This is a genomic window from Duganella sp. (genome assembly GCF_039595735.1).
Classification (GTDB): domain Bacteria; phylum Pseudomonadota; class Gammaproteobacteria; order Burkholderiales; family Burkholderiaceae_D; genus Rugamonas.
Genome location: NZ_JBCNLB010000011.1, coordinates 113,232 through 170,902 on the forward strand (window position 1 = coordinate 113,232; position 57,671 = coordinate 170,902).

Below are 57,671 nucleotides of genomic sequence, written 5' to 3' on the forward strand. Positions count from 1 at the left end.
AAGACGGATGAAATGCACGGCCTCGTCGCGCAACATGGTGCCCAGCGTCACCCCGCGCGACAGGTGGGAACGGTACTTGACCCACTCAAAGAACTTGCTGGGGTCGGTTTCCAGCAAATCGCTCTGCAGGCGTCGCTGCATGTCGAGCCAGGTCTGGTTCTGGATTTCCCACACTTCCGTGGTCAGGGTGCCGCGCACGGCGCGGGCGTTTTCGCGCGCAGCCGTCAGACAAGCCACGATCGATGAAGGATTGCCGGGATCGCGCACCATGAAGTCGATGACTTCGCGGCCCTCCAGCGATTGATATTTCTGATCGAAGGCATATTGCAGCTCGGAGATGCCCAGCAGGGCACGCCAGCCCTGAGCGTTTTCCTCATCGGATTGCGGCAGCATGGAGGTCTGCACGTTGACGTCCAGCATGCGGGCGGTGTTTTCGGCGCGCTCGGTGTAGCGCGCCATCCAGAACAAATGGTCAGCGGTGCGGCTCAGCATGATTTATCTCTCCAGTATCCAGGTATCCTTGGTGCCGCCGCCTTGCGACGAATTCACCACCAGCGAGCCTTCCTGCAGCGCCACCCGGGTCAGCCCGCCCGGCACCATGGAAATGGTCTTGCCGGACAGCACGAACGGCCGCAAATCGATGTGGCGCGGCGCCACGCCGCTTTCCACGTAGGTCGGGCAGGCGGACAGAGCCAGCGTCGGCTGGGCGATGTAGCCGTCCGGCCTGGCGATCAAACGCTGGCGGAAATCTTCGATCTGCGCCTTGGTCGAGGCCGGGCCGACCAGCATGCCGTAACCGCCGGCGCCGTGGACTTCCTTGACCACCAGATCGGGCAGGTTGGCCAGGGTGTAGGCCAGGTCTTCTTTTTTACGGCACTGGTAGGTCGGCACATTGTTCAGCACCGGCTGTTCCGACAAATAAAACTTGATCATGTCCGGCACGTAGGGATAAATCGATTTGTCGTCGGCCACGCCGGTGCCGATGGCGTTGGCCAGCGTGACGCGGCCGGCCCGGTAGACCGACAGCAGGCCCGGCACGCCCAGCGAGGAATCCGGCCGGAACGCCAGCGGGTCGAGAAAGTCGTCGTCCAGCCGGCGGTAAATCACGTCCACCCGCTTGGGACCGCGCGTGGTGCGCATGAATACCGTGTTATCGCTGACGAACAAGTCCTTGCCCTCGACCAGCTCCACGCCCATCTGCTGGGCCAGGAAGGCATGCTCGAAATAGGCCGAGTTGTACATGCCCGGGGTCATGACCACCACCGTGGGGTCGTTGATGCCCATCGGCGCCACCGAGCGCAGATTATCCAGCAACATGTCAGGATAATGGTCGACCGGGGCGATCTTGTTGCGGGCGAACAGTTCAGGAAACAGCCGCATCATCATTTTGCGGTCTTCCAGCATATAGGAAACGCCGGACGGCACCCGCAGATTATCTTCCAGCACATAGAACTCGCCCTGGCCGGCACGCACAATGTCGACCCCGGCGATATGGGCGTAGATGTCGGAAGCGACGTTAATACCTTGCATCTCGGGCCGGTACTGGGCGTTTTTGTAGATTTGCTCAGGCGGAATAATGCCGGCCTTGATGATGTTCTGGTCGTGGTAAATATCATGGACGAACATGTTCAGCGCCTTGACGCGCTGGACCAGCCCGGTTTGCAGCTGCTTCCATTCGGCCGCCGGGATAATGCGCGGGATGGTATCGAAAGGGATCAACCGCTCGGTGCCGGCGTCGTCGCCATACACGGCAAAGGTGATGCCCACCCGGCGAAACGCCAGGTCGGCCTCGGCGCGCTTGCGTTCCATGGTCTCCGCCGACTGGCGCTGCAGCCAGCCGCAGAACTCGCGGTAGTGTTCACGGATCTCGGTACTGGCTGTGTGCGCCAGGCCGTCAGCAGTCATTTCATTGAAGAATTTGGACATATCGAACATTCCCTGTTGAGCACGTTTATTCTTCTATCAAGAAGCGTGCCAGTGGAAATGCTCAGTTTTGGTGCGGGCTGTGCTCGCGCGCCGGGCTGGCGCAACAACTTTATTTGATTAAGTCAATTTGCCAGTAGCCGTTGGCGGTTTCGATTTTTCGGGCCGCCAGCGGCGGCGGCAGGCTGACTTTCAGCGCCGCCAGCCGGGCCGGATCGACCAGCACGGTAGGGCTTTCCTGGCGCAGGATAGGCAGCACATCCGGCTTGGTGCGGCGCTTGAGGATTTTCACCGCCTGCTGCCCGGCCAGCTGGCCCACCTGTTTGAAATCCGCGCCGATGTACAGCGCCGCGCCAGGCACCCGCACCATGGCCAGGGTCACCACCGGCACCTTGTTTTCAATGCCGAAATCGCCCAGATCCATCGCCGCTTCGTAGCGCTGCAGACCGTAATAGGTATCCAGCGGCACGGCAAACATGTCGGCGCCGCCGGCATGCAACTCCTTGAGCTTGGGCGCGATGTGTTCGTTCTTGTTGACCAGCCGCGCGTTCACCTCCAGCCCCAGCGGTTTTCCCTTGGTGGTGGCGGCGGCCACGTTGGCAACGCCGTTTTCGTCATCGCTGTGCACCATGCCGATGCGGCGCACATTGGGGAACACATCCTTGACCAATTGCAACGAGTCGGTCATGTCGGTGTACAGGGTGGAACCGGTGGCGCCTTCGCCGGCATCCACCAGCGACACGCAGCCGGCATCCTCCGGATTGGCCACCGCCGTGAACACCAGTGGAATACGGGCATCGGTCAGCATGCCGCGCGCATACCTGGTGGCCGGGGTGCCGATGGTCAACACCAGGTCAGGCCTGGCTTCAACAATGCGGGCGGCTTCATGGCGGATGCGCATCAGCACGCCCAGCTTGCTCCAGAAGCCGCCATTCTCCACGTCAAAATCAATCGCAGTCTTGTGCACGATAAGATTCTTGCCGTCGATCAGTCCGCTGCCTTGCAACGACTTGAGAAAGCCGTTCAGCGCATCGCGATAGGGTTCAATGTCCGTCACTTGCAGCACTTCCACCTTGAAGACGCGCGTGTCGTCCATGGTTTCCGGCGGCAGGGGTTCAAAGGCAAGGGAGGGCAGGGCTGCGGCAAGCAGCAGGATGGCGAAGGTTTTATGCATGGCTGGTCGTAACGCTGTCGATGCAGCGATTAAACCAGAGTTGCCCGCCCGGCATGCGCGCTATCGCATGCCTTGGCGAGCCAATGTGTGCGCCGGGTAGGCCAGCGTCAGATATTGCCGATGTTGCCGGTGCCCGAACCAGTGGTGCTGCTGCCGGTCGTGCCGCTGCCCGAACCCAGCGTGCCGCCGCTGCTGCTGCCGTAGCCCTGGTCGCTCTGCAGGCTGCCGCTGCTGCTGCCCATCACGCTGCCGCTGGCGGTGACGCCGCCGGGTACGCTTTGGCGGGTGCCGTAGAAGTTGTGCAGCTGGGTGTTGAACTCGGTGCTGGCCATGTCAGGCCAATCGTCCTTGTCAAAGCCGGGGGCGTTTTTCAGGTGCTCCTTGGATACGTCCAGCAGGAAGCGCTTGTTGGCGGTGTCCAGTTCCAGTGCTTGCCAAGGCACGGCAAACAGCTTGTCGCCCATGCCCAGCCAGCCGCCGAAGGACAGCACGGCGTAAGCAACCTGGCCATTGCGCATGTCCAGCATGATTTCCTTGATGTCGCCCAGGTCTTCCTCCTGGCGGTTGTAGACATCCTCGCCGATCAGCGTATCCGCGCCCATCAGACGCGGGCCGGGGCCGGTGGTGTCGTCATTGCTGTAAATGCCATAGGTATCGCGGTCTAGATAGCTCATGATGGTCTCCAAGTGGTTAGTGATGCCCCGCATCAGACGACGCGGTGACATTCCACATCATGCGGGCGACGCGACGGCAGAGGTATAGGTGCGCGTGCGGTGTGGTTGTAGGACAGGGCTTAGTTCCCGGAGAACCTAGTGGTACACTACCGCCCTCAATGATTTGGAAGAAAACCATGCAAGCCCCCACCGAACTCCGCGCCCGCGCGCTGCAATGCCTGATTGAGCCTGATCCGTCGGCAAAGGTGGCGGCGGTGTATGCGATGGCGGAGGCCTCGGCCGAAGGTGCCTGCATGCCGGACCCGCAGGCCGCGCTGTCGTCGTCGGCCGCGATTCCGGGCCGGCCGGAAAAGCCGGAGCTGGTGCCGCCGCTGCAGGTCGGCCGGCGCGCGATGAACACCCCGGAAGGCCGGGCGATGCTGATCCACGCGCTGGCCCATATCGAATTCAACGCCATCAATCTGGCGCTGGATGCGGTGTGGCGCTTCCCCGGCATGCCGGCAGCGTATTACACCGACTGGCTGCAGGTCGCGCGCGAGGAAGCTTACCATTTTTCGCTGCTGCAGGCGCATTTGCAGCGGCTCGGCTGCAGCTACGGCGACTTCATCGCCCACGACAGCCTGTGGGAAATGGTCGAACGCACCTGCGGCGATGTGCTGGCGCGCATGGCGCTGGTGCCGCGCACACTGGAAGCGCGCGGGCTGGATGCCAATCCGCCGCTGCGCGCCAAGCTGGCGCAAGCCGGCGACAAGGAAGCTGCCGCCATCCTCGACATCATCCTGCGCGATGAAATCGGCCATGTGGAAATCGGCAACCGCTGGTACGGCTTCCTGTGCCGCCAGCGCGGCCTGGAACTGATCCCGACCTACGCCGCACTGGCCCGCCAATACCGCGCCCCGACACCACGCGGCCCGTTCAACCTGGAAGCGCGCCGCCAGGCCGGTTTCACCGAGGACGAACTGGCGGGCCTTCAAGGCGCCGCCACGGCTATTGACGGCTGATTACGGCGGTCGGACACGACCGTTCCATGGTCGATTGTGATGACGCGGTCGGCTGCGGCGATGGTCTCCCTGCGGTGCGCCACGATGACACGGGTAATGGTTAACGCCTTCAATGCGTCATTGATTTCCGACTCGCGCCGCATGTCCAGGTGGGAGGTGGCTTCGTCCAGCACCAGGATGCGTGGCTGCCGGTAAAGCGCCCTTGCCAGCAGCAGCCGTTGCTTCTGCCCGCCGGACAGGCTGCCGCCCATTTCGCCAATGAAAGTCTCGACCCGCATCGGCATCCGCAACACATCCTCGGCAATCGCGGCCTGTTCCAGGCAAGTCCATACGCGCTGGATATCGATTTGATCGTCAAAAAAGGCCACATTTTCGGCGATGGTACCGGCCAGCAGTTCGTCGTCCTGCATGACCACGCCCAGCGCACGCCGGGTGGCCTTGGGACCCCATGACTCCAGCGAACGGCCGTCCAGCCGCACCTGGCCCGCGCTGGCCGGATACAACCCGCACAGAACCTTCAGCAGGGTCGACTTGCCCGCACCGGAGGGGCCGACGATGGCAACGAACTCGCCCGGTGCAATGCTGAACGAAACGTCGCGTAGGATGGGCGGCTCCTGCGGCGCATAGGTAAAGGCGAGATCGACAAACTGCAAGGCCCCGTCAATGTGCGGCTGGGCGACGCTAATGTCGTCGATACGCGGCTCTTTCGGCGTCAGCACGATGTCAGCCAGCCGATAAGAATACATGTCAGTCAGGCGCCAGTGGATGATCTGTTCAAACAGCGCACTGGCGCGTCCGGAGAACTGGCCATGGTAGGACATGAACGCATACAGCAGGCCGACTGACATGGTGCCGTCCATCACCGCCCGCGCGCCCAGGAAGATCAGCACTACGGTAACGCCGCTTTCCAGCAGGCCGTGTATTCCGGTAAAGCATAGATTGGCCAGGTTCTGCGCCTGTTCACGGCGGATGGTGGCGGCAAATTTGTTGGCCCAGTCGCTTTCGCGGGCATTTTCCGCCCCCATCACTTTTAGCGTCTGGATGGCACGGATGGTTTCAATGCGCTTGCTGTTTTCCGCAATGCGCGCACCGAGTGCCTCCATGCCGAGCCGTATGGACAATGGCAACGTACCCAGCCGCACCAGCAGGTACAACATCTGCGCGGCCAGCACCACCCAGGCCAACGCAGGGGCGAACAGAAACATCATGACCAGGGTGGCCAAGGTCAGCAGGCCGTCTACAGCGGTGGTTACCAGACTACCCGAGATCAAGTCACGCACCGGTCCTATCGAATCGAAACGCGACAGCACGTCAGCCAGTTTGCGGCGCTGGAACCATGGCAGCGGCAGCCTGACCATGTGGCGGAACAGGCGCAAGGTCATGTCCCAGTTGAGCAGCGCTGACAAGCGCAGTGTGACGATGCCGCGCAAGGCCTCGGCGCCGGCATTGAACAAGCCAAACAAGCCAAAACCCAGTGCCAACGATGTTAGCAGGCCATGATCGCCTTTTAGCGCCGCTTGGTCGATGGCCAGTTGCATATAAAACGGGCTCGCCACCATGTAGGCTTGCAGTAGCAGCGACAGCAGCAGGATTTGCGCCAGGCTGCCCCGCATGCCGGGAGCCAGTCTGAACCAGGACCAGAGGCTGAGCGGGCTTTGCTGCTTACGGCGGCGGAATTCGGGGGCCGGCGCCAGCTCCAGCGCCACGCCGGTGAAGAACCGCGAGACTTCCTCAATGCTTAAGTCGCTGCGTCCGCTGGCGGGGTCGCTGATGCGCACGGTGGTGCCGCGCACCCGCTCCAGTACCACGTAGTGTTGCAGCCCCCAATGCAGGATCGCTGGACAGCGCAACTGACGCAGTTCGTCCAGCTCGCAGCGTAGCGCGCGTGTCACCAGCGCATTGGCGGCCGCTATATCGGCCACCTCGCGCAATGTCAGGCCGCGCGAAGACACATGGTGCTTGCGCCGCAACTCAGCGATATCGACGGCGGCGCCGTGTGCCGCCAGCACCAAGGCCACGCAGGCCAGGCCGCATTCGGCCGCTTCGGATTGAAATGCTTGATACATGATGGCTCCACTCGCTTTCACGAAAGCGACGCCGCCTGCTCGCGGCGCCGCCGCCAGGGCGTTAGCCGTGCTTGGTTACCGGCAGGACCTTGCAGTCAAAGGCGCCGGTCTGCGTCCAGCTGCCGCCCAGTGAGCCGCCGCGGATCGATTTAAACAGTTCCAGCGAGAAGGACACGCTATAGCCGGGGTTCAGACCACAGGCATACGCGGTGGTATTGCCGCTCTTGTCCGTGGTGGTCACGATGAAATGATCAGCATTCCCGGACACGCAGGTCTTGCTGCCGTTCTCGGTATTGCAGGTCAGCTTGATATCGGCTTTGGGATCGCTTTCCGCCTTGGCCAACTGAATGTCATTTTCACTGTTGTCAACCGGCTCGCTGGTGTCGCCGACGTCGTTGCCGTAACCGTCATCGCCGCCACTGGCACCCGTGTCGCCAGTATCGCCAGTATCGCCAGTATCGCCGCCGCCGCCATCACCACCGTCGCCGCCACCACCACCGCCGCCATCGCCGCCGCCACCGTCCCCAGGTTCTTCTTCCTCGTCGGTGTGGTACACCCCGCTGGAGGTGCTCTTGATTTTGGTTTTCACTGGCAGCTCCACCTTGGCATGGAGCGTGCTGCCTTGGCCGCCGGCAACAGCATTCATTTCTTCGTCATTCAGAATCCGCATGTTGATTTACTCCTGATCGTTAATATGAAAGAGAACAGACGCACTGCTACAGTCCCCTGAGCGCCCAGGGGACACGGTCTGGCAACGGTACGGGGCGCCCCGTCCGCTATCAGATAAAACGGAATAAGGTGGATGTCAGGGTTCGGCGCGCCCTGGGGGCGGCTTGTCGCGCTGCCTGGATGCGGCCAGATCGGCGGCCCGCTGCGGATCCGCGTGCCGCGTGGAAGACACGCAATGCTGCTCGGGTCCCAGCAGGCCTTCGCGCTGGAAGCAGGCCGACCAAACCTCCAGCGGTTGCGATGCCTGCGCGTTCAGCACGCTATAGGTGGTTGATTGATCGCTCCAGCTGCAGCCGTAACTGTCCCCCTCGGTGTGGCAGTCGCCGGCCAGCGCCCGCATGGCAGGGAGCGTGGCTGGTGCGGTGCTCTGCCGCGCCGGCATCCGGGCCAGCACGGTGTCCAGCGCGCGGCGATCGCGGAGCAGGGTGATCGAGTAGCCTGCCGAGCGCAGCAACGTTAACAAGCCGGGGCCGGCCGGGCTGTCGGCAAAATGGGCGGCGCCCAGCGCATAAAAGGGCAGCCTCTCGCGCGCCAGCACGGCGGGCATGCCTTCCACCCAGGCCCGGCTGCGCTGGACGATCATGAAGCGGTTCAGCAGCAATTCATCCGGTGTCGAGACGCGTTGCGGAAGTGCGCCGGCTGGCGCGGTCGGTGCCGCCAACGCCGCACGGATACGATCCAGTTCGCGCTGGTAATCGGCATCGTTGTCGCGATAGGTGGTAGCGCGTTGCGCTTCGATGGAAGGAGCTGCGCCCGCAACGGCCGACTCTTGCTGGCTTTGCGCTACCGTGGCCGCGATGAGCGCCGCACGCTGTTGCGGTGACGTCGCGCACCAGGCCTGAAGCCAGGTGCCGATATCTTCCACCGAAACGGCCCGCCGCGGCATTTCTGCCAGCAAGATGCCCGACTGCGCATTACGGACCTTGAAACCGCGCTCTGCCGCACTTTCCTGTGCGGGCAGCCGTCCCATGGCGCGCTGGTGGACGTCGACAAACAGTAAATGAAAGCGGATGAAACGCCCCAGGGTTGCGAGCCGTTCAGACGCCGCCACGCTACGCAGCATTGACGGCACCGCAGGTGCACGGACGCGCAACGCGGCGTTGAGCTTGTCGTCCATCGCGGCCTCATCCGCATTTTCATCCGGGCAGACGGCCTGGTCGTAACCACGTTCGAACCACGACACGCTGGACCGTTCAGCCAGCAGCGCGCTGCTGGCGGCAAACGCCGGCCGGATTACACTGCGGAAGTATGCATCTTCCTGCGCCGGCGAGCCAATGTGACTTTCAGGCAGAAACAGCGCACTGCGTCCATCTTTCTGGACGAGTAACAGCCGGGGGCCAAAGCCATTGCTGCCGGCGGCGATGGCCGTGCCTGTCAGCGCCAGCAGCGCGGCAAGCAGCAGGGCGCGCAAGTATCGAACGGCGCTTCGCATTTTAAGCTCCATGGCGCCGGGCGGCGCGTAACGGATCAAGCAGCCAATCGAGCAGACTGCGATCTTCCAACACCAGATCCGCGCTGAGCCGCATGCCGGGCACCAGTGGCCAGTCGCGGCCATATGCGCTGAGAGACGCGCGGTCGAGCGCGACACGCACCCGGAACAGCTGCTCCTTGCTCTCGATCGGCACCGGTAATTCATTGGGCATGATCGGCGCGCTGGCGATGTCACGCACCACGCCACGGGACACGCCGAAAGTCTGGTACGGAAAAGCGTCATACATCAGATGCACACGCGCGCCCGGCCGCAGCATGCCAATGGCGCGCGACGGCGCCCACAACTCCACTTCCAGGCCTTGCTGCTGACGCGCGGGACCAGCGGGAATCACGATCGCCAACGTCTGGTTGGATGTGACCGGCGCGCCCGGATGGACCTGCAGCGCTGTGACCACGCCGTCCACCGGTGAGCTCAGGTGATCGGCGTAAGTTGCTTCCGACACCAGGCGATGTTCATCTGATTGTGCCTCTATGTTATCGGTTTCTGAACGCACCATACGCATCTCCGCATTCAGCCTGGCGACCTGCGCCCCCAACTGCACCAGCAGGCTGCGCTGCTGCGCCGCCTCCCGTTCCAGCCCGGCCAGCGTTTGCCGGGCTGCCAGCAATGCATCGTCGCGGGTGCGCATCGCCATCTGTGATAGCATGCCTTGCTCGGTCAAGGCATGGGCAGCCGCCACCGATTGCTCCTGAATTTCGATGCGTGATTGCTGCAGGCGGCCGGCGGCCTCCAACCGGAGGACATCGTCACCGACATTGCGCCGACGCTCACCAACCTCGTCCAACTGGCGTTGTAGCTGATCCAGTTTGGCCTGGGCCTGGCGTCGTTGTGCCAGCAACTCGCTAGCCTGCGCGCGGCGCAGGCTGTCGCTCAGCACGTCGCCCCGCTGCAGGCGCGGTGCCGACGAGATGCCAATCAATTCCTGTCCGGCTTTCACTGCCTGACCTTCGTGCACCAGGACTTGCTCAGCCACGCCATTGCGCCCTGCGATAATCCGCAGGCTCCCAGCCATCGGCGTCACCTGTCCGTAGACGTTTTCTTTATGGGCATAGTGTGTATTGCAGGCAAACACCGCCAGCGTCAGCAGCAAGGCGATGAAGAACAACGTCATCGCCCAACCTGACACACCCAGTAGCTGGACCGGGACGCCCAGCCTGGAACGCGCTTCGTCCAGTGCTTCGGGGCGGAACAGGGCCGCTGATGCGGTGGTTTGCAGAGAGGTGGCTGGCATGATTGAAGACCGGTTCAGGCGGCCGGCGAAGCCGTGCCGGAAGTCTGGCGCTGCGCCAGATAGTCCTCCAGTTCAAGCTGAAAGTCGTCCAGCGTGAACAGGCTCTCAACCCGGACGGTGCCGATCGAAGTTGCAATCAGTGGCGAAACGGCGCGCTCTTGTTTCCGTACCACGACGTAGGCGTGGCCGGCCAGCATTAATCCGTGGGTCGACAGCGCATGCACCGCATGCCAGAACGCGTTGTGCAGCGGCGAGGTAAGATCGTCAATGAACAGCACCGGCAGATCGTTAGGCGTTCCTTCGATCAGATTCCGCCGCCCGTAATCCTTGCGGTTCTTCCGGATAGTGAATGCATTCAACGTGATGCCACGTTCGGCGGCGGAGCAAACCAATGCCGTAATCACCGGCACAGCGGCCGACTCGACGCCGGCAATCTGAAATGGGGCATCCCGATATTCTCCGCCATAGCGACGCCAGAAATGCTGGCTGATGGTAAGCAGACTGCGGGCATCAAGCAGGGCGCTGCGCAAGTAGAACTGCCAGGTGTAAAAACCTCCTCCCATCGCCGGTAGCTCCTTGGACTTGGGCGGAACGCGGTAAATACAGTGATCATTAATCTTCCGGCGCAAGACCTCGATATCGTCCTCGTTGGCGCGAGCCATGGCTACTCCCGGTGACAGAAAGTTAAAGATTTTCCAACCTGAAGCCATGGTAGATTCGCGCTAAAAAATTAGCAAATAATGAATCATTACGATTTTGTAATCCGGCGGTAATCGTGCGCCCCTTGACGAATTACATCGGTTTGCGCTTCCTCTTCAATAACTTCCTTGCCAACAGGCCACACCGGTGGGACACTGCTTACCAGCCGATCGGTTTTAAGCGGACAGCACTCGTGAAAAAAATATTGCACCGCACGACTCTTTGGGTACTCGCTATCCGGGATAGCGTTGTGGTGCTGTTGCCGATTACGTTTATCGGTGTGCTGGCGATTGTGCTGTGGAAGTTGCCATTTCCTGCCGCGCGCAGCCTGCTGTTCGACATCTTCGGCCCCGGTTGGCTGGAACGCATCCACAGCATGGTGATGGTGGTGGACAGCGCCTTCGGTCTGGCGCTCAGCGTGGTGCTCAGCATCCGCCTGGCGCGCCTGCTGGCAGCAGATCAGGATGATGATCTGCTGCCGCAGGCCTGGGTTGGCATGGCGGCGCTGGTGAATTTCACACTGTGCGTGATGGTGAGCGGTTCACCGTCCATCCGCGCGCTGGGGCGCGATTCCTCTGTGCTGCTGGGCCTGTTCATCGGCTTGTCGACCCCGGAACTGCTGCGCCTGCTGACGCCAATGTTCCGGATCGAGCCGGACTACGACAGCAATCCCACGTTTTATTTTGCCCTCGGCATGATACCGCCGTGCGCCATCCTCAGCTTTGCCGTGGTGCTGGGCGCGGAAGCCGCGATGACCTTGCCGCCGCTGAATATGCCATGGCTGGCCGGCTTGCCCGATGCCATCTCCAATCGCGCTGACGGCGACTGGCTACTCAGCATCATTGCCGTGTTGCTCAGCCATGTGCTGTGGCTGGTCGGCATCCACGGCGCCACAGTATTGGGTGACCATGTGCAGGCCTTGTTCAGCGCGACCGCGCTGGTGCCGTGGAAGCGCCTGATCGATGTCTTCGGCTTGCTGGGCGGCTCGGGCGCCACGCTGGGCCTGGTGGCGGCGCTGCTCATCGTCTCGCGCGAGGGACCGTTCCGGCGGCTGGCGGTGATTTCCATCGTGCCGTCCTTCTTCAACGTCAGCGAGCTGCTGATATTCGGTCTGCCCATCGCGCTCAATCCGGTGTTCTGGCTGCCATTCCTGCTGGCGCCGCTGGCGCTGACCTTGTTGGCGCTGACCGCCGTGCACACCGGCTTTATCGCGCTGTACGACTTCACGGTGCCATGGACCACGCCGCCTTTTCTGTCAGGCTATCTGGTCACCCATTCATGGCGCGGTCCGGCAGTGCAGATGCTCGGCATGGTGGTCAGCACGCTGATTTACCTGCCGTTCGTCCGCCTGGCCGAAGCGCGGCGCGTGCGCGGCCAGACCGAGGCCGTCGACGCCGTGATCGGAGCGATCGGCACCCATGGCGTGGCGTATCTGCGCTCGGTGCCGCGCAACAGCCAGGCTGGCCTGGTGGCACGCAGCCTGCTGGCTGAACTGAGGCAGGACATCGGGACCGCCGCGGTCACGCTGGTGTTCCAGCCTAAACATGCGCATCTGGGCGGTCCGGTAGGCGTGGAGGCGCTTTTGCGCTGGCAGCACAAGCGTCATGGTCCGATCCGCGCTGACGTGGCGGTGGCGCTGGCCGAAGAGGGCGGCCTGATCGGCCGTCTCGGCGGCTGGATACTGGAGCAGGCTTGCGCCCGCAAGGCCGAATGGAACCGGCACGGGTTGAAGCACATCACGATGGCGATCAACGTGTCGCCGCTGCAACTGGATGATCCGCAACTGCCAGCCGTGCTGGCGGACTGCCTGGCACGGCACCAGTTGTCGCCGCGCGAGATCGAGCTGGAAATCACCGAAAGCCATGCCATTGCCGCCAACATGGTGGTGGACCGCAATCTGGCCAAGATCGTCGACATGGGCGTGGCGCTGGCCATGGACGATTTTGGCATGGGGTATTCGTCACTGCTGCACATGCGGCGCTTTGTCATCCACACCATCAAGATTGACGGCTCGCTCACGCGCGACGTGCTGACCAATCCCATCAGCCGCGACATCATCCGCACCATTGCCGCGCTGGGCCGCACGCGGCATGTCGAGGTGGTGGCGGAGTTCGTGGAAACTTCCGAGCAGCGCGACACCCTGGGCGCACTGGGGTGCGATGTGTTCCAGGGCTATCTCTACAGCGCGCCGCTGGCGGGTCCCGCCTGCGCCCACTACCTGCTGTCCGAACGTCCGGCCAGACCCGAGTGCGCGGTAGGACAATCTCCATCAGCGTAAGGACAAAAATGTCCTCCCTGGGCGCCGGCAAAGGTGGAGGATTTTGTCCTGCCCGGGCTTAGTAGCAGATCGCTACTATTAATAAAATCAACAGCTTATAAAACTGCCCACGTTGGCACGCCGCTTGCAAACGTTCTGGGGAAAACGGACACCCCATGGACCTCCTGCTGAAGCGCTACCTGTGTGACCTGACCATCTACGTATCGGCCAGGCCCGGCGCGTGCGACACGCCTGACGGCATCTGCAGATGGTGGTTGATGGCCCCGCAAGAATCGGAGGCGATAGTGGCGCAGGCATTGAATTGGCTGGTGGAGCAGGGCGCGTTTGAGCGGCTGGAAGCGGCAGATGGCCGCGTGCGTTATCGCGCCTGCGTCGATGCCGGTGCGCTGCGCGAACTGGTCGCCCATTGCGCCGACAGCGGCGGGAGCAAGCATTGATGGCGCATGCGGACCACATCAGCCGAACAGCGGAACCGGGATGGCCAACTGCGCTTGCCGCGCTGGACGCCTTGCTCAAGGCCGCGGTGCAACGGCAGGCGCAGACCAATGGCGTCGAAAGCCTGCTTGATCCCTGGCGCGGCATGCACATGGACGATGCTGACGCCTTGCGCCTGCTGGATACCGATGCCTTACCGGCCGTCGATCACACGCCGCGCACCAGCGTGGCGGCGCAACTGGGCGCCGCCATGCGCGCGGTCCCTGCCGTGGCCGGAATGGCGCAACGGCTCGCCATGGACGTGACGGACCTGGCCATCTGGCTGCTGGTGCTGGCGCCCGACGTTGACCTGCGCTACGCCCGTCTGTACGGCTATCTGCAGGATGACCTGACCTGCCAGCGGCCGCGCTACGATCTGATTGCGAATCTGCTGGCCAGCGACAGCGCCCAGCGCATCGCACTGCGCAGCCACTTGTCTGCCCAGAGCCCGCTGCTGCGCTACGCCATCCTGCAGTGCGAGGGCGAAGGCGTCGCGGCCACTTGGCAGGTAGACGACATCTGGCGTGCCTGGCTGCTGGATGAATCTGCGCCGGCGCTGGAGAGCGCCCGCCCGGAGCCAGCTGCCGCTGCCGGCACGCTGGAACTATTGCCGCATCCGCCGGCCACCCTGGCGTTGCTGCGGCAAGCTGCGGAAGCTGTCCGCACGCAAGGCCAGCCGCTGCGCATGCTGATGTCCGGGCCGCACGGCAGCGGTAAATTTGCCGCCAGCGCCGCACTGGCGGGAGAACTTGGACTGCGCATCCTGCGTCTGGATCTGCGCGATGCCGTCGCCACACCCGTGCTGCGTCGTCAGATCGAACGCGCGGCCCGCGCGGCGGCGCTATTCGGTGCGGTGCTGATGGTGCATGGCTGCGGAAAACTGGAACAAAAAGATCCGCAACTGCTGCGCTGCATGCTGGACGCTCTGGCGCAGACATCCTGCCATCTGGTCTTGGCCAGCACTGCCGGCCTGCCGCCGGTGCATGCTCAGGCACTCGCACTGGTGCGGGTTTCGCTGGCATATCCGCAGGCGCAGGCCCGGGGCGCATTGTGGCGTGACGCGCTATCAGGACTGGCTGGCGAGCAGGATCTGGCTACCGTGGCAGCGCGCTTCGCACTGAGCGCGGCGCAAATCCGCCAGGCTGCGGCAGAAGCGCTACTGCAGGCCCGCACCGCCGGCGAGGACATGTTGAATTACGCGGCACTGGCCGCCACGGCCCGCGCTCAATGCGGAGCGGAGCTGGAGCGGCTGGCACAACGCATCAAGCCGCGCGCCGATTTCGAAGTGCTGGTGGCGCCGCAGGAAGTGCGCGACCAGTTGCGCGAGTTGTGTGACCGTGCCGCGACCCGCCACACCGTCGGCCATGACTGGGCTGAAGGCAGCGTGCATGCCCGCGCCATCGGCGTCAAGGCCTTGTTTGTCGGTCCGTCCGGCACCGGCAAGACTCTGTCCGCTGAAGCGGTGGCGCGTGAAATGGGCCTCGACCTGTTCCGCATCGACCTGGCAGGCATCGTCAGCAAATATATCGGTGAGACCGAACAAAACCTGGACCGGGTATTCGCGGCGGCGGAATACGCCAACGCGGTGCTGTTCTTCGACGAGGCGGACGCCTTGTTCGGCAAGCGTTCGGAAGTCAAGGATGCGCACGACCGCTACGCCAACACCGAGGTAGCCTACCTGCTGCAGAAGATGGAACAGTTCGACGGCGTCGCCATCCTGGCCACCAATCTCAAACAGAATCTCGATGAAGCGTTTGCGCGCCGGCTCACCTTTACCATTACCTTCCCATTCCCGGAAGAGACGGAGCGTCATCGCCTGTGGGAGAGCCTGTGGCCGCCGCGCGCGCCGCGCGCCGATGATGTCGACCTGGCGTGGTTCGCGCGCGAGTACAAGCTCTCGGGCGGGAATATCCGCAACACCGTGCTGGCGGCGGCGCATCTCGCCGCCGCCAACGGCCAGGTCATCACCCGCGAGCATTTGCTGCATGCCACTCGTCGCGAATATCAAAAACTTGGCAAGAATCTGGTGCTGGCGCCGGCGGGAGCCGCATCATGAGCAAATCCGTCAGCGCCAACCTGGCCAGCAAGGCCACGAGCGCGCAGCGCAAGAGCGGCAAGCAGCAGGTGGCCAAAAAGACGTCGCCATTGGCGGCCTTGCAGTCGCGCGCTGGCAATCGGGCCACCACCCGCATGGTGCAGGGCAGCGGCACGCCATTGGCGCCGTCGCTGCGGCAGGAAATGGAGGGACGCTTTGGCGAGAGCTTCGCCGACGTCCGCATCCACGACAACACGCAAGCGCATGCCAGTGCCGCCAGCATGAACGCCAAGGCCTACACCCACGGCAAGGATATCGTCTTCAGCGCGCAGCGCTTCAATCCGTCCAGTACGACCGGAAAACAGCTGCTCGCGCACGAGCTGGCACACGTGGTTCAGCAGCGGCGCGGCGGTTCGGCGCCAGATCCGGCGCATCACTCAGCAACCGAGACGGGCGCGCGGGCCGCCGCACAGGCAGTCACCGGCGGCAGCGGACCGGTATCAGTGAGCGGCGCATCGGCGGTCGGCGTGGCGCGCGAACCTGAGGACGAGGAAGAACAGCAGCAGAAATTGCCGGCCATGAGCGTCATCATGCAGAAGCCGAAGAAGGCTGCGGCAGCGCCGCCAGCCCAAAAACCGGCGCTGCCGAAAACATCGCCCTCGAAGAAAAAAGTCGAAAAGCCCAATTACAACAAGGCCAGAGGTTCGCTGGCCGAAGTCAATGTGCCGTTTGCCGCCTATGCCGGGCCGGAATGGAATCACATCGCCGGCGGTGGTGAAACCGCCAGTTCGCGCGTCAGCGTGGCGCGCATGTCCGAGGCTAATGTCAAGTACAACACCGAAGCCACCGCCGGCATCGACTTCATCGTCGAAAACGTGAAGACCGGCCAGCTGGTGCTGGGCGAACAAAAGGCCACCAACAACGGCGGCGAGTTCCGCAACGCCACCGCCATCACGACTTATCTGGAAAAGAATGTCGACCACGCGGCCAAGGTGCTGCAGCAGCAAATCGACGACGGCAAGGTGAAAGATCCGGCGGAGTCGAAGCGTCTGCAGGCCACAGTCGAGCGTCTGCGCAAAACACACGAAGCGCTGGTGGCCGCGCGCGAAGGCAAGCCCGCCGCACTGCCGGACGGCGTGACGCTGGAGCTGACCAGCCTGGGCGGCGAAGGCAGCTACATCGGGCCGGATTTCATCAAGCGCCTTGGCAGGGTCTACAAGAAAAATCCCGATTTCGTCGAACATCTGCTCAGCCGCACCCAGACGCGCGTGCTCAAGCCCGGCCAGACCGCGCCGGAAGTGACCAAGGCGATGGATGGGCTGAGCGATAAAGGTCACGAAGAGCTGGCGCGGGTCAAGGCTGGCAAGACCCAGCGCCAGTGGGACGCCATGAAGCGCAAGGAGGCCGCCAGGAAAAAAGCCGACGAGAAGGCGCAGGCCACGAAAGAGAGAGCCGAGAAGAGGAAGCAGGATGCGGCCGACAGGCAGAAACGCATCAAAAAAGACAAGGCGGACGTCGAGAAAGCCGGCGAAAAAGCCAAGCGCGCCAGGATGAAGGAACTGGAAACCGCGCGCAAGAAAAAATCGGACAAGGAACCCAGCAAGACGCAGCTGAAAAAGGAAAACACCGAGGGCAACAAGGCCGCCAAAGCAGCCAAGGAAAAGTTCACTCAGGATCGGGACAAGAAGCGCGCCGAGGAAAGCGCCAAGCTGAAAGCAGATGCCGACGCCCAAAAAGCGTCGGAAGCTGCCAACGCCAAAGCTGCAGCCGACAAGCGCGCCGAGGAAGCCGCGGCACGCAAGGCCGCGGATGACGCCCATGCGAAGAAAATGGCCGACGCCCACAAGGAAGTCGACGCCATGGGCGAGATGAATCCTGAAAAGTGGGGCCAGCTGCCCAAGGAACAGCGCCAGCGCCTGGAGGCCTTGGCGGCCAAGGACAAGGCGCTCGCCGCAAAGCTGCATGAAAAGGTCAACGCCAGGCAGACAGCGGAGTGGAACCGCTACGAAGCCACACAGCGCAGCAAGCAGACCACGCCCAAGGTCGATCTGGGCAAGGCCGCGCACCGGATGAATCAGGGCGCCGCCGCGATTCGTGCCTACGATGCCTATCTCGACGCCCGCGACAAGGGCGACAGCGTGCCCATGGCGCTGGCCAAGGGCGGACTGACGGCGGCCGAAAATCTGAATCCGGTGATTGGCGCCATGGGCACCATGCACAGCCGCATGCAGACCGAGACGCTGCCTGACGGCCGCAAGCAGCAAGTCTACGGCGAGGACGCCGGCGACGCCTTCTTCGGCACGCTGGGCGAAACCATTGGCGGGTACATCGTGCCTGGCGCGGGCTGGGACCAGGCCATCAACGGCGCAGCCAATCTGATTGGCGCCGGCGACGACCATCTGAATCGCGGCAAGCCGCCTGGCGATAAGGCCACGCTGCGAACCGGCACCGATCTGGTGGCGGAAATGACGCCTTCACGCATGTTCTCATCCACCGTCGGCGCCGGCCTGCGCGCTTATTACGACATCGGCAAAGCCATCGGCGGCCAGACCTCGGGCGTGGACAAGTTTGCCGAAGACGGTTTGCGCGGCAAGCTGGGCGCCGTCATCCAGCCGTGGGCAATGGCCGCTGACTTCCTCGGCAACCTTGGTGGCGATTCACCTGGCGCCGCGCTGGAAAAAACCATCAAGAGGACTGAAGGCTCGACGCTCAAGAAGATCGGCGATGCAACCGGCGACGCCATGTTTGAGCTTGGCCAAAGCAAGGAAGCCAAGGCCGGCAAGTACGGTGCGCCGGTACAGGGCATCTCGATGGCGCTGGGGATGACCAGCGACATGATCGCCGGGAAGAGCTTCGAACAGGCGCTGGGGGCGGCGGCCGATGCCGGCAAGGGCAGCGTGCTGGAAACCGTCGGCAGCGCCCTGGGCGATGCGGCATTTGCCGGCGTCGAGAAAGGCAAGGAACTGCTGGACAAGGATCTGCCGGAACTGAAAGACAAGGCCCGCCAGGCCTACGACGACGCCAAGCGCTCGTTGACCGACTGGTGGCACAAGTGAGCCATAACCCGCCATGATCGACTATCTCGACAATCTGCTGCACCGCCTGTTCCGCAACGCGATTGCGGAATTGAGCGCCGACGCGCAAGTGCGTTTCCAGCCGCCCGACGAAGACTGGCGCACGCTGGTGCCCAGTATTACAGACAGCGCCGGCCAGCCAGGCAACTCGCTCAATGTCTACCTGGTGGAGCTGCGCGAGAACCGCAAGTTACGCAGCAATGAGCGCGAGCGCATGGTGCAGGGCAGCGATATCTTCGAAACCGCGCCGGCGCGGCGGGTGGATTGTCATTATCTGATCAGCGCCTGGAGTCCGGCCATGGTATCGATCGCGGTAGATCCCACGCTGGACGAACATGCTTTGCTGGCCGAAGCCGCGCGCGTGCTGGGCGCCCATGATGAGCTGGACCCGGTGGCGATCTACGCCATGTCCAATCCGCCGCAGGCGCCGCCCGCCATCATCGCCAACGAGCGTTTTCCGCTATCGCTGCTGCCGGCGGAAGGCTTCCCCAAGTACGCGGAATTCTGGGGAACCATGGGCGAGAAGAACCGCTGGAAGCCCTGCGTGTATGCGGTGGTCACGGTGGCGCTGAAGGAGGCGCCGGTCAAGGCGGGGCCGATGGTCACCACCACCTTCACACGCACCTTCCAGCGCGATCGGGACGACGGTGGCGGTCTGCGCTTCCATATCGGCGGCGTGGTGTATGACAACGGCGGCGCCATCGTGCCGCTGGCCGTGGTGGAACTGCTGACCACCACCGGCCAGTTGCGCAGTCATGTGCGCGCTGACGCGCTGGGACGCTTTGTGCTGGCGGACGTCACGGAAGGCGACTGGCAGTTGCGCGCCAGCGCTGTGACGCTGGGCGTATCACCGCTGCGGCAGGTCACGGTGCCGGAACCGACCGGCAGCTACGACATCCATTTTTGAAGCTGTATCACATAACCTGAGGAGAGAACGTCATGGCCGTGCAAGTGTCTTATCCCGGCGTCTACATCGAGGAATTTGCTCCCGGTGCGCCGCTGCAGGGCGTTGGTACCAACACCGCCGCGTTCATCGGCGTGGCCGCCAGGGGACCGATCAACCTGCCCGTCAAGGTCACCGTGTGGGAGGACTTCCTGGCCACTTACGGCAAACAGCCGGTGCAAGGCAGCTATTTGTGGTACGCGGTGCGTGGCTTCTTCCAGAACGGCGGCCAGGTGTGCTACGTGGTCCGCGCCAGCAACGGCAGCTATCAGAATCTGCAGCTGGCTGACCGCTCGGGCGGCGCCGGCCGGCCGCTGGTGGACTTGCGCGCGCGCCAGACCGGTGCGCTCGGCATCACCGCCAATGTAGCCGACAGCGCCTACCTGACCAATGTTGCCATCTATCGTCCCAGCGGCAAGCTGGCCGGCGCCGCTGCGGCGGGCAGTCTGGAGGTCACGCTGGCGGTGGATGGCGCGATCGATGCCGCCGCTGTCGCCAACCGCTTCAAGCCGGGCGACGAAGTGGCCTTCTCCGGCAGCAGCGACCGGCGCCTGGTGGCCAGCGTGAACGGCGCCACGGTGCGTTTCACGCTGGCGCTGAATCAGGCGTTGGCTGCGGGCGCCGTGATGCGGCTGGCGAACACGCCCACTGGCGCCACCACCATCCGCGTGCGGCCCGCCGGCACTGGCCCGCTGCCGCAGGGCCAGCTGGTGCCTGGCACCGTGGTGCGGATCGCTCAGGGCGGCGCCAATGACACGCAAATCGTCGATACCGTCATCACGGAGACGCTGACCGAAGGTGTACAAGGCGGACTGGCCGGGCTGACTTACCGCGTGACGCTGCGCGCCGGACTAGGCCTGCAACTGGATCTGGACCCTGGCGCCGCCAACCCGCCCACCCTCAGCTCGCGTGAAATCGACCTGACGGTCACGCTGGGCGCGGTCAATGTGGTCTATGACCACCTGTCGATCGATCCGGCGCATCCACGCTACCTGCTCAAGGTGTTGAATGGCGACGTGGCCGGCCTGTTGAGCGCCGCGCTGGTGGAACCTGCGCCACCCAATTCGGTGGCAAATTCCCTGCCGCTGGCGGGTGCGGTGGCCGTCACCGCGGCCGGCAGCGCGGAGGATCTCGGCACGCTGGGCGCCAGCCACTTCAGCGCCGCCATCGACGCGCTGCGCGTGGTGGACGACGTCAATTTCATCGCCGTGCCGGACCGCCCGACGGCGGCCGCGCAGGTGGACACCGTGCAGCAGGCGCTGATCTCGCACTGTGAACTGCAGGCTGACCGTTTTGCCATCCTGGACACAGACCCGGGCAGTGCACCGTTTGGCGCCAACAGCATCGAGCAAAAGCGCCGCAAGCTCGATTCCTCGCGCGGCTATGCCGGCTTATACGGACCATGGCTGCGCGTCACGCCGGTCAACGACGGCCCGCCGATCCTGGTGCCGCCCAGCGGCCACGTGGCCGGCATCTTCGCCCGCAGCGACGCGGTGCGTGGCGTACACAAGGCGCCCGCCAACGAAATCGTCAACGGCGCGCTGGGCGTGGAGCGGCGCATCAGCCTGACCGACCAGGGACAGCTCAATCTGCAGGGCGTGAATATCGTGCAGGTGTTCCAGGACGGAGGCCGGCCAGTGTTGTGGGGTGCGCGCACCACAGCCACGGATACCAACTGGCAGTACGTGAATATCCGGCGCCTGTTCCTGTATCTGGAAAAGTCGATCCAGCAGGGCATACGCTGGGCGGTGTTCGAGCCGAATAACCTGGCGCTGTGGCAGAAGCTCAAACGCACGCTGAATGACTTCCTGCTGCGCGCCTGGCGCGATGGGGCGCTGTTCGGCGCCAAGCCGGAGGAAGCGTTCTACGTCCGTATCGACGAGGTGCTGAATCCGTTCTCGGAGCAGCAACTGGGACGGCTGCATATCGAAATTGGCGTGCGGCCCAGCTATCCGGCCGAATTCATCATCGTGCGCATCGGTATCTGGGATGGCGGCGCGGACGTGAGCTATAGCTGAACCGATCACCACTAACAGGAGCCAGTCATGGCAATTCGCAAAGACCCGTATGTCAATTTTAATTTTCTGGTGGAGATCGACGGCATCGTGCGCGCCGCCTTCCACGAGGCTGGTGGGCTGGAATCGTCGATCGACGTGATCGAGCACCGCGAAGGAGGGCAGAACATCACCTCCACCAAGTTGCCGGGGCAGGTGAAGTTCTCCAACATTAATCTGAAGTGGGGCATGAGTGATGACACCGATCTGTATGAATGGCACCGGCTGTGGGCCAGCGGCGATCCCGCGGCGCCGCGCAAGAATGGCTCCATCGTGCTGCTGGACCGCCAGGGCACGGAAAAGGCGCGCTGGAATTTCTTCAACGGCTGGCCGGTGAAATGGAGTGGCCCGAGCTTCAGCGCGGAATCCAGCGACATCGCCATTGAATCCATCGAGATCGCCCACGAGGGCCTGGCCCGCGCATGACCAAGGAGTGTCCCATGTTCCAGACTGAATTTGAATTCACCCTGCCGTGCGGTTATCTCGATGAAGACGGCACGCTGCACAAGGAAGGTGTGATGCGCCGCGCCACCGCCGCCGACGAGATCCACCCGCTCAAGGACCCGCGCGTGCTGAAGAACGAGGCATACGTGCTGATTATTCTGCTGTCGCGGGTGGTGACGCGGCTGGGCGGCGTGGCTTCGATTAATCCCAAAGTGATCGAAGGGCTGTTTGCCACCGACCTCGCGTTCCTGCAGCGGCTGTACAACCAGATCAACGATATCGAAGATGATGCCGCGCCTTGTCCGCATTGCGGCCGCAGCGGCCTGGCGGAAGGAGGGCAGCGCCTGGGGGAACACGTGGCTACCCCCTCGCTCAACTGAACGAGGAGGTGGCCTTCATCGCCTATTACCTGCATTGGCCGATGGACGCCATCATGCACATGGAGCACCGCGACCGCCGTAATTGGGTGGCGCAGGTGTCCAACCTGAACCAGCGCAGCAACGAAGCCTGAACCGATGAGAGACATGAAATCCAGACTGCTGACCAAGCTGATGTCACGCCGCACGCCGCTAAGCATGGCCGTGCGTGGCGCCCAGCCATGGCGTTCGGCTGCGCGGCCTTGCGTGCCGGGCTGTGCCGCCCGACGTTGGCTGCCTCGCCGCTTTGCCGCGCAGCAGGGCGGTGTTGCCGGCCGCCTGTCTTCGATCGCCATGGTGATGCGGCGCGCGCAATGGCAGGCCGCCGCCGCCCGGCATTCCCACGCATGGACGGTGCAAGCGGTGCTGCGCGCCGGCGCACCGGTCGTCACAGCCGCACCAGCGCAAAATGCGCTTCGCATGGTCGAGCGGCATACACGTTCCATGCAGATGGTGACGCGCGTTCTGCAAGCCCTGCCGGCCCGCACGCAGCCGGCGCCGTCCCAGGCCGTGGCCGCATCAACGCTGGCGCCGGATGCAGTGCCGGCCACCGTGCGCCGCGCACAAACGGAACCCCATTATCCTCGCATGCCGATGACCATGGCGCGCACCGCAGCGTCGCAATCTTCCGCAGCGCCAGCCCGCACCGAGTCCGCGCAACACGCTGCTGCGGCCAGCGCCCAGCTGCGCAACCTCGCACCGGCACGTGCTGCGGCACCATTTGCCGGCACGCCTGAACCCATCACGCTGCCGGCGATGGAACTGGCGCGCGTCACTGATCACGTGGTGAACCAGCTTGAACACCGCGCCTTGTCCTGGCGTGAACGCATGGGAGGCCGGTCATGAATCTGGAAAAGGCCACCATCACCAACACCTTCAGCGGCGCGCGCATCCCGGTGCAGTTCAACCCCGAGGAATACACGCTCAATCGCGATATCAATTATGCGCAGGCGGCGATTCCCGGCCTGTCAGCGCCCATTCTGCAATTCGTGAACGGCACCTTGCAGACGTTGACCATGGAGCTGTTCCTGGACACCTACGAGCAGCACAAGGTTGGCAGCACCACCGTCAATCAGGCCCAATCCGACGTGCGCCTGCTGGTGCGTCAGGTAACCGATCTGATGACCATCGAGCCGGCCACGCATGCGCCACCGGTACTGCTGTTTGTCTGGGGCTCGCTGACCTTCACCTGTGTGCTGGCCCAGTGCACGCAGCGCTACACCATGTTCCTGCCGGATGGGACGCCGGTGCGCGCCCGCCTGAACGTAACCTTCCACGAGTACCGCAACACCGACCTCGAAGCCAAGGAAGTCAAGCGCGAAACCGCCGACTACTCCAAGCGCCACGTGGTCAGCCAGGGTGAAACGCTGGCCTCCATCGCCGGTGCGGAATATGGCGATCCGCGCCTGTGGCGCGTCATCGCCATCGCCAACCGGCTGCAACGCGCGCGCGACCTGCCGCCCGGCCTGACCGTGTTGTTGCCTAATCTGCCGTACCGCGACCGCGAGTCCGGCCGTATTTACGTGTGAGGCCGACCATGGACGCCGCGCGCTTCGTACCCGAATTCACCATCCTGCTGGACGGCCAGGTCGTCCCGGCGCAGCTGCGCGCCTCCATCATGAGCGTGCGCTGCGAGACCGGCTACGAAGGATTGGATGAAGTGGAACTGAGCATCGCCAATGAAAACCTGCGCTGGCTGGACGATCCGCTGTTCCGGCTCGGCACCGGCCTCACGCTGAAGCTGGGCTATGCGCCCGATCCGCTGGACCAAGCCTTTGACGGCGAAATCGTCGCGCGCGGCGCCAACTTTCCGTCCGGCGGCATGCCCACCATGAGCGTCACCGCGCACGACCGCCGTCACACCATGGCGGACGGTAAAAAGGTCCGCTGGTTCGCCATTCCCACGCCGATCGGCAACCTGCCGCTGCCCGACATTGCCACCGCCAGCATCGTCACGCTTGAAAACCTGCTGCTACCGATTTTCGATCCGGTTGGTGCTGCGCTGTCCATCATCCTCGGCGGGGTCGATACCTTCGTTGCAGTGACCGATCCCGGCTCGGCGCAAAAAGTCATCCGCAAGCAGGACAACGAGAGCGACCACATATTCCTGAAGCGGATCGCAGAACAAAACGGCTGGGACGTGCTGGTACAGCACGACGGCCCCGTCGGTGGCCACGCGCTGCGTTTCACCTCCTCGCTGGACCGGCTGAACACCGACTTCACCTACGCCTACGGCCGTTCGCTGATCGACTTCAGCCCGCGCATCTCGCGGGTAGGGCAGATCTTCTCGGTCGGCGGTTTCGTCTGGGTGCCGGCCATCAAAATGAGCTTCACCGTCACGCTGGGCTTCGACTGGGACACCATGAGCCTGACGCTGTCGATTTATCCCGGCGTGGTGCCGATCGGCTTCAAGCCGGGCGACTACATGATCGACGAACCGCTGACGCCGACCTCGATCCCGCGCAAGCTGGTATCGACATTGATCCCGCGCCTGAACAAGCGGCTGACCGCCGCCGGCACGGTGCTGGGAGAACCTGGCATGCGTCCCGGCCACGTGCTGCGCATCGAAAACGCCGGCGAGGAATTCGGTGGATTGTATCGGGTGACCTCGGTCAAGCACACCATCGACCAAGGTGGTTTTCGTACCCACTTCCAGGCGCGCAAGGAGATCTGGTTCGGCTCCATTCCGCTGGCCGACCAGGGCGCCGTGCCGCTGAGGCTCTCATTCTGACCATAGGAGACAAGCATGTTCGGAGACCTGCAATTCGGCCTGATGCAAGGCGCCCGTGAGGACGCCCCGGAAGAAAAACGCATCTACGGCGTGGCGCTGGCCACCGTCATCAACAACATCGACCCCACCGGCGAGGCGCGTGTGATGCTGATGCTGCCCTGGCTGCCCAGCATTACGCCATGGGCGCGTGTGGCCGTGCCGATGGCCGGCATGGGGCGCGGCATGTACTTCGTGCCGCAGATCGGCGACGAAGTGCTGGTGGCCTTTGACCACGGCGACGTACGCGAGCCGTTCGTGATCGGCAGCCTGTGGAACACGCTGGACCGGCCGCCGGTAATCGATCCGACCGGCCCGGTCACCACACGGAAGATTCGTACGCCGCTCGGCCACGAACTTATCTTCGACGAAGCCCTGCAGTCGGTGACGCTGAGCTCCAACACGCAATCGACCGTGACGCTGGACCCGACCAAAGCAGAAATCAGCACGCCGCTGGCCAAGGTCAGCATCGGCAAGGCCGGCGACGTCACCATCAGCGGCGCCACCAGGATCACGCTGGACGCGCCCATCATCGAGATCAAAGCCAAGACCGTGCTGAATGCGCAAAGCAATGGCAGCGCGACCTTTTCCTCCAGCGGCACCTGCTTCGTCAAGGGTGCGCTGGTACAGATCAACTGAGGATCATCATGCCCGCCGCCGCCCGCCAATTCGACCCCACCAGCCATCCCGGCCTGCTGATGCAGGGCGCGCCGTCAGTACTGATCGAAGGCCTGTGCGCCGCCCGCATGGGCGACCAGCACGTTTGCTCCATGCCGCCGCTGGCCGGCCCGCATCCTCCCACGCCGATTCTCAAAGGATCGTCGACAGTCTTCATCGGCGGGCTGCCGGCTGCGCGCATGGGCGACAGCAGCGCATGCGGCGCCGTGATCCTCAAGGGTGCGCTCACAGTGATGATAGGAGGCTGACATGGCGCTGGACGAGATGGTATTTTCCGCCACGCCTTCCGGCCCGGAGGCGGTAGACGCCAAGGCCTTCCTCGGATGCGGGCTGGCATTCCCGGTCACGGTGGCAGGCAACAGCGCGCTGCAACTGGCCGAGTACGAGGAAGACATCGCGCAGGCGGTGCGCATCATCCTGGACACCAACCCCGGTGAGCGCGTAATGCGCCCCGACTTTGGCGCCGGCCTGCGGGCGCTGGCATTTGAGCCGATCAACACGCAAACGCTGGCGCTGGCGCGGCACCGCGTGGAGCAGGCGCTGATTCTGTGGGAGCCGCGCATTGACAGCATCGCCGTGGTGGTGACCTCACGCGCCGCGCAGGGACAGCTGCACATCGACCTGCGTTACCGCATTCGCAGCACCAACACCTTCTACAACCTGGTGTACCCATTCTTCCTGCAGGAGGGACGCACGTCATGAAGCTGCCAGAGCAGGCCCCACGGATCGTCGAACGCAGCGGCGCAGCGATCGCCGCCGCGCTGGTCGCCAACCGCGCCGGTTACACGCCCGAGTGGCGCAGCCAGCGCGGCACGGGTGATGCCGGCCATGCCGTCAACGACATCCTGGCGCGCTATCTTGAGATTCAAAGCGAAGGCCTGAACGCCATGCCGTATAGCCTGCAACTGGGCTTCCTCGATGCGCTGGGCTGCAACGTGCTGGCGCCGCAGCCGGCCCGTACGCCATTGGTATTCCAGCTGCTGGAAACCGCCAGCGACGACGCCAGCGTGCCGCAGGGGACGCGCGTTGCCGCCGTGCTGCCGCCACCGGCGCCTTCATTGGCCAGCAGCGCCACGCCACCGGCCCGCACCGCGCCAGAATTTTATACCGAGCAGTCCTTCACCGCGATGCGCGGGCGCCTGACGGCGCTTTATTCGATCGATCCGCAGAGCGACCTGTATGCGGATCACAGCGCTGGCGCCGCCTTCAGCGCATTCGATGACATGCAGCCAGTGCCGCATCGCCTCTACCTCGGTCATGGCGAGTTATTCAAGCTGACCGGCGTGGCGCAGATTGTCTTGAGCTTTGATTTCGCCTCGGTCAGCGACGCGACCGCGCAGCGTCCATTGCTGCTGGATTGGGAATACCTGAGCGCGGACGGCTGGCAGCCGCTCGTGATGTCGGAGGACGGCACGCGCCGCTTCACGGTCGATGGCAAGATCACGCTGGTCAAATCGCACGGCCCTGACAGCGCGGCAGACGTCATCGCCGGCCACGAAAGCCACTGGATACGCGGCACGGTATCGAGCCGTACGCCGCAAGCGCGCATCAGCACCGAGCCAGCCGGCTACGAGGTGCGCTATGCTCCGGCGGTGCAGCCTATCGCCCTGATGACCGGCGACAGCCTGCACCTTGGCGGCCAGAGCGCGGTCTACACGGTGCTGGGCGCATTCGACGGGCGCGTCATCCTCGATAAGCCGCTGGCGGGCGACTGGGCCAACGCGACGCTGTGGCGCGGCAGCGATCAGGCAGGCAAGGTACTAACGGCATCGCCGGCCTACCGCATCGCCGTCGACGATGCGCGCGACCTGCTGCCTGGCGACCGGGTTACGCTGGACGGCAGCGCCACCGCCGTGGTGGTGCGTACTGGCGCCGCTGCGCTCTATCTCGAACAAGCGCTGGACAACGTCCAGCCGGGCCTGACGGTGCAGCTGAACGATGCCTTGCCGCCGCTGCGACCGGAAGGAGCGGATGCCGCCGGCGCGCTGCCGCAGGTGGACCTGATCCGCGTGCGCGTGGGCTTTGGCCGGAATGGGCTGGTGCTCGACAGCGCTTATGTGGACGCTGCCAGCATCGATATCAGCAAGGCTTTTTATCCCTTCACCGAGCAGCCACGCCGTTTCGCCAGTTTTTACATGGCTTGCAAGGATGCTTTTACCCGCAACGGCGCCCGCATTGATCTGGCGTTCACCATGAACCAGACCGGCAGGGCGGAAGGGCTGCCGCACATGGCGGCTGAGTTCTTCGACGGTGCGCGCTGGGTCGCGCTGGGAGCGGATGAGGAATACGTTGACGCCACATCCTCGTTCACGCACCCCGTGGTGCCGGAAGTGGCGTATCCGGTCGGCCGCATTGGTTTCAAGGTGCCGGTGTCGTGGCAGGAGTGCGAGGTCAATGGCGAAAAGGGCCGCTGGCTGCGGCTCTCGCTGCTGTCCGGTGATTATGGCAAGCCGCTGTCGGTGGATGTGCAGCCGGCCCCTGACGATGCCACCAAATTTATCGTCACCAGCACGCCGTCCACCTTGCAGCCACCGGTGGTGACGCGGCTGGAGGTGGGCTATTACGTCCTGTCCGATCCGCAGTCGGCCGACTATTGCGTGACCGAGAACGACTTCGCTTTCACGGAGCGCAGCGAGGATGCACGGTGGCCACGCAGTCCCTTCGCGCCGTTCATGCCGGTAGCCGATCGCACGCCGGCGCTGCATTTCGGCTTCAGTCACCGCCCTCCGGCAGCGCTGGTCAGCATGCTGGTGCAGGTGGCGACGCCGCCAACCGATGGCGATCCGCAGCCCTACGTATGGGACTACTGGAGCACACGCGGCTGGACCGAGCTGTCGGTGCGCGATGAAACACAGGGCTTGCGCCAGACCGGCATGATCCAGTTTGTCGGCGCCAGCGACGCCGTGCCGCGGCCCGGTCTGGGCGGGGCCTTGTACCGCATCCGCGCGCGGCTCAAACCCGGCCTGCAAAGCCAGAACGAGATCGTGCGTTGCGGCGGCGTGTGGCTGAATGCGGCGTGGGCGCGCCAGGGACAGCGCATCGAGCGCGATGGGCTGGGCACCAGCAACGGCGCGCCGGACCAGAGTTTCGCCCTGCCGGTGGCGCGGGGGCAGCGGCAGCCGGCCGACACCGACCGTAATCTGGCCGCAGACGACCTGGCTGGCTACGAACGGGCGCTGGACACGCCTTTGGGCGGGGTGCCGATCATTGGCGATGAAGTGGTCGAGGTGCGCGAATGGGCGGGGCGGGGCGACGACTGGCAAACCACACTGGCCGGCGTTGATCCAGCCGACTTGCGTTTCGAGGTTGACCCACGCGATCCATCGATCAAACTGGCGGCCTGGGTGCGCTGGCATGCGCGGCCGCATTTCTACGATTCGCCGCCGCAGTCGCGTCATTACGTGGTGGAGCGTGCGCGCGGCGTGTTCCGTTTCCCCGGCGCGGAAGGCATGATACCGCCGGCCGGCGCAGCCATCGTGGTGAGTTATGTCACCGGTGGTGGCGTGGATGGCAATGTGCCTGCCGGTGCGGTACGCGAATTGCGCAGCGGCGTCGGGTTTTTGCAGTCGGTTGCCAATCCCTTGCCTGCGGCGGGCGGCGCGGCGGCGGAACTGCTGCGTCATGCGCGCGACCGCAGCGTGCAGCAGGTGCGCCATCGCGACCGTGCTGTCAGTTACGAGGACTACGAATGGCTGGCGCGTGCCGCTTCAGCCGAGGTGGCGCGTGCGCGTGCCTTGCCGCTGGAAGGGCCGGACGGACGTGGTGCGCGCGGTTTTGTCGGTCTGCTGCTGGTGCCGCACTCCGAAGAGGCGCGGCCGGCGGCATCGGCGGAGCTGGAGCGCACGGTGCTGGCATCCCTGCGGCAGCGCATGCCGGCCGGAATAGCGGGCGGTTTGCGCATGATCGCGCCGGAGTATGTGCCGGTGGGTGTGCGGGCCGAGATCCTGGCACGCAGCGCGGAACAAGCGGGGCAGGTGGAGGCGGCGTTGCGCGCGCGGCTGGCGACCTTCCTGCATCCGCTGCGTGGCGGGCATGACGGGCGTGGCTGGGATTTCGGCCAGGGCGTCTATCTGTCCGACCTGGCGGCCCTGATCGAGCAAATGGATGGTGTGGATGCCGTGCACTTCCTGCAGCTGATGTCCGGCCAGAGCGTGTTGGGCGACAGCGTGCCGCTGGCGCCGCAGCAGTTGATCGCGGCCGGCGACACGCAATTGAAAATTATCGTACCGAGCGTGCCTTATGCCCTTGCCTAAGCCTACACTGGATAATCGCCACTATGACCAGTTGGTCAGCGAGGGAAGGGCGCTGATTCCGCGCCTTGCCCCACGCTGGACCAATCAAAATGCGTCTGATCCGGGCATCGCCCTGCTGGAGCTGGGGGCATGGCTGTCGGAGCAGAACATCTATCGCTTCGACCGTTTGTCCGATGCCGCCCTGCGGGCGTTTGTACGGCTGCTCGGCGTCGAACCGCAACCGCCTTCGGTCGCGGCCACGGTGGTGGAATTGGGCGGGGTGGCTGCGCCCACGCTGCTGCCGGTACGCCTGCAGCTGGGCGGTATTGCGCCCCCTGGCGTGGTGGCCGATGCACTATTCGAGACCATGTCGCCACTGTGCCTGTCGCCGGCGCGGCTGGTGTGGGAGGCCTCCGCGTATGCGGCGGACATCGGTCCCATCACCGGTACGCCCGGCGAAGCTGATGGCGCTATCACGCTGCCCGACGCCGATACCACGCTGGCGCGCTATCAGCCCTTCGGCGCCAGACCGCGCCCCGGTCATGCGTTCTACCTTGGCTTCGATGCACCGCTGGAGGCGGGCGGGCTGGCCGATGCCCGCTGGAGCCTCCATGCCTGGACTGCGGAATGGGCCACGGACCAGGGACTGCGCGCCGCGTTGCAGGAAAGGCCGGATTGGCAACATCACTACCGCGTCACCACCGTGTGGGAATACTTTGGCAGTGGCCAGCGCTGGCTGCCGCTTGCCAATGTGGAAGATCAGACGCGCGCACTGAGCCTGAGCGGCTTTATTACCTTTGATGCGCCGCCCCAGCACCTGCAGCGCGCCGCTGGCGAACCGTTCCTGATCCGCTGCCGTATCGTCCACGGCAGGTTTGAAGTGCCGCCGGCGTTGCTGCACGTCGGCTGGAACGCGGCAGGCTGCGAACACGCGGTCAGCATCGCAGAGCGCATCGTTGCGCGCACGCGCGGCCACGCCAGCGCATTGTTTGACCTTGACTGCGCACCGGTGGTCGCCGGCAGCGTGACGATCCGCCTGGACGACGGCGCCGGCGGCATCGCCAGCGATTGGCGCGAGGCTGCCGACTTTGAGCAGGCCGGCCCGTTTGATCAGGTCTTTACGCTGATTCCGGAACGCGGCCTGCTGCAGGGCGGCGATGGCAGACGCGGCGCGATTCTGCCCGCCGGCCGCGACTTGCTGGCCTCGTGGCGCTGCGGCGGCGGGCCGCAAGGCAACCTGTCCGCGCACACGCTGCAAACCGCGCCCGCGACCGCACATAATCTGGATCTTCTGCCGGCGGGCACGCTGGCGGCGCTGACTGTGACGCAGCCGTTCAAGGCGGCAGGCGGCGCCACGCGTGAATCGCTGGCGTCCGCGCAGGGCCGCGCTTACGCCCGCGCCGGCGCAGTGGACAAGGCGGTCACGCTGGCCGATATCGAGCGGCTGGCGCTGGCCACGCCCGGCGTACCGGTGGCGCGGGTGCGCGCGGTGGCAGGGCTGGATCCGGCGCTGCCGTGCTATCCCGCCGCCGGCATTGTGACCATCATCGCCATCCCATCGAGCGCCGCCCCGGCACCCATGCCCAGCCGCGCCTTGTTGAACGCCATAAGCCGCTACCTGCATCCGCGCCGCCTGGTGACCAGCGAGTTGCAGATCATCGCACCGCATTACCGCCGCGTCGCGGTGCGCGCCACAATGGTGGCGGATGGCGCAGTCAGTAACGCAGAGGCGGAGGCGCTGCTGCGGCTGGCCCGCCAACGCATCGACGCGCTGTTTCATCCGCTGCACGGCGGCCCGGATGGCCAGGGCTGGCCGTTCGGCCGCACAGTCTACCGCGCGGAGTTGATGGCGCTGCTGGCCAATCTTCCCGGCGTCGCGCAAGTCACCGATTTGTCGCTGCTCGATGGCTGGCCCGCCACAGGGGCCGATGCCGGCGGGGATAGCGGCTGCGGCTGCGCTGCATGCAGCAGCGCGAGAGGCAGCGTCGGTTGCGCCAACATTTCACTTTGCGAGCATGAACTGGTGATGCCGGGCCGGCATCAGTTACAGGTGCGCTCGCAGCGTCCCAGCAATCTCACGAGGAGCGACATCCATGAGTGCCAATGAATCCGACGACGCGCTGCGCCGCCTGAATTACTTCAACGGTCAACGCCTGGCGGCCAGCGATCTGCGCGCCGAGCAGGGCTACCACATGGGCATGCGGCGGGTGCTGAACCGCTCGCTGTACTCGCCCGGCATTGTGGTCGGGCTGGAAGTGGTTCCCACCGATCCCGCCTCACCGGACCCGCAGGACAAGCATCGCGTCATCGTCCGCCACGGGCTGGCCTTCGACCACCTGGGGCGCGAGATCTTCCTGCCGGTCGACGTCAAAGTGCAGGTCATGGGCGCACCGCGCAGCGCTCCTGGCGTCGTATTCGGCAACCTGCTGGTCATCTCTTACCGCGAAACGCGCAAGTTTCCCGCGCAGGGCCATTGCGTGAGCGGTGCTCCTTACCGCCCATGCAGCGGCGATCAGCCGTGGGGCGCGCCAACCCGGCTGGTGGCCGACGCTGTGTTTGAATTCCTCGATTCCTGGCCCAGCGACGACAGCGGAAAAATCGTGCTCACCCAGGTGGAGCTGGACGATCAATGCCGGGTGGTGCGCACCTCACCCGGCGTGCGCCGCTACGCCGTCCCGGCCAAACCGCAAACCGTGCGCGCACTGGCACTGGAGGGTGAAAAGGACATTGCATACGGCAGCGGCAACAGCAAGGTCCTGCACTTCCACATCGACGGTGGCTTCCCCGAACAGGTGCTGCTGTTCCTGCGCGGCCGCCTGTTCAGCCCTTTGCACTACACTGAACTGGGACAGCACCAGCACAGCATTTCCTTCAAAACCAGCCTGGCTGGCGGCGTCCCCGCGCACACCCACCAGCTGGACCTGGCCTCGATCAAACTGCAGGAGGCCGGCGAGCACCGTCACGAGCTATGGTCGCTGGTTGATGACGATGACGAAGGTGCGCTGGAAGTCGGCGACAAGGATGGCGACCTGCTGGAGCGCATCACCGGCGAGGGCGGCGGCATGGGCGGCAAGGCCAATGCCGAAATCAAACCTGGCGGCAAGCATACCCACAACATCGATCCCGGCTCGGTCCCGGACAGCAAGGAAGGCGGCGCGGTGCCCAACCACCAGCACCAGGTCAGCGGCGATACCGGGGCAGCCGGGATGCTGCCCGCCATGCGCAACGGCGCGCCACTGAGCTATGTCAACGACTTGAAGATTCTGTTGGACGGCAAGGACGTCACCCAGCAGGTATGCGAACAACTGCGCGACCGCCCGCAGCAAGCAGCGCAATGGGACAAGCTTGGCGACGGCACCGCCAACCATGCCTTGTGCGGACCGGAAGGCACCGGCGAGATCGACCTGCTACGTCTCGGCCATGAGATGGGTTTGGGCGCACACACGCTGGAATTCCGCGTGGGCCAGCAAAACAGCGGCGGCCTGGTTCAATACAACCTGTATGTGAGCTGACATGGAACAGGCAACCGCTCATGCCCTTTTGCGTGACCGCGACCAATGGCGCGGCGATCGCGATGGCCTCGCCATCAACGCGGACGGTGATCTGGTGCTGGCCGCCGTTGCCGAAGAGGGGTCCACCGAGCCCGCGCATCATGAAGAAGGCGAGTTATGCTTAGCCGGCGAGACCGCGCTAAAGGCAAAGTGGCAGCAGGACGTGGTCCTGCAAGGCAGCGGTCAGCTGCTGGCCGGTCCTTATGACGCCGGCGAGGATCGTGCATGGGAGCGCGTCTTTGCCGACGCCGTGCTCCCCGCAGGCACCAGCATCGTTCTGGAAGCCGCGCTGTCCGCCGCTGCCACGCCGCCCGCGCCGGGCGACTGGTTCACGCTGCCGTCACTGGACGCGTTGCTGGCTGCCGGCGGCCGGTATGCCTGGCTGCGCTGCACATTGAATAGCAGCACCGGCGCCGTCTCGCCAAAACTGCGGCAACTGCGGCTGGCCACGGCCGCTGAAGACTATCTCGATTACCTGCCCATGAACTGGCGGCGCAACGATGCCGACGGCTTTATCTCGCGCTGGCTGCGGCTGATCCGCGGCGAATACAGCCGCGTCGAAGAAGCGCTGGACGACATGCCGCACCTGGCCGACCCGCAATTCAGCACACCGCAGGCGCTCGACTGGCTGGCCCAGTGGTTCGGGCTGGAACTGCCGCAGATCGCCACCGAAGCTGAACAGCGCGCCTTGATCGCCCGTGCCGTGTCATTGTTCGCGCGGCGCGGCACACCGGATTCGATCGCCGAATTCGTGGAACTACACACCGGCATCCGCCCGCGCATCACCGAGGCATGGACCGACCGCCGCACCTGGATACTCGGCCACGGCGCGGGACTGGGTTTCGACACCCGCCTGCCGGCGCTTGACCCGCAGGGGTTGGTGGTAGAAAACGCGGTGGTAGGCGTGAGCGGACCGCTGGCCCAACATCAGACCGGCCTGCCGCTATACGCCGGGGAAGCCTATCGCTTCTGCGTAGAGCTGGACAGCTATCGCGCCTGCAACCCGGATACGCTGCAGGAAATCGTCCGCATCGTCGATCGTGAGAAGCCGGCACACACCGATTACCGCATCCACCTGATCGAAGCGGATATGCGGATCGGATTCCAGGCGCAGATCGGCATCGACACCATCATCGGCGCGCCGCAACCGCTGCGGGTGGACAGCGGCAGCCTGAATCTGGATGCGAATCTGCCGGCAGCGCCGGCCAACCGTATCGGCGACGCCACGCTCGATGGCGCGTTCCTATTAACCTGAAGGAGGCATGCAATGCATTCCCACGATAACGCCGAAATGCTGCTAGGAGTCCTGGCCACCGCGCGCCGCAACCGCTATTTCTACGGCAAGCGCATGGACGTTCAGCATTTCCAGATGGAGCAGGACTACGGCAAGCTGAAACAATGGATGATCAACCGGCTCACGCTTGGCATGGGGGTGCTGTGCGGGTTGCAGGTCAGCGTGGAGGACGAGCGCCTGTACGTGGAGCCGGGCGTGGCGATCGATGCGCTCGGGCGCGAGATCGTGGTGCCGGTCAGGACCAGCATCGCTCCGGTGCTGAAGGATCAGGACTGCTGCGGCGGCGCCGGCGGCAACGCCGAAACGCCGGACGGCATCTACACACTGTGGCTGTGCTATCACGAATGTCTGACCGACCGTCAGCCGGTGATGGCGTCCACCTGCGGCACGCGCGACGAATGCGCGCCGGCCACCATCGTTGAAACCTTCTGCCTGAAGTTCGAAGCCGGCACGCCGCCGCTGCAAACAGATCCCGAATGGTGCGCCGACCTGTGGCCCAAAAAGCCGCAGAAGCCGACGCCCAACGATCAGAGCGTGGCGCAGCCGGTGCGCGGCCGCGCCGATGAACAAAGCCTGCGCGAAGCACATCGCAGCCGCCGCCACATCCTGTGCAAGCTGTTCGAGGAAACCTGCGCGCCGCACACCGACAATCCTTGCGTGCCGCTGGCACTGGTGATGCTGCGCGAAGGCCGCATTGCCGCCGACAGCTGCATCGTGCGCCCGCATATCTACAGCAATCAGCAGTTGCTGGACCTGATTCTCTGCCTGGCCGAGAAAATCGAAGACTGCTGCGGCAAGAAGCCCACTACGCTGCTGCAGGTGCAGAGCGTCGACTTCCTGCGTCTCACGCCCGGCGCCGGCGAGACCGTGGTGGCCAGCGTTGCCTCGCCGCTGGAGATCACCGAAGTGGACATCGGCGGCCACCCAAACGCCATCCGCATCCGCTTCAACAAGCCGCTGGCCACCGACCAGCATGCGCCCACCACGCCAGCCGCCGGCGATGCCAATTACGAACTGCACAACGTGCAGATCCTGGCCAACGACCAGCTCGACGGTCTGCCTTATGTACCGGGGTATCTGACGCTGGAAGCGCCGGACACCATCCGCTTCGACCTCGATCCCGAATCGCCATACCGCCGCAGTGGCGGCGGCTGGCAGAAGGGCCGCTACCGCATCTACCTGCGCGGTGATGAGAACCTGCCCAACAACCGCCAGGCCCTGGCCGATGCCGACGGCGTGGCGCTCGACGGCGACGCCCGAGCACCGTCCGGCGGCGTCATGTCCGGCAATGGTAGCGCTGGCGGCGACTTCAACGCGGAATTCGTGATCGGGGCCGGCCCTTCGGCTCAGCTGATGCACGTGGCCAGCGTGGAGTTCTTTGCCTACGATGCAGCCGGCGCCGAGCGCAGCGTCGGCGCCATCAAGACGCCGCTCAAGCGCAGCACGCTGAAAGGAGGCTTCAGTCACTTCCGCATCAAGTTCGATCAGCCGTATAGCCTGGATGAATCGCATATCCCCAGCACGCCGGGGCCGGACGTGTCGTCCTACGAGCACCATAACGTGCAGGTTCTGCTGGCTGCGGAGTACGCGTCCGAACTTGGCATGCCTTATCTGCCGGGCCAACTGACTTTCGAGGCCCCGGACACGCTGCGTTTCGACGTCGTTCCCGGTAACCGCGTGGTGGGCGAGGGCGGCCGCTGGTTCCCGCCGAAAATCACCTTGCGCCTGTTCCTGCGCGGTACGCCGGTCGAGGAGATGGGCTGGCGCGAATTGGTCGACCTGAATGGCGTCAGCCTGGATGGCGAACCTCGCGCTCCGGCCGGCGGCCTGATATCGGGCGATGGCACCGCCGGCGGCGACTTCCTCGCCGAATTCAACGTCGTCAACGAATCCTAACTTGCGGAGAATACGATGTCCGACCTGACTGACCTGCCTTGCGACTGCTACAGCGAACCCGCCGAACGCGTACGCTATTTTCCACGCCAGCTGCTGACCGCCGAAGACCTGCGCGCCGAACAGGAATACCTGCGCGAGAAAGCGCGCCGCCACAACCGCTACCTGCACGGCTGGGGCGTCGTGTGCGGCTGCAGCGTGGAAGTGGTGAGCGACGCCGCCACGCCGACAGTGCGCGTCTGCCCCGGCTACGTAGTGGCGCCGCAAGGCGACGATATCCTGATCGACCAGTGCGTGACGGTGGATCTGAAAACCGGCGCCCACGAGCAACCGTGCTCGGTGCGCTGGCCATGCCCGCCGGAAGGCGAGCCGCCGCGCGCGCAGGATGGCCGTGTGCGGGCCTATATCGCGGTGCGCTACGCCGAGTGCTACAGCCGCCCGGTGCGCGTCCATCCGGCCGGCTGCGGTTGCGACGAAACCGGCTGCGAGTACAGCCGCATCCGCGATACGTTCGAAATCAAGGTGCTGTGGAACCTGCCGGAATCGCACCAGCAGGCACGCGTCGACGACGAGACCTGGTGCCAGACGCTCCAGCAGGACGAGTCGCAACTGCTGCTGCGCCAGCACTCCTATCCGGTGCCGGCCTGCCCGCCATGCGTGGCGGATCCCTGGGTGGTGCTGGCCACAGTGTGGTTCAGCACCGCGCAACATGCAGCCGGCGCCACCACCGGGCCTGCGCTGGCGGTGTCCTACCTTGATCGCCGCGTGCTATTGGCCACGCAGCGCGTGCAGGTGGCGGCGCTGTGCGTGCCGCCGCAAGGTTAGACTATAACTCCGGGCGATAGCGCTGCGGTTCGATCTGATAGCGCTGGATCAGGGCAAAGAAGGCGCGGCGGTTTTTACCCGCCGCCTGCGCCGCCCGCGTCACATTGCCGGCAAAGCGAGTCAGCAGCTGCTCGATGTAGCCGCGTTCAAATTCTTCGATCATGCGTGCCTTGGCGTTGCGGAACGAGACTTCGGCGTCTTCGCCATCCTGCAGGATGGCGTCCGGCAGATCGATATCATCCGCCGCCAGCACCATGCCAGCGGCGATGACCACCGCCCGCTCAATCACGTGCTGTAGCTCGCGCACGTTGCCGGGCCAGTCGTGCGCGGTCAGCTTGCGCAGCGCTTGCGGCGATACCGCACGTACCGTCTTGTTGAATTTCTGCGCGTAGTGTTGGCAAAAATGCGTGGCCAGCGTGGGAATGTCCTCCTGTCGCTCGCGCAGCGCCGGCAGCGTCACCGCCAGGATGTTCAGCCGGAAGTACAGGTCAAGGCGAAACTGTCCGCGCCCCGCCAACGCTTGCAGGTCGCGGTTGCTGGCCGCGATCACCCGCACATTGGCATGCCGCACTGTGTTGGAACCGACCACGCGAAACTCCCCCTCCTGCAAAAAGCGCAGCAACTTCGATTGCGCGGCCAGCGGCAAGCCGTCGATATCATCGAGGAACAGGGTGCCGCCTTCCGCCTCGGCCACCAGGCCGTGGCGTGAACTGTGGGCGGTGGTGTAGGCGCCGCGCACGTGGCCAAACAGCTCGCTGTCGATCAGGTCGGCCGGCACGGCGCCGCAGTTGATGGCCACCCAGGGCCGCTCGGCACGCGCGGACAGGTAGTGAATCGCTTGCGCGCACAGCTCCTTGCCGGTGCCGGTCTCACCGCCGATCAGCACACCCGCGTCGCAGGCGGCAAAGCGCGGCAGCTTGTCGAGCTCACGGCGGAAGGCCGGGCTGTTGCCGATGTAGTCGCGCAGGCAGGGATGCTGGAACGGACGTTCGCCGGCACTGCTTGGCGGCGCTGCCGCGCCCAACGCGCGGCGCAGGCGCGCCAGCAGTTCGGCCGGACTGAACGGGTGATACACGAAATCGCAGGCGCCGGCGGCCAGCAGCTGCTCCAGCTGCGCACAGCTCAGGCCGCAATTGACCGCCAGCACCGGGCAGCAGGGCGGCAGCGCACAGATACGCCGCAGCAGCGCCAGGTCATGCGCATGACTGGCAGGACTGGACACCATCAGCAGCAGGTCAAACGCGGGCGCAAAAGCGACGCCGGGCGGCAGGGCGACCATGTCCGCTTCCGCAGCCAGTGCCGCCATGACCTCTGCGGCGGGGGCGGCATCGGTGCCGTGAACAATCGCGCAGCGAGGTTTAGCCATGGTTATGTGCGTAAGCGAACGGAAGAAAGCTATTGTCTCGCTAAATTGTGGCGGCATTCTCTCCAATTGTAAAAACGTGGCATTTTCATCACAGTTGATTTACAGCTATCAAAATGGCGGCGCTGCATGACATGATGCTGCTGCAACGCTAAAATAGCCGTCCGACAACCTGGCCGATTCCGTATGAACCACCGCCTCTGGCTCCCCGGCGACCCGACGCCTGATTTCCACGTGCGCTCCGGCGGCAATCCGCGCTACACTTTCCACACCATCGCCGGCCGCTACGTCATTCTCAGCTTCCTGGGCAGTGCGGCGCAGGAGGAGAGCGCCAGGGTGGTGCGCCATCTGGAGAGCAAACGCCAGTTGCTGGACGACGAGCGCCTGTGCTTTTTCGGCGTGACGCAGGACCCGCAGGACGAAGCGCAGGGCCGCTTGCGCGACCACATCCCCGGCATGCGCTATCTGTGGGACTTCGAGCGCAAGGTCAGCACGCTGTTTGGCGCCATCGACTCCGATGCCAATGCGTATCTGCCATTCACCCTGGTGCTCGATCCGATGCTGCGCGTGTGCGCGCAGATTCCGCTGGTGCCCGCCGAGCGCCACAACCAGGCGCTGGACGCGGTGCTGGCGTCGCTGCCGGCGGTGGCCGACCACGCCGGCACCGCGCTGACCGCACCGGTGCTGGTGCTGCCGCGCGTGTTCGAGCCGGCGCTGTGCCGCAAGCTGATCGATCTGTATCACGAATACGGCGGCGAGGAATCCGGCTTCATGCGCGAAGTGAACGGCAAGACGGTGGCGGTGATCGAGCAGGGCTTCAAGCGCCGCCAGGATTTTGAGTTTGATGCCCGTCCCGAACTGGCGGCGCTGCGCCAGTTCATTCAGCAGCGGCTGGTGAAACGGCTGGTGCCCGAGATTAAGCGCGCTTTCCAGTTTGACGTTACCCGCATGGAGCGCTACATTGTGGCGCGTTACGACGGCGCCAGCGGCGGCTTCTTCCGGCCGCACAAGGACAACACCACGCCGGGCACGGCGCACCGGCGCTTTGCCTGCACCATCAATCTCAACGCCGACGAGTACACGGGCGGCGAACTGCGTTTTCCGGAATTCGGTCCCCAAACCTATCGGGCGCCCACTGGCGGTGCGGTGGTGTTTTCCTGTTCGCTGCTGCACGAGGCGACGCCGGTGACTTCCGGCGTGCGCTACGCCTTCCTGCCATTCTTTTACGACGAAGCTGCCGCCAGGCTGCGGCAGGCGAATGCGCATTCGCTCACCGGACAGGTATTCGACCGCGCCAAAGGAGAGGACGAGTATGCCGCCCTGCGGCAAGCTGCCCGGTGAGGCCGGCGCCAGGCAATACACACCGCGCGATATTTTGCTTGACCTTCCTGTTGTGGGAAGGTGTACGCTATGAAAACTTGATATTCTCTAAACGCCTGCGGTAATATTGTCAACCTTATGCGCCTTTTTGTCCGTTATCTGCTGTGGCTTCTGATTGCAGCGCTCCCCTTGCAGGGAGTGATGGCTGCTGCCATGGCGTGTCAGGAAGGCGTGCGCCAGGCCAGCGTGTCATCGCACCAGCAAGCCGACCACAGCGCGCAGACGGAATCGCATTGCAGCACCGGCGAAGAACAACCAGCGGCCAGCGCACACGGCAAGTGCAGCCAGTGCGCCAGCTGCTGCGTTGGCGCGGCCGCGCCGCCGGCCATGGATGCGCTGCTGACGCCACCTCCCCATGCCACCATCGCCTTTGCCTGGCTTGAGCCGGCAATGACGGCCCACGTCCCCGCGGGGCTGGAACGCCCGCCCCGGCAGACCTGCTGACAGGCCGTTGCGGCCTGTGCTCCGCTCGTCGCGGGCAGCCATGCCCGCGTCTTCCATCTATCTCAAGGAATATCATGAAACGCTTACGTCTGCCGTTTCCGGCAGCGGCAGGCGCGTCGATGGTCATTTCCGCACAGGGCGCGCAGATTGCCGCCGTGCGGGCGGCCAGCGTCGCGCTGCCGCCGACCCGAACTTCATGCACGCCTGCGCTGACCCGCGTCGCGGTGGCGCTGGGCGCAGTTTTGCTGGCCGGGTGCGCCAGCCTGTCCGACGACCGCGGCCTCAATGAGGTGTCCACGTTGACGCAGAGCCGGGTGGGGCAGGCAGTCCAGTTCAACCAGCAGCCCGACGCCGCCCGGGTCGAACAACTGCTGGCCCAGCCGCTGACCGCCGATGCCGCCGTGCAGCTTGCGCTGCTCAACAATCCATCGCTGAAAGCGTCGTTTGCCGAACTGGGCGTGGCCGAGGCCGATTTCGTGCAGGCCGGCCGTCTGCGCAATCCCAGCTTCAGCTTCAGCCGCGTGCGCGGCGGCGGCGAAACGGAAATCGACCGTGGCGTCATGTTCGATCTCGCCGGCCTGCTAACCCTGCCTGCACGGACGCGCATCGAAAAAGGCCGCTATGAACAAGCCAAGCTGCTGGCGGCGTCGCAGGCGGTGCAGCTGGCGGCCGACACCCGGCGCGCTTACTTCATGGCGGTGGCGGCGGCGCAGTCGGCCGCCTTTGCCGAACAGGTGCGCGGCGCTGCGGAAGCCGGTGCGCAGCTGGCGGAACGGATGTCCAAGGCAGGCAACTGGAGCAAACTGGATGAGGCGCGCGAGCGGGCCTTTTGCCAGGACGCGATCACCCAGCTGAAGCGCACACAGCATGAGGCGACCGCCAGCCGCGAGCGCCTGATCCGCCTGCTCGGTCTGCAAGGCACGGAACAAAAGCTGGCCTTGCCGGACCGTCTGCCGGAGCTGCCGGCGCAACCGCGCGACATGCAGGACGCCGAAGCCACCGCGCTGTCGCAACGCCTGGACGTGCTGATGGCGCGCCGCGACAGCGAAGCGACCGCATCGGCGCTCGGCCTGACCAAGGCCACCGCCTTCGTCAACGTGCTGGATGCCGGCTACGCCAACAAGAGCACCACCGGACTGCCGCGCGAAAACGGTTACGAAGTGGCGCTGGAACTGCCGATCTTCGACTGGGGCGGCGCCAAAGTCGCGCGCGCCGAAGCGCTGTACATGCAATCCGTGCACCGCACCGCCAATGTGGCCGTGCGCGCGCGTTCGGAGGTGCGCGAAGCGTATTCGGCCTACCGCAGCACCTACGACATCGCCCGCCATTACCGCGACGAGGTGGTGCCGCTGCGCAAAAAGATTTCCGATGAAGTCCTGCTGCGCTACAACGGCATGCTGGCCAGCGTGTTCGAGTTGCTGGCCGATTCACGCGAACAGCTCAACAGCGTCAACACCGCCATCGAAACGCAACGCGATTTCTGGATCGCCGATACCACGCTGCAGCACGCCGTCCACGGCGGCAGCGGCAATACCAAGGATTAAGCCATGATTTCACGCAGAGACTTTTTCAAAGGAGCCGGCGCGGTTGCCGTCAGCGCGACTGCGGTCAGCAAGGTCGGCGCCGCCAGCCTGCCGGAAGCGATGACCATGAGCAGCGCCGCCACCAAGGTGCCGCCACCGCCGCCGACTGGCCGTCCATTCAATCCGGTGGTCACGCTGAACGGCTGGTCGCTGCCGTGGCGCATGAACAACGGCGTCAAGGAGTTCCATCTGGTGGCGGAACCCGTGGTGCGCGAACTGGCGCCGGGCATGAAAGCCAATTTGTGGGGCTATAACGGCCAGTCGCCGGGACCGACCATCGAGGTGGTGGAGGGCGACCGTGTGCGCATCTTTGTCACCAACAAGCTGCCGGAGCAGACCAGCGTGCACTGGCATGGCCAGCGGCTGCCGAATGGCATGGATGGCGTCACCGGCCTGACCCAGCCCGGCATCGCGCCCGGCAAGACCTTTGTCTACGAGTTTCAGGCCCGCCGTCCCGGCACCTTTATGTACCACCCGCACGCCGACGAGATGGTGCAGATGGCCATGGGCATGATGGGCTTCTGGGTCACCCATCCGAAAGATCCATCGCTGCACGCCGTCGATCGCGACTTCGTGTTCCTGCTGAGCGCTTATGACGTCGAGCCGGGCAGCTACACGCCCAAGACCAACACCATGCTGGACTTCAATCTGTGGACCTTCAACAGCCGGGTGTTCCCCGGCATCGACGCCATGCCGGTGCGGCAGGGCGACAAGGTGCGCATCCGGGTCGGCAACCTGACCATGACCAACCATCCGATTCATTTGCACGGACACGAGTTTGTGGTCACGGGCACCGATGGCGGCTGGACGCCTCCGGCGGCGCGCTGGCCCGAAGTCACCACCGACGTGGCGGTTGGTCAGATGCGCGCGGTCGAATTCATCGCCAGCGAACCGGGCGACTGGGCCTTCCACTGCCATAAATCGCATCACACCATGAATGCCATGGGACATGACGTGCCCAATATGATCGGCGTCGATCACCGCGGCGTGGCCGAGAAGATCAACAAGATCGTGCCCGACTACATGGTGATGGGCGACAAGGGCGGTTCCATGGGCGGCATGGAAATGCCGCTGCCCGAAAACACGCTGCCGATGATGACCGGCGAAGGCCCGTTTGGCGGCGTGGAGATGGGCGGCATGTTCACGGTATTAAAGGTCCGCAAGGATCAGAAGCGCGGCGACTATACCGATCCGGGCTGGTACAAGCATCCGGCCGGCACGGTGGCCTACGAATGGACCGGCGCGCTGCCGGAGCCGACGCGCAGCACCAATGCGGGCGGACAGTCAATGCCGCTCAAGCACCAGCCCGATGTCGAGGTGACGGTACGCAAACCGTCCGGCCATAGCGGGCATTAATCTATTTTTGAAGGAAATAACATGAACACACTGAAACAACTGATCCTGGCGGCCCTGATCGGCATGGCGGCCGCCGCCAACGCGCAGACCGCCATGAGCGATGGCGAAATCAAGAAAGTGGACAAAGAGGCCGGCAAGCTGACCATCAAACATGGCGAACTGAAAAACCTGGACATGCCGGGCATGACCATGGTGTTCAAAGTCCAGGCTCCGGCCATGCTGGATCAGGTCAAGCAGGGCGACAAAGTGCGCTTCGCCGCGGAAAAGGTCAATGGCGCACTGACGGTCACCGCCATTGAAGTCGCCCAATAGGCCGCAAGGACATCATGATGAAAGCACTGTACAACACCATCGCTGCCGCATGCCTCGCTACGGCCGCCATGGCCAGTCCACTGGCGCTGGCGCACGCCACCCTGAAAAACGCCAGCCCCGCAGCGGGCGCCAGCGTGGATGCACCGCCCAAGGAAATCGCGCTCACCTTTAACGAAAAAATCGAACAGGCATTCAGCAGCATCACGGTTGCGGACGGCGCCGGCAAAGAAATCGCAGCCGGCAAGGCCAGGGTGGACGCCGACAATCCCGCCATCGTGCGTCTGGCTTTGCCCGCCCTGACTGCCGGCACCTACACCGTCAACTGGGCCGTCGCCGGGCACGACGGCCACCGCCGCAAGGGCGACTTCAAGTTCACGGTGAAATAATGGATGTGGTCTCGCTGCTGCAGGTCGGCTCGGCGTTTCTGCTCAATCTCGGATTTACCTGGCTGGTGGGGGCCTGGTTCGCGCGCCGCTGGATACAAGCCAATGGCGCCCGCCGCAACGATATTGATCCTGAACTGCGCCGGCTGGACCTGTGGGCGGCGGGACTTGCCGCATGCAGCAGCGCGCTTGCCTTGCTGGCCGCCACTGCCGTGATGGCCGGCGTCGGCCTGGGCGAAGCCTGCCCCATGTTCTGGATGATGTTGACCAGCACCGCCTACGGCCAGGCAGGGTGCGTCACTATCGCGGCCATGGTGACTGTGCTGATCCTGCGCTGGACGGTTCGAGGGCGCGGTGCAGAGGCCGGTGTGGCCGTCGCCCTGGCGCTGTTTGCCGTCACCCGCGCCTCGATGGGCCACGCCGGTGAAGCAGGCCTGCTGTCTGCGGCGCTGGCGGCGGAAGCCGTCCATTACGCCGCCATCGGCCTGTGGACCGGTGCGGTGCTGCTGTCCGGCTGCTACGTATTGAGCGAGCGCCGGATCGGCCAGGCGACCGTCGGCGCCAGCGACCGCTACCTGGAACGGATGTCGCAGGCGGCGCTGGCGGCAGTCATTGCCATCTTCATGACCGGCGTGTACAGCGCCTGGCTTCGGGTTGGCTCCGCCGAGCATCTGCAACACACATTCTACGGCGTCACCCTGCTGATCAAGGTGGCGCTGGTGCTGCTTGCCATTGCGCTTGGCGGCTACAACAAGTTCTTTGGCCTGCCGGCAGCCAGCCGGTCGCAGCAGGGGCTGCGCGCGGTGCGCACGACACTGCGGCTGGAAAGCGCGGTGCTGATCAGCGCCGTGCTGGCCGCTTCCATCCTGATTTCGCAAACACCACCGGCCGCTATGTAACACCACTCAGCGGCAGGCTCGGACGTCGCCAGCGACCTGCGCTTGCGACGGACCGCATCAAGGCGCTAAATCAGGAAATCCCTACGGTGAGATCAGCATGGCCCGATGTTCGGGCCGCGTTAACCTTGTTAGTATCAAAATACTATGTAAATTAATACTTCAATAAAAGGGACGGCATGTCTATTCACGCGCTGCTCACTGGTGCCAGGCTGGCGCGCATGGGTACGACTGCTCTGCACTTGCTCAGGCGAGCAGGGGGGCGGCTGGCGCTGTGGGCGATCGCCGTGCGCGACAGCTTTATCGTCCTGCTGCCGATCACCTTGCTCGGAGTAAGCGCGACCCTGCTCAGCAATCTGCCATTTCCCGCCGTGCGCCAGTGGCTGGCGGCGCTGTTTGGCGCCGGCTGGCCGCAGGCGATGCAATGCGTGACCGGCGCCAGCTACGGCGTGTTCGGGCTGGCGCTGGCGGTGGTGCTCAGCATCCGCCTGGCGCGCCGGCTGGCAGGAGCGGAAGGCGGCGATGCATTGCCGCAAACCTGGGTTGGTGTGTCGGCCCTGATCAATTTCATGCTGTGTGTGCTGATGAATGGCACGCCCTCGATTTCCGACCTTGGCCGCAGCTCAATGCTGGTCGGCATCGTGATCGGCATCGTCACACCTGAACTGCTGCGCCCCCTGGTGAACCGGCCCAACGCGGTTCCCGATTATGACAGCGAGCCGACTTTCTACTACGCCGTACGCATGACGCCGCCGCTGGTGATGCTCGGCCTGATCGTCATGCTGGGCGCGGCCGCCATCAGCGCGCTGCCGGCGCCGGAGGTGGGATGGCTGGCCAAACTGCCGGCCTTGCAGCAGCGCTGGCAGGACACCGACTGGCTGTTCAGCCTGGCCGCCGTGCTGATCATGCATGTGCTATGGCTGCTGGGAATTCAGGGCAACACCGTGCTGGACCAGTTTGCCCCGCTGCTGTTTAGCACCAGCTTCAACCATACGCTGGCCTTGCGCCCGCTGATCGATGGGTTTGGCCTGCTGGGCGGCGCCGGGGCCACGCTCGGCCTGGTGCTGGCCCTGGTCATCGCGACGCGCGAGGGACCGCTGCGGCGTCTGGCGCTGGCCTCCTTGCTGCCGTGTCTGTTCAACATCAACGAGCTGCTGATCTTCGGCCTGCCCATCGCCCTCAACCCGATCTTCCTGTGGCCATTCCTGCTGGCGCCGCTGGCGCTGACCTTGCTGGCGCTGACGGCCGTGCATCTCGGCCTGCTGCCGCTGCACAACCTGGCCGTGTCGTGGACCACGCCGGCGCTGCTGTCCGGTTACCTGATCAGCGATTCCTGGCGCGGCGTCGCGCTGCAGTTGCTGGGGTTGGCGCTCAGCACCCTGATTTATCTGCCGTTTGTGCGGCGCGCCGAGGCTCGCCGGCTGCGCGTCCAGAGCGCCGCCTTTGATCACGCCATCGCCACCATTGCCGCGCAGGGCATGGCTTATGTGCGCGCGGTGCCGCGCAACAGCAAGCCGGGGCTGGTGGTGCGCGGCCTGCGGGCGGCCCTGGGGCGCGATATCGGCAGTGCCGCCATGACGCTGGTGTTCCAGCCCAAGCATGACCGCCACGGCGCGGCGGTCAGCGTCGAGGCGCTGCTGCGCTGGCGCCACAGCCGTCACGGCCCGGTGCGCGCCGACGTCGCCATCACGCTGGCCGAAGAGGGCGGACTGATCGTCAGGCTCGGCGCCTGGGTGCTGGAACAGGCCTGCGCGCGCAAGGCGCAGTGGAACAGGATGGGCCTGTCCCATATCACCATGGCCATCAACGTCTCGCCGTTGCAGCTGGACGACCCGCAGTTGCCGGCGCTGCTGGCCCGCTGCCTGCGCCAGTATGGCCTGTCGCCGGCGGAACTGGAACTGGAAATCACCGAGAGCCAGGCCATCGCCGCCCGGCCGGTGGTGGACCGCAATCTGGCGCAGATCGTGGCCATGGGGGTGAAACTGGCGATGGACGATTTCGGCATGGGCTACTCATCGTTGCTGCACCTGCGGCGCTTCCAGGTGCATGCCATCAAGATCGACGGTTCGCTCACGCGCGACGTATTGGCCAACCCGACTAGCCGCGACATCATTCACTCCATCGCCGCGCTGGGCTCTTCGCGCCAGCTGGAGGTGGTGGCCGAATTTGTGGAAACCGCGGAACAACGCGACACCCTGGCGACGCTGGGCTGCGGCGTGTTCCAGGGCTATCTGTACAGCCAGCCCTTGCCAGCGGACGCCTGTGCCGATTATCTGCTGCGCCACGGCCGCAGTGCGCTAGAATGCCCCGAAAACCACCAGGAGACAGTGTGAGCCGCCAAGCAAACAAAAACGCACGCAGCGTGATAACCGCCATCCTTCTCACGCTAGGTGTGCTGCAGGCCGCTACCGCCAGCGAGGCGGCGCCAGCGGCTACGGCTGCGGCCGCCATCGGCCGGGAACGCCTCAACCTCGACAAAGGCTGGCGTTTCGCTTACGGTCACGCTTACGATGCGCAACAGGACTTCGGCTATGGCACGCGGCCGTTTTTCTTTGCCAAGGCTGGCTACGGCGATGGTCCGGCCAGTCCCAGCTTCAGCGACGCCGCGTGGCGCCAGCTGGATTTGCCGCATGACTGGGCGGTCGAACTGCCGTTCGACGCGCGCGCCAGCAGCAACCACGGCTCGCTGGCCGTCGGTCGCAACTTTCCGGAAAACAGCGTTGGCTGGTATCGCAAGACGCTCCACATCCCGGCCGCCGATCAGGGCCGCCGCATCGCGCTGGAGTTTGATGGCGTCTATCGTAACAGCGTGGTGTGGGTCAACGGCCACTACATCGGGACCGAACCCAGCGGCTATTCCGGCTTTCGCTACGACATCACGGACTACCTCAATTTCGGCGGCGACAACGTCATTGCGGTGCGCGCCGACGCCACTGTGGAGGAAGGCTGGTTTTACGAGGGCGCCGGCATCTACCGCCATGTATGGTTGAGCAAGACGGCGCCGCTGCACGTGGCGCAATGGGGCACCTTCGTCAAGTCGACCGTGGCTGACGGCCGCGCGCAGATCGTGGTGGACGTCACGCTGGCCAACGACGGCAAGCAGCGGCAGGCCTTCTCGCTGCGTCAGCAGGTGCATGCGCCCGATGGCCAGCTGGTGGCGCAGATGGAACAGCCAGGCCTGCACTTGGGCGCCGCGCGCGACGGTGAATTCAGTAGCGCGCTGAGCGTGCCCGCGCCCCGGCTATGGTCACTGGAGCAGCCCGCGCTCTACACCTTGACCACCAGTGTGCTGCAGGACCACAAGGTGGTCGATACCTATCACACCCGTTTTGGCATCCGCACGGTGGCGTTCGACCCGCAGCGGGGCTTTCTGCTGAACGGCAAGCAGCTCAAGCTGCAAGGCACCAATAACCACCAGGATCACGCCGGTGTCGGCGTGGCACTGCCGGATGGCCTGCAAACCTGGCGCCTGAAGCAATTGAAATCGTTTGGCGTGAATGCCTACCGCACCGCCCACCATCCGCCAACGCCCGAGCTGCTGGACGAGGCCGACCGGCTGGGCATGCTGGTGATCGACGAGCACCGCATGATGGGCACCACCCCGGAAATTCGCGGCCAGCTGGAACGCCAGATCCGGCGTGACCGCAACCATCCGAGCGTCATCATCTGGTCGGTGGGAAATGAGGAGTGGGCGCTGGAATGGAGTCCGCTGGGCACCCATCTGGCGCGCGAAATGCGCGCGCACGTGGAGCGCATGGACCCTACGCGCCGCACCATGCTGGCCACCAGCGGTTCGGGCAAGGGCGTTTCGCTCGGCGCGGACGTGATCGGCTTCAACTACGGCGCCCAGCACGACGTTGACCAATTCCACCGCGACCATCCCGGCAAGCCGGCCGTGATGTCGGAGGAGGGATCGACTTTCACCACGCGCGGCATTTACTTCGATGCGCCGGCGCGCGCCCACCTGAACGCCTACGATCGGCAGGCGCGGCCAGGAAGCAGCCTGAGCATTGAAGAGGGCTGGCGCCGCGTCGAGGAACGTGACTGGATGGCTGGGATGTTTGTCTGGACCGGTTTCGACTACCGCGGCGAGACCACGCCGTTCGGCTGGCCTGCGGTATCGTCGCAGTTCGGCATGCTGGACACCACCGGCGTGCTGAAAGACAGCGCCTACTACCTCAAGTCGGTCTGGACCGGTGCCCCCATGGTCCACATCCTGCCGCACTGGAACTGGCCGGGCCGCGAGGGGCAGCCGATCAAGGTGCATGTGTACAGCAATGGCGACACAGTCGAGCTGTTCCTGAATGGCCGTTCGCTGGGCCGTAAAACCGTGATCAGGAATGGCCACCTGGAGTGGCTGGTGCCGTACCAGCCCGGTACTCTGCGCGCGAGCGCGTCACGCGGTGGCCGGCCGGTGGCTGCGGATGAAGTCAGCACCACCGGCGCCGGCGCTGGCATCGCGCTCAGCGCCGACCGCACCGAACTGAAGGCAGACGGCGCCGATATCGCCGTGGTGTGGGTGAATGTGACCGACCCGGCAGGGAAGATCGTGCCGGACGCGGCCAATCAGATCGATTTTGCCGCCGCCGGTCCGCTACGCATCATTGGCGTCGGCAACGGCGACCCGGCGTCGCACGAGCCGGACCGCCCGGCCGACCGCTACCGCTTTCATGCCGTGTCCGGCTGGCGCACGCTGGCGGTGGCCAGCGCGCAAGATCCGGCGGCGCGGGCCGACATCATCGACACCTCGGCATGGCGCGACCCGACCGCATGGCTGCCGCCCGAAGCGCAGCCGGCCCTCACCAGCCATCTGCTGTTGCGCGGCCAGTTTGCCCGGCCGCCGATGGCAACCGGCGAGCGCATTGGCTTGTTCATCGACCAGCTGGACGCCGCCCAGTCGGTGTACGTCAACGGTCGTGCCGTCACCCCGGTCAAGGTGGATGGCGGCTTGATGATCGCGCTGGAAGGCGCGCAGCTAAAAGACAGCAACAGCCTGACCTACGCGCTGGCGACGCCCAGGGATGGCGTGCAAGGCATGTTTGAGCGTTCGGTCGGCGGCAGCAAGTGGGGTGTGGTGCGGCTTATCGCACCGGCCGCGCCATGGCGCCGCAGCGTGTTCAACGGCTGGGCCCAGGTGATCGTGCAGTCGACTGGCGCCGCCGGGGAGGCGGCATTGACCGCCACTGGACAGGGCTTGTCACCATCCACGCTCAGGCTCCAGCTGCGCTAGCGGGGCAAGGCAATATTATCTCGTGCCTTGTTCAATTTCATAATTGACCCACTGAGCCCAGCTTCCCAGAATGAGCGCACGCGCGCCGGTGCGCGGAATTTCTGGAGTAACCATGCTTCTAATAACGACCAACCTGGCCCGCTACACGGTCCGCGTCATGCTGATGCTTGCCGTGCTTGCCGGCGTATCTGCCGCCAGCGCCGCTGATACGGCGCCGCGGCAACGGCAAAACTTCAACGCCGGCTGGCGTTTCCACTTGGGCGACATCGGCGGCGCCGAGCAAGCGGACTTCGACGACCGTAACTGGCAGGCGGTGGGCTTGCCCCACAGCTTCAGCACGCCTTACTTCCTGGCGCCCGAGGTGTATGTCGGCCATGGCTGGTATCGCAAGGATCTGGTGCTGCCGGCCGTGCCCGCAGGGCGCCGCTGGACGCTGGAATTCGAAGCCGCGTTCCAGACCGCCGAGGTGTACGTCAACGGCGCCAGGGCTGCGCGCCATCGCGGCGGCTATACCGGCTTCCCGGTCGACATCACCAGCGCGCTGCGGCCGGGGCGCAACAGCATCGCGGTCCGGGTCGACAACCTGTGGGACCCGACGCTGGCGCCGCGCGCCGGCGAACATATCTTCAGCGGCGGCATCTACCGCGACGTCTGGCTGGTGACCACCGACGATGTGCACGTGCCGTGGACCGGCACCTTTGTCACCACGCCAGGCCTCAAGGACCGTGCTGGCGCCGTGCGAGTCGCCACCGAAGTGCGTAACGACGGCAAGCGGGCCGTCGCGGTCAAGGTGCGCACGCGCATCGCCGACGCCCGCGGCGCCACTGTCGCCACCTTGCCTGACACAACCGTCCAGCTGCAGCCGGGGCAAACCCAGGAAGTCGCGCAGGAATCGGCGCGCCTGTCGAACCTGAACCTGTGGAGCCCGGAGACGCCAACCCTGTACCGCGCCGTCACCACGCTGGAAGTGGGGGGGCGGCAGCGCGACCGCTTTGAGACCGAATTTGGTTTCCGCACCGTTGAATGGACGGCGGACAAGGGCTTCTTCCTCAACGGCCAGCACCGTTACTTCCGTGGCGCCAATGTGCACCAGGACCAGGCCGGATGGGGCGACGCCGTGACCAACGCCGCCATCGAGCGCGATGTGCAAATGATGAAAGATGCCGGTTTCGATTTCATCCGCGGCTCGCATTATCCGCACGATCCGCACTTCGCCGAAACCACCGACCGCCTCGGCATGATGTTCCTGCCGGAAGCGCCGTTCTGGGGCACGGCCGGCATGGCCAGCGCCTGGGGCAGCTCCGCTTATCCGCCGGAACGGGAACATCAGGCCGCGTTTGAGGAGAGCGTCAAACAGCAACTGGCGGAACTGATCCGCATCAACCGCAACCGGCCGTCGGTGGTGGCGTGGGGCATGGACAACGAGGTGTTCTTCACCGACCAGAGCACCTTGCCGAAGGTGCGCAAGCTGCTGGCGGACGAGGTGGCGCTGTCGCACCGCCTCGACCCGACCCGGCTGGCGGCGGTGGACGGCGCCCAGCGCGGCGAGATCGACCGCATTGGCGACATCGCCGGCTACAACGGCGACGGCGCGGTGCTGTTCCCCAATCCCGGCATCCCGAACTTTGTGGCCGAGTACAATTCGGCCATTTCCGACCGGCCTGGGGCATACGATCCGGGCTGGGGCGACATCGAGCACACGCCGGGCGCCAGGCGCGGCGAGCCGGCGAGCTGGCGTTTCCCATGGCGCTCGGGAGAGGTGATCTGGGCCGGCTACGATCACGGCTCGATCGCCGGCAAGTTCGGCTCGATGGGCCTGGTGGATTATTTCCGTCTGCCCAAGCGCAGCTGGTACTGGTATCGCAACGCCTACCGCGGCATTGCACCGCCGGACTGGCCGCAGCCGGGCAAGCCGGCCGCGCTGCGCGTGACCGCCAGCAGCCCGGCGATCCGCCGCGCCGACGGCACCGACGATGTGCAACTGGTGGTGACCGTGGTCGATGCCAGCGGCACCCAGCTCAGCGACAGCCCGCCAGTGCGCCTGTCGCTGGAAGCGGGGCCGGGCGAACTGCCGACCGGGCGCAACATCCAGTTCACACCCGATGGCGACATCGCCATCCGCGACGGCCAGGCGGCCATCGCCATGCGCAGCTGGCAGCGCGGCGTGACGAAGATCCGTGCCACCTCGCCCGGCCTGGCCGATGGCGTGCTGACGGTGGAAACGCTGGACGGCCCGCGCTACGTGGAAGGCATCACCCCGCTGGCGCCGGAGCGGCCGTATGTCGCGCGCAAGGTGGAAGTGGGGCCGGAACAGGCGTTCGGCCTGAAAAATCCGACCCAGTCCAGCTCCAGTGCGGCCGGCCATGCCTCCTCGCTGGCCAACGATGGCGATGCCGGTACGTGGTGGGCGCCGGCGGCCGATGACGGCCAGCCGTGGATTGTGGTCGATCCGGAGCGGATTCTGAATTACCGTCGCCTGAACGTGCAGTTCGCGCCGGGCGGGCGCTGCGATCTCAGTGCCGAAGCGCAGGACATGGGCGGCATCTGGCGGCCACTGGCGCAGGTGCAGGCCAGCGCCGATACGCTGGAGATTGCGGTGGAGAATGTCACCGGACGCCGGCTGCGCCTGCGCCTGACCGCCGCTGCGGACGCCACCTGCGGCATTGCAGACATCGGCATCCGGGGCACGCCGGCCACCTATTTCTGACAACCACGATTCTTGCGGCGGCCGGCTGTCATTGCCGCCTAGCCGCGACATTGCCGAGGCCGCGACGAATCCGCGGCCTCGCCCGCCACCACCTGCATCTCCACGTAGCCTGCGCGCCAGGCACGCTCCAGATCCTGCTCCACCGCCTCAATGCTGGTGTGCTGCAGATTGGCGAAGCCGCGTATCCCGTAAGCGCGGTTGCGCCCGTTGGTCTTGGCCAGATAGAGCGCCATGTCGGCCAGATTGACCACGCGCTCCCAGGACAGCGGCGCGCCCGCCGGCGCCAGAGGGAAGGGCGCAAAGCCGACTGACACGCGGACTGCGATATCGTGCTCCTGATAGCGAACCTGCTGCGCCGCCACGCCCTGCAGGACGCGGCGCGCGACTTCTTCGATGCGCTGGTGCGGCAGTGCCGGCAGGAAGGCGAGAAACTCCTCGCCACCCCAGCGCACGATCACATCCGTTTCGCGCAGCACAATGCGCAGCTGGCTGGCGATCATCTTCAGCACGGCGTCGCCGGCGGCGTGGCCATAGCTGTCGTTGATGTGCTTGAAGTGGTCGACGTCCAGCAGGAACAGGGCGCCGATGGTGGCGTCGGCGGGCGGCTTCAGGCTGGCCATGTAGTCCTGGAAGTGGCGGCGGTTGTACAGACCCGTCAACGGATCCAGGGTGGACAGCATCGCCAGTTCCAGATTCTTGCTGGCCAGCCGTCCGTTAACCTGTCGTATCTTGCGGTATAGCAGTCCCACCACCGCCGACGCCAGCGCGAACACCAGCACCAGCAACAGCCATACGCGCTTTTGCCAGCGCTGGTTTTCGTTTTCACTCTGGAGCAGCCTGATCTGCTGCTGACTCTTGTCCGCGTCGTAGCGCTCCTGCAATTCCAGCATGGCCTGCTGGCGCCTGGTTTCAAACAATTCGTTGGAAATGGCGCGTTCCCGGTGATAGGCGCTCACCGCGCCGGCCATGTCGCCAGCCGCTTCGAGCGCCTGGCCGTATTCCAGCAGTGCGCTCTGCAGGTCAGGCTTGCCGCCCGTTTGCTCAAACCACTTCAGGCCGGCTTCGATGTTGAGCTTGCCTTCGGCGATACGTCCCATGCCCAGATAAGCCTGGCCCAAATTCATGTGGGCCACCGCGTCGCTGCCGGTTTCATTTAACCCCTTGGTCGCCAGCAAGGCCTCGGAGGCATATTGCGCCGCGCGCGGGTAATCGTGGCGGCGCAGGTAGCTGTCGGCCAGATTGTTCAAGGTGCCGCCCAGCATGCGGCTGGCACCCAGCTTGCGTTGCAGGGCCAGGCCATCCAGTTGCGCGCGCAGCGCGCGATCGGCTTCGCCGAAGTTGCTTGCTACGACAAATTCGCTGAGTTTCAACAGCACCATCTGGATCGGCAGGCGCTGCATTTCCACCAGCGCCGTCAGTTCGCCCAAGGTGGCGTAGGCTTTGTCGCGTTCCTTGATCTGGACGTACAAGCGGGCCATCGCTCTCAAGGCGTTGAACAGCAACATCGGATCGTCGTCCACCTGACGCGCCGTATCGACAGCGAATTGCAGCTTGGCCAACGCGGCAGGCAGGTCACCAAGCTCGACCAGGGACTTGGCCACACCCATCGCCGCCGCCACCTGCACTGGCTTGTCGCCACTGCGCTGTCCCAACTGCTCGGCCTCCTGCGCCTGCCGATATGCCGCTTTGTTGTCGTCGCGAGCACGCGACACCGCCACTCTGGCAAGCAGCCCCTTGGCAACGATGACGTCGTCGCCCAAGGTTTTGCCATAAGCAACGACCTGGTCCGCAATGGCTGCCGCGGTATCGAGCTGATCCAGGAGGGCGCGGACATTGCTGATCTGCGCCAGCAACTCGGCCTGGGTGCGCGGCGGTTCGGTGCGGACCTGCGGCTGCAACGCCAGCAACGGCGTCAAGGTCTTGTCAGGAAGCAGGCGGCTTTGTTCACGCAACTCCATGATGCGTTTGTCCATTGCGGACGCGGCCAGCGCCCACGCCGGCGCGCACAACACGCCCGCGATCAGCAGCACTGCCTTGCTACGCAAGCTATTCCCAAGATTTACCTGACCCGCCAACGGACACCCCAGATCGATGTTTTATTAAAGTATATGACGGCATCCATCGGGCAATCCGACATCGGCGGCGCTGGCGTGAAAATCAGGAAATCCCTACGTTTGAAGTTGTCCGGACGGCATCGAAGCGCCACCGCGCTGGCTCAACCAACGGCGCACCGGGACGTCATAGAACCGCAGGCAGAGGTAGGCCACCGCCACGCAGGCGACAAACGCGGCCGCGGTGACGGGCAGGGCGTCCAGCAAGGGCACCTTGTTTTTCTGCGCCCACGCGGTGTAGGTGTAGATGATCGGGTAGTGGATGATGTAGATCGGGTAGGAGATCGCCCCCAGGAAGGCGCAAACCTTGTTGCCGATGCCGCTATGCACCTGGCCGCTGGCGCCGATGTACACCACCAGCGGGAACACCAGAATGATGCACAGCGCGTCGTAGAGGCCGTTCTGCCACAGCTGGGTTTCGCCGCCAAAGCGCGGCAGCGCGAGGGCAACGACGATCATCAGGCTCGACAGCAAGAATGCGTGCCGGATGCGCCCCACCGTGACCACGCGCGACAGCAGCAGGCCGGCAAAGAACGGATACAGCAGCCTGGTGAGGCCGATGCGGATCTGTGCCGGGTCCAGCGACCATCCGCCAATGACGTCGCCGTTGGGGCCGGCGGCGCAGTAATGCAGCAGCACGCCTGCCGTGATGACGACCAAGATGGCCAGCACGGTATTCGAAAACTTACGCACGAAGAGCGCATACAGGATGTTGGCCACGTACTCGTAGAACAGTGACCAGGCCGGCCCATTCAGCGGGTGCATCTCGCCCCAGCCGCGGATGTCCAGCGCGGCGCCCACCGGCAGCAAGGTCATGCCGATGAGCGCGACCACCACCATCAGCCAGACTGGCGTGTCCTGGATTTTCGGGAAGGTGGGGCTGGCCTGCGTGTAAAACATCACCGCGCCGATCAGCATGCCGACGATGATCATGGGATGCAGGCGGATCAGGCGCCGCTTGAAGAACTCGCCAGTCGACATGCTGCGCCAGCGGTCGTCATAGGCGTAGCCGATCACGAAACCGGACAGCACGAAGAAAAAGTCCACGGCCAGATAACCGTGATTGATGACCTGCACAAAGCGGCTGGCCGCATGCGCTTCGAACAGGTGAAATGCCACCACCATCAAGGCGGCCACGCCACGCAGGCCGTCGAGTATCGGGTAATGCTGCCTGGTGTCCGAAAAGCCGGCGGCTGTAGAACGATTCCCCACTATATGTCTCCTTCTGTGATGATTGTGTGTTGCGTCAGGCCGCTCCGGCCCGGTGAATGGCAATGCCCAGCTCCGCGAACGGCGCGATCTTCTCCGCCGCCATGTCGGCCGGCACCACCAGGTCGGTCATGCTGGCGCAAGCGCTGATCTGATACCTGGCCGCGCCGGGCGTCTTTTCCGCCGTCAGGGCCACGATGACCTGCTCGCTTTGCGCGATCACCGCCTGCTTGAACTCGGCGTCATCGTATTCAAACGCCGTCAGGCCGGAGCCGGCATCCAGCGCGCATACGCCCAGCACGCATTGATCGAAATGCATGCCCTGCAGTTGCTTCAAGGTGGTGATGCCGTGCGCGCCGCCGGTCTTCGGATTCAGGCGGCCGCCGAGCATGATCACTTCCACGGCGGGATGTTTGAGCAGCGCCGCCGCAATGTCCGGGGTGTTGGTCACCACGGTGACGGCCAGCTCCGGCGGCAACGCCTTGGCGATCGCCAGATTGGTGGTGCCGGCATCCATAAACACGCATGCGCCGTCACGCAAGAGCAGGGCGCCGGCCTCTCCCAGCAGCTCTTTGACGCTGCGTTTCTCATCCAGCCGGGCGTGGAAATCCGCCGCGGCCGGCAATGCGCTGACTGCGCCGCCATGCACGCGGCGGCAAACGCCATCTTTTGCCAGGTCCTGCAGGTCGCGCCGGATCGTGTGTTCGGAAACCTCCAGCTCCTGCGACAACTGCAGGCAAAACACCCGGC

Annotated in this window: 45 protein-coding genes (2 of these 45 cut by a window edge); 32 read left to right on the top strand and 13 right to left on the bottom strand. The window is 64.8% G+C overall.

Annotated elements, in window-relative coordinates; genetic code table 11:
* The 4 genes from ABDW57_RS18610 to ABDW57_RS18625 form a co-directional block, all read right to left on the bottom strand.
* A protein-coding gene (locus ABDW57_RS18610; protein ID WP_343731665.1) for an alpha-E domain-containing protein crosses the window boundary here: on the bottom strand, positions 1-492 show its 5' portion. The gene continues 456 nt to the left of window position 1, outside the view; only the first 492 of its 948 coding nucleotides appear in the window; its start codon is at positions 490-492; its stop codon lies beyond the left edge, outside the window.
* A 3-nt stretch (positions 493-495) separates the two neighbouring features.
* Entirely contained in the window at positions 496-1,926 is a 1,431-nt protein-coding gene (locus ABDW57_RS18615) for a circularly permuted type 2 ATP-grasp protein (protein WP_343731666.1), read from the bottom strand.
* A 109-nt stretch (positions 1,927-2,035) separates the two neighbouring features.
* Positions 2,036-3,097, bottom strand: coding sequence for an ABC transporter substrate binding protein (locus tag ABDW57_RS18620; protein ID WP_343731667.1), 1,062 nt, complete (start codon positions 3,095-3,097; stop codon positions 2,036-2,038).
* 107 nt (positions 3,098-3,204) lie between these two features.
* The gene (locus tag ABDW57_RS18625; protein ID WP_343731668.1) at positions 3,205-3,771 is read right to left on the bottom strand and encodes a PRC-barrel domain-containing protein; all 567 of its coding nucleotides are present in this window, start codon (positions 3,769-3,771) and stop codon (positions 3,205-3,207) included.
* Positions 3,772-3,947: 176 nt separating this feature from the next.
* Here ABDW57_RS18625 and ABDW57_RS18630 point away from each other — a divergent pair, with 176 nt between their 5' ends.
* Positions 3,948-4,772 (top strand): ferritin-like domain-containing protein, encoded by an 825-nt coding sequence (locus ABDW57_RS18630; protein ID WP_343731669.1) that lies wholly within the window; start codon positions 3,948-3,950, stop codon positions 4,770-4,772.
* Here the strand turns inward: ABDW57_RS18630 and ABDW57_RS18635 are convergent.
* The 5 genes from ABDW57_RS18635 to ABDW57_RS18655 form a co-directional block, all read right to left on the bottom strand.
* Complete coding sequence (locus tag ABDW57_RS18635) at positions 4,742-6,838, bottom strand: peptidase domain-containing ABC transporter (RefSeq protein WP_343731670.1); 2,097 nt, start codon at positions 6,836-6,838, stop codon at positions 4,742-4,744. The genes ABDW57_RS18630 and ABDW57_RS18635 overlap by 31 nt on opposite strands.
* 61 nt (positions 6,839-6,899) lie before the next feature.
* The gene (locus ABDW57_RS18640; protein WP_343731671.1) at positions 6,900-7,508 is read right to left on the bottom strand and encodes a hypothetical protein; all 609 of its coding nucleotides are present in this window, start codon (positions 7,506-7,508) and stop codon (positions 6,900-6,902) included.
* A gap of 135 nt (positions 7,509-7,643) precedes the next feature.
* Positions 7,644-9,011 (bottom strand): TraB/GumN family protein, encoded by a 1,368-nt coding sequence (locus tag ABDW57_RS18645; protein ID WP_343731672.1) that lies wholly within the window; start codon positions 9,009-9,011, stop codon positions 7,644-7,646.
* Entirely contained in the window at positions 9,001-10,170 is a 1,170-nt protein-coding gene (locus tag ABDW57_RS18650; RefSeq protein WP_343731673.1) for an HlyD family efflux transporter periplasmic adaptor subunit, read from the bottom strand. Before ABDW57_RS18650 ends, ABDW57_RS18645 begins: the two co-directional genes overlap by 11 nt.
* A 134-nt stretch (positions 10,171-10,304) precedes the next feature.
* Positions 10,305-10,952, bottom strand: a complete 648-nt coding sequence (locus tag ABDW57_RS18655; RefSeq protein WP_343731674.1) for a hypothetical protein — start codon at positions 10,950-10,952, stop codon at positions 10,305-10,307.
* Positions 10,953-11,239: 287 nt separating this feature from the next.
* On the opposite strand from ABDW57_RS18655, the gene ABDW57_RS18660 reads away from it, so the two are divergent.
* From ABDW57_RS18660 to ABDW57_RS18760, 21 genes are all read left to right on the top strand, one after another.
* Positions 11,240-13,267 carry an EAL domain-containing protein gene (locus ABDW57_RS18660; RefSeq protein WP_343731675.1) on the top strand — a complete coding sequence of 676 codons (2,028 nt, stop codon included), beginning with the start codon at positions 11,240-11,242 and terminating at the stop codon, positions 13,265-13,267.
* Between the two features lie 155 nt (positions 13,268-13,422).
* Positions 13,423-13,704 carry a hypothetical protein gene (locus ABDW57_RS18665; protein WP_343731676.1) on the top strand — a complete coding sequence of 94 codons (282 nt, stop codon included), beginning with the start codon at positions 13,423-13,425 and terminating at the stop codon, positions 13,702-13,704.
* The gene (locus ABDW57_RS18670) at positions 13,704-15,797 is read left to right on the top strand and encodes an ATP-binding protein (protein ID WP_343731677.1); all 2,094 of its coding nucleotides are present in this window, start codon (positions 13,704-13,706) and stop codon (positions 15,795-15,797) included. Before ABDW57_RS18665 ends, ABDW57_RS18670 begins: the two co-directional genes overlap by 1 nt.
* Positions 15,794-18,832, top strand: coding sequence for a DUF4157 domain-containing protein (locus ABDW57_RS18675; protein WP_343731678.1), 3,039 nt, complete (start codon positions 15,794-15,796; stop codon positions 18,830-18,832). Before ABDW57_RS18670 ends, ABDW57_RS18675 begins: the two co-directional genes overlap by 4 nt.
* Positions 18,833-18,845: 13 nt before the next feature.
* Positions 18,846-19,757 (top strand): Pvc16 family protein, encoded by a 912-nt coding sequence (locus tag ABDW57_RS18680; RefSeq protein WP_343731679.1) that lies wholly within the window; start codon positions 18,846-18,848, stop codon positions 19,755-19,757.
* 32 nt (positions 19,758-19,789) lie between these two features.
* The gene (locus ABDW57_RS18685; RefSeq protein WP_343731680.1) at positions 19,790-21,811 is read left to right on the top strand and encodes a phage tail sheath subtilisin-like domain-containing protein; all 2,022 of its coding nucleotides are present in this window, start codon (positions 19,790-19,792) and stop codon (positions 21,809-21,811) included.
* 27 nt (positions 21,812-21,838) lie between these two features.
* Complete coding sequence (locus tag ABDW57_RS18690) at positions 21,839-22,273, top strand: phage tail protein (RefSeq protein ID WP_343731681.1); 435 nt, start codon at positions 21,839-21,841, stop codon at positions 22,271-22,273.
* A 14-nt stretch (positions 22,274-22,287) separates the two neighbouring features.
* Entirely contained in the window at positions 22,288-22,671 is a 384-nt protein-coding gene (locus ABDW57_RS18695; protein ID WP_343731682.1) for a phage tail assembly protein, read from the top strand.
* Positions 22,672-22,679: 8 nt separating this feature from the next.
* On the top strand, positions 22,680-22,802 hold the full coding sequence (locus ABDW57_RS18700) for a DUF6760 family protein (RefSeq protein ID WP_343731683.1): 123 nt from the start codon (positions 22,680-22,682) through the stop codon (positions 22,800-22,802).
* A 13-nt stretch (positions 22,803-22,815) separates the two neighbouring features.
* Positions 22,816-23,553 carry a hypothetical protein gene (locus ABDW57_RS18705; RefSeq protein WP_343731684.1) on the top strand — a complete coding sequence of 246 codons (738 nt, stop codon included), beginning with the start codon at positions 22,816-22,818 and terminating at the stop codon, positions 23,551-23,553.
* Complete coding sequence (locus ABDW57_RS18710) at positions 23,550-24,236, top strand: peptigoglycan-binding protein LysM (RefSeq protein WP_343731685.1); 687 nt, start codon at positions 23,550-23,552, stop codon at positions 24,234-24,236. Before ABDW57_RS18705 ends, ABDW57_RS18710 begins: the two co-directional genes overlap by 4 nt.
* A gap of 8 nt (positions 24,237-24,244) precedes the next feature.
* On the top strand, positions 24,245-25,438 hold the full coding sequence (locus ABDW57_RS18715) for a hypothetical protein (protein WP_343731686.1): 1,194 nt from the start codon (positions 24,245-24,247) through the stop codon (positions 25,436-25,438).
* 15 nt (positions 25,439-25,453) lie between these two features.
* Positions 25,454-26,113 carry a phage baseplate assembly protein V gene (locus ABDW57_RS18720; protein WP_343731687.1) on the top strand — a complete coding sequence of 220 codons (660 nt, stop codon included), beginning with the start codon at positions 25,454-25,456 and terminating at the stop codon, positions 26,111-26,113.
* Between the two features lie 8 nt (positions 26,114-26,121).
* The gene (locus ABDW57_RS18725; protein ID WP_343731688.1) at positions 26,122-26,400 is read left to right on the top strand and encodes a PAAR domain-containing protein; all 279 of its coding nucleotides are present in this window, start codon (positions 26,122-26,124) and stop codon (positions 26,398-26,400) included.
* 1 nt (position 26,401) lies between these two features.
* Positions 26,402-26,854, top strand: a complete 453-nt coding sequence (locus ABDW57_RS18730) for a GPW/gp25 family protein (RefSeq protein WP_343731689.1) — start codon at positions 26,402-26,404, stop codon at positions 26,852-26,854.
* Positions 26,851-30,405 (top strand): putative baseplate assembly protein, encoded by a 3,555-nt coding sequence (locus ABDW57_RS18735; RefSeq protein WP_343731690.1) that lies wholly within the window; start codon positions 26,851-26,853, stop codon positions 30,403-30,405. The genes ABDW57_RS18730 and ABDW57_RS18735 overlap by 4 nt, the downstream gene beginning before the upstream one ends.
* A complete protein-coding gene (locus ABDW57_RS18740; protein WP_343731691.1) occupies positions 30,392-32,491 on the top strand; it encodes a putative baseplate assembly protein in 2,100 nt (699 codons plus the stop codon). The genes ABDW57_RS18735 and ABDW57_RS18740 overlap by 14 nt, the downstream gene beginning before the upstream one ends.
* The gene (locus ABDW57_RS18745) at positions 32,478-33,896 is read left to right on the top strand and encodes a hypothetical protein (RefSeq protein WP_343731692.1); all 1,419 of its coding nucleotides are present in this window, start codon (positions 32,478-32,480) and stop codon (positions 33,894-33,896) included. Before ABDW57_RS18740 ends, ABDW57_RS18745 begins: the two co-directional genes overlap by 14 nt.
* Before the next feature lies 1 nt (position 33,897).
* Positions 33,898-35,190, top strand: a complete 1,293-nt coding sequence (locus ABDW57_RS18750) for a phage tail protein (RefSeq protein WP_343731693.1) — start codon at positions 33,898-33,900, stop codon at positions 35,188-35,190.
* A 12-nt stretch (positions 35,191-35,202) separates the two neighbouring features.
* Complete coding sequence (locus ABDW57_RS18755) at positions 35,203-37,125, top strand: hypothetical protein (RefSeq protein WP_343731694.1); 1,923 nt, start codon at positions 35,203-35,205, stop codon at positions 37,123-37,125.
* Between the two features lie 15 nt (positions 37,126-37,140).
* Positions 37,141-37,947 carry a hypothetical protein gene (locus ABDW57_RS18760; protein WP_343731695.1) on the top strand — a complete coding sequence of 269 codons (807 nt, stop codon included), beginning with the start codon at positions 37,141-37,143 and terminating at the stop codon, positions 37,945-37,947.
* Position 37,948: 1 nt separating this feature from the next.
* Here the strand turns inward: ABDW57_RS18760 and ABDW57_RS18765 are convergent, their stop codons facing one another.
* Positions 37,949-39,313, bottom strand: a complete 1,365-nt coding sequence (locus tag ABDW57_RS18765) for a sigma-54 dependent transcriptional regulator (RefSeq protein WP_343731696.1) — start codon at positions 39,311-39,313, stop codon at positions 37,949-37,951.
* A 183-nt stretch (positions 39,314-39,496) separates the two neighbouring features.
* Here ABDW57_RS18765 and ABDW57_RS18770 point away from each other — a divergent pair, with 183 nt between their 5' ends.
* The 10 genes from ABDW57_RS18770 (at position 39,497) to ABDW57_RS18815 (ending at position 53,601) form a co-directional block, all read left to right on the top strand.
* A complete protein-coding gene (locus tag ABDW57_RS18770) occupies positions 39,497-40,651 on the top strand; it encodes a 2OG-Fe(II) oxygenase (protein ID WP_343731697.1) in 1,155 nt (384 codons plus the stop codon).
* 180 nt (positions 40,652-40,831) lie between these two features.
* Positions 40,832-41,134: a hypothetical protein gene (locus tag ABDW57_RS18775; RefSeq protein WP_343731698.1), complete on the top strand. Its 303-nt coding sequence runs from the start codon at positions 40,832-40,834 to the stop codon at positions 41,132-41,134.
* Between the two features lie 74 nt (positions 41,135-41,208).
* Positions 41,209-42,678: a TolC family protein gene (locus tag ABDW57_RS18780; protein ID WP_343731699.1), complete on the top strand. Its 1,470-nt coding sequence runs from the start codon at positions 41,209-41,211 to the stop codon at positions 42,676-42,678.
* A gap of 3 nt (positions 42,679-42,681) precedes the next feature.
* The gene (locus ABDW57_RS18785) at positions 42,682-44,073 is read left to right on the top strand and encodes a copper oxidase (protein WP_343731700.1); all 1,392 of its coding nucleotides are present in this window, start codon (positions 42,682-42,684) and stop codon (positions 44,071-44,073) included.
* 21 nt (positions 44,074-44,094) lie between these two features.
* A complete protein-coding gene (locus ABDW57_RS18790) occupies positions 44,095-44,385 on the top strand; it encodes a copper-binding protein (protein ID WP_343731701.1) in 291 nt (96 codons plus the stop codon).
* Positions 44,386-44,399: 14 nt separating this feature from the next.
* Positions 44,400-44,771 carry a copper homeostasis periplasmic binding protein CopC gene (gene copC / locus ABDW57_RS18795; protein WP_343731702.1) on the top strand — a complete coding sequence of 124 codons (372 nt, stop codon included), beginning with the start codon at positions 44,400-44,402 and terminating at the stop codon, positions 44,769-44,771.
* A complete protein-coding gene (locus tag ABDW57_RS18800; RefSeq protein WP_343731703.1) occupies positions 44,771-45,667 on the top strand; it encodes a CopD family protein in 897 nt (298 codons plus the stop codon). Before copC ends, ABDW57_RS18800 begins: the two co-directional genes overlap by 1 nt.
* A gap of 218 nt (positions 45,668-45,885) precedes the next feature.
* Positions 45,886-47,997, top strand: a complete 2,112-nt coding sequence (locus ABDW57_RS18805) for an EAL domain-containing protein (protein ID WP_343731704.1) — start codon at positions 45,886-45,888, stop codon at positions 47,995-47,997.
* Positions 47,994-50,894 (top strand): beta-galactosidase GalA, encoded by a 2,901-nt coding sequence (gene galA, locus ABDW57_RS18810; protein WP_343731705.1) that lies wholly within the window; start codon positions 47,994-47,996, stop codon positions 50,892-50,894. The genes ABDW57_RS18805 and galA overlap by 4 nt, the downstream gene beginning before the upstream one ends.
* Before the next feature lie 112 nt (positions 50,895-51,006).
* Positions 51,007-53,601 carry a glycoside hydrolase family 2 TIM barrel-domain containing protein gene (locus ABDW57_RS18815; RefSeq protein WP_343731706.1) on the top strand — a complete coding sequence of 865 codons (2,595 nt, stop codon included), beginning with the start codon at positions 51,007-51,009 and terminating at the stop codon, positions 53,599-53,601.
* A 38-nt stretch (positions 53,602-53,639) separates the two neighbouring features.
* Here the strand turns inward: ABDW57_RS18815 and ABDW57_RS18820 are convergent, their stop codons facing one another.
* The 3 genes from ABDW57_RS18820 to ABDW57_RS18830 form a co-directional block, all read right to left on the bottom strand.
* On the bottom strand, positions 53,640-55,646 hold the full coding sequence (locus ABDW57_RS18820) for a diguanylate cyclase (RefSeq protein ID WP_343731707.1): 2,007 nt from the start codon (positions 55,644-55,646) through the stop codon (positions 53,640-53,642).
* A gap of 123 nt (positions 55,647-55,769) precedes the next feature.
* Complete coding sequence (locus tag ABDW57_RS18825) at positions 55,770-56,924, bottom strand: acyltransferase (protein ID WP_343731708.1); 1,155 nt, start codon at positions 56,922-56,924, stop codon at positions 55,770-55,772.
* 34 nt (positions 56,925-56,958) lie between these two features.
* Positions 56,959-57,671, bottom strand: partial view of a DeoR/GlpR family DNA-binding transcription regulator gene (locus ABDW57_RS18830; RefSeq protein ID WP_343731709.1) — the 3' portion only. 67 nt of this gene lie beyond the right edge of the window; only the last 713 of its 780 coding nucleotides appear in the window; its start codon lies beyond the right edge, outside the window; its stop codon occupies positions 56,959-56,961.

Excerpts from the sequence above, each read along its gene's own strand:
- ABDW57_RS18615 (WP_343731666.1), bottom strand. The coding sequence starts at position 1,926 with ATGTCCAAATTCTTCAATGAAATGACTGCTGACGGCCTGGCGCACACA.
- ABDW57_RS18620 (WP_343731667.1), bottom strand. The coding sequence starts at position 3,097 with ATGCATAAAACCTTCGCCATCCTGCTGCTTGCCGCAGCCCTGCCCTCC.
- ABDW57_RS18625 (WP_343731668.1), bottom strand. The coding sequence starts at position 3,771 with ATGAGCTATCTAGACCGCGATACCTATGGCATTTACAGCAATGACGAC.
- ABDW57_RS18630 (WP_343731669.1), top strand. The coding sequence starts at position 3,948 with ATGCAAGCCCCCACCGAACTCCGCGCCCGCGCGCTGCAATGCCTGATT.
- ABDW57_RS18635 (WP_343731670.1), bottom strand. The coding sequence starts at position 6,838 with ATGTATCAAGCATTTCAATCCGAAGCGGCCGAATGCGGCCTGGCCTGC.
- ABDW57_RS18640 (WP_343731671.1), bottom strand. The coding sequence starts at position 7,508 with ATGCGGATTCTGAATGACGAAGAAATGAATGCTGTTGCCGGCGGCCAA.
- ABDW57_RS18645 (WP_343731672.1), bottom strand. The coding sequence starts at position 9,011 with ATGGAGCTTAAAATGCGAAGCGCCGTTCGATACTTGCGCGCCCTGCTG.
- ABDW57_RS18650 (WP_343731673.1), bottom strand. The coding sequence starts at position 10,170 with ATGACGTTGTTCTTCATCGCCTTGCTGCTGACGCTGGCGGTGTTTGCC.
- ABDW57_RS18655 (WP_343731674.1), bottom strand. The coding sequence starts at position 10,952 with ATGGCTCGCGCCAACGAGGACGATATCGAGGTCTTGCGCCGGAAGATT.
- ABDW57_RS18665 (WP_343731676.1), top strand. The coding sequence starts at position 13,423 with ATGGACCTCCTGCTGAAGCGCTACCTGTGTGACCTGACCATCTACGTA.
- ABDW57_RS18670 (WP_343731677.1), top strand. The coding sequence starts at position 13,704 with ATGGCGCATGCGGACCACATCAGCCGAACAGCGGAACCGGGATGGCCA.
- ABDW57_RS18675 (WP_343731678.1), top strand. The coding sequence starts at position 15,794 with ATGAGCAAATCCGTCAGCGCCAACCTGGCCAGCAAGGCCACGAGCGCG.
- ABDW57_RS18680 (WP_343731679.1), top strand. The coding sequence starts at position 18,846 with ATGATCGACTATCTCGACAATCTGCTGCACCGCCTGTTCCGCAACGCG.
- ABDW57_RS18685 (WP_343731680.1), top strand. The coding sequence starts at position 19,790 with ATGGCCGTGCAAGTGTCTTATCCCGGCGTCTACATCGAGGAATTTGCT.
- ABDW57_RS18690 (WP_343731681.1), top strand. The coding sequence starts at position 21,839 with ATGGCAATTCGCAAAGACCCGTATGTCAATTTTAATTTTCTGGTGGAG.
- ABDW57_RS18695 (WP_343731682.1), top strand. The coding sequence starts at position 22,288 with ATGTTCCAGACTGAATTTGAATTCACCCTGCCGTGCGGTTATCTCGAT.
- ABDW57_RS18705 (WP_343731684.1), top strand. The coding sequence starts at position 22,816 with ATGAAATCCAGACTGCTGACCAAGCTGATGTCACGCCGCACGCCGCTA.
- ABDW57_RS18710 (WP_343731685.1), top strand. The coding sequence starts at position 23,550 with ATGAATCTGGAAAAGGCCACCATCACCAACACCTTCAGCGGCGCGCGC.
- ABDW57_RS18715 (WP_343731686.1), top strand. The coding sequence starts at position 24,245 with ATGGACGCCGCGCGCTTCGTACCCGAATTCACCATCCTGCTGGACGGC.
- ABDW57_RS18720 (WP_343731687.1), top strand. The coding sequence starts at position 25,454 with ATGTTCGGAGACCTGCAATTCGGCCTGATGCAAGGCGCCCGTGAGGAC.
- ABDW57_RS18725 (WP_343731688.1), top strand. The coding sequence starts at position 26,122 with ATGCCCGCCGCCGCCCGCCAATTCGACCCCACCAGCCATCCCGGCCTG.
- ABDW57_RS18730 (WP_343731689.1), top strand. The coding sequence starts at position 26,402 with ATGGCGCTGGACGAGATGGTATTTTCCGCCACGCCTTCCGGCCCGGAG.
- ABDW57_RS18735 (WP_343731690.1), top strand. The coding sequence starts at position 26,851 with ATGAAGCTGCCAGAGCAGGCCCCACGGATCGTCGAACGCAGCGGCGCA.
- ABDW57_RS18740 (WP_343731691.1), top strand. The coding sequence starts at position 30,392 with ATGCCCTTGCCTAAGCCTACACTGGATAATCGCCACTATGACCAGTTG.
- ABDW57_RS18745 (WP_343731692.1), top strand. The coding sequence starts at position 32,478 with ATGAGTGCCAATGAATCCGACGACGCGCTGCGCCGCCTGAATTACTTC.
- ABDW57_RS18750 (WP_343731693.1), top strand. The coding sequence starts at position 33,898 with ATGGAACAGGCAACCGCTCATGCCCTTTTGCGTGACCGCGACCAATGG.
- ABDW57_RS18755 (WP_343731694.1), top strand. The coding sequence starts at position 35,203 with ATGCATTCCCACGATAACGCCGAAATGCTGCTAGGAGTCCTGGCCACC.
- ABDW57_RS18760 (WP_343731695.1), top strand. The coding sequence starts at position 37,141 with ATGTCCGACCTGACTGACCTGCCTTGCGACTGCTACAGCGAACCCGCC.
- ABDW57_RS18765 (WP_343731696.1), bottom strand. The coding sequence starts at position 39,313 with ATGGCTAAACCTCGCTGCGCGATTGTTCACGGCACCGATGCCGCCCCC.
- ABDW57_RS18770 (WP_343731697.1), top strand. The coding sequence starts at position 39,497 with ATGAACCACCGCCTCTGGCTCCCCGGCGACCCGACGCCTGATTTCCAC.
- ABDW57_RS18775 (WP_343731698.1), top strand. The coding sequence starts at position 40,832 with ATGGCTGCTGCCATGGCGTGTCAGGAAGGCGTGCGCCAGGCCAGCGTG.
- ABDW57_RS18780 (WP_343731699.1), top strand. The coding sequence starts at position 41,209 with ATGAAACGCTTACGTCTGCCGTTTCCGGCAGCGGCAGGCGCGTCGATG.
- ABDW57_RS18785 (WP_343731700.1), top strand. The coding sequence starts at position 42,682 with ATGATTTCACGCAGAGACTTTTTCAAAGGAGCCGGCGCGGTTGCCGTC.
- ABDW57_RS18790 (WP_343731701.1), top strand. The coding sequence starts at position 44,095 with ATGAACACACTGAAACAACTGATCCTGGCGGCCCTGATCGGCATGGCG.
- copC (WP_343731702.1), top strand. The coding sequence starts at position 44,400 with ATGATGAAAGCACTGTACAACACCATCGCTGCCGCATGCCTCGCTACG.
- ABDW57_RS18800 (WP_343731703.1), top strand. The coding sequence starts at position 44,771 with ATGGATGTGGTCTCGCTGCTGCAGGTCGGCTCGGCGTTTCTGCTCAAT.
- ABDW57_RS18805 (WP_343731704.1), top strand. The coding sequence starts at position 45,886 with ATGGGTACGACTGCTCTGCACTTGCTCAGGCGAGCAGGGGGGCGGCTG.
- ABDW57_RS18815 (WP_343731706.1), top strand. The coding sequence starts at position 51,007 with ATGCTTCTAATAACGACCAACCTGGCCCGCTACACGGTCCGCGTCATG.